Source organism: Aurantiacibacter flavus (assembly GCF_039710615.1).
In the GTDB taxonomy this organism is placed as follows: Bacteria; Pseudomonadota; Alphaproteobacteria; order Sphingomonadales; family Sphingomonadaceae; genus Alteraurantiacibacter; species Alteraurantiacibacter flavus.
This window is the reverse complement of record NZ_JBDLBR010000003.1, coordinates 441,582-495,915: the sequence shown is the minus strand read 5'-3', so window position 1 is coordinate 495,915 and position 54,334 is coordinate 441,582. Positions and strand designations below refer to the sequence as shown.

Sequence of the window (54,334 nt, the reverse complement as noted above, 5' to 3'; positions counted from 1 at the left end):
GCAGGCTGGCACCTTGCGTCGTCGGGTTGGCGGCCCGGCTGTCCGACCGGCGATAGAGCTGGAACCCGGCAATATTGGCCAGCACGTCCTCGATCCGCCCCGAACTGCTGGAGACAACCTGATCGCGTTCGATCGTGAGCGTCGAATAGGCCGGCTCGGCAGGCGTATCGGGCAAGCCTTCACCCAGCACAATGATGACATCGGTGTCAGCGTCGACATCGTCCTGCGCCATGGCGGGGACCGAGATGCAAGCGGCAACGCTGGCGCAAAGCAAGGATTTCATGAGGCAACAACTCGTCAAATTGATTATGTCCGGAAAGCGCCTTAGCGGCTCGGGCTTGTCGCGTCACCCCGGCAATGGCAGGAAGCCCATAGAGGGAGAGTCAATCATGCACAAACCCGCGTTCTGTTTCGTGGCGGCCTTGCTGGCCGGCTGCGCTGACACGGCCCTGACAACCCCGGCGCGGGCGCAGGATGCCGCGCGCCCCGCTTCCGGAGAATCATCGATGACCGCCACCCCTCCCGCCGTTGCACAGGACCACGAAGCCCTGATCGCCAGCGACGACCCGCGGCTCGAAGCCAACAAGCGGCTGGTCTACGACATGTACCGGATCGTGCTGCAAGGCGGCTACGCCGACCGCGCGGGAGAGTTCATCCGCGAGGATTATGTCCAGCACAACCCCAATGCCGCACAGGGGCTGGCGGGGATCGAGGACTATATTCGCTCCACCCGGCCCGAGCGCCCCCTCGAAGACAAGATCGAGCTGCCACTGATCAACCTCGTCGCCGAGGGTGACTATGTGATCACCTCCTTCGTGCGCCGCGAAGTCGATGCCGAGGGCGAGACCTATTACACCACCTGGTTCGACATGTTCCGTATCGAGGATGGCAAGATCGCCGAGCACTGGGACCCGATGACCCGCAACGACGCGAAGATTGACCCCAATTCGCAGCGGCTCGAAGACTGATGCGCCTGGCCGGTCGGGCCGCGCTGGCGGGGGCCGTGATCGCCCTCGCCATGACGCAGGCCGTCGGACAAACCGTGACGGGATACACCCCCGTCACCGATGCCCAGATCCAGCGACCCGACCCGGCCGAATGGCTCAGCTGGCGGCGCACGCTGGATAGCTGGGGCTATTCCCCGCTCGACGAGATCAATCGCGAGAGCGTGAGCGGCTTGCGCATGGTCTGGGCGCGCCCGCTGCCGCCCGGCCATCAGGAGGGCACCGCCCTCATGCACGATGGCACGATCTTCTTCTCCGGCCCCGCGGACACCATCGAAGCCATCGACGCTCGTTCGGGCCAGATGATCTGGCAGTACAAGCGCCAGCTGCCCGAGGACATTGGCGACTATCTGCCCGTCTACGACACCACCCGCAACGTGGCGCTTTATGGCAACCTCGTGATCGGCAATTCGGCAGACGACCATGTCTATGCGCTCGATGCTCGCACCGGCGAACTGGTGTGGGAAACCGAGGTGCTCGACTACCGCACGGGGGCCAAGCAATCGAGCGGCCCGATCATCGCCGAGGGCCTCGCCATCACCGGCAGGAGCTGCGAGCCGGAAGGTGGCCCGGCAGCCTGCGTGATCACCGCGCACGATGCCCTGACCGGCAAGCTCGTCTGGTCTACCCCGATCATCGCGCAAGGCGACGATCCGAACGAGGCCACATGGGGCGGCGTGCCGCTGGAAGACCGGCAGCAGGTCGGCGCGTGGATGCTCGCGAGCTACGATCCCGAGCTTGGCCTCATCTACATGGGCACATCGGTCAGCGCGCCCGCGCCCAAGATTTCGCTGGCGGGCAACGATTACAGCTACCTCTACCACAACTCGACGCTCGCGCTGGATGTGACAACGGGCGAAATCCGCTGGCACTACCAGCACCTCGTCGACCAGTGGGACATGGACCACACCTTCCCCCGGATGCTGGTCGATCAGCAGGCCATGCCCGACCCTGCCGAGGTGGCATGGATGGCGCCCGATCTCGAACCGGGCCGCACCTACAAGACGCTGACCGGCGTTCCGGGCAAGACCGGCGTGGTCTATACGCTCGACCGCGAGACCGGCAAATTCCTCTGGGCGAGACCGACCGTACGCCAGAACTTCGTCGAGAGCATCGACGGCGCTTCGGGCCGGGTCACAGTGAACCCGGCCACGGTGCCGACGGAATATGGTCGCAGCTACGATATCTGCCCTGGCCCCACCGGCGGCGCAAACTATCCGGCAGGCTCCTATTCGCCGCTCACCACGAGCCTGTTCATGCCGATGCAGGCAACCTGCGCGCAAATGATCGCGCTCGATCCGTCGCAGGGTGACGTGGGCACCTACGGCGTGAGCAACCGGATCGCGATCGACCCCGAGGCCGAGGGGCTGCTCGGCGTGCTCTATGCGCTAGACACGGTGACGGGACACACCCGCTGGATCCACCGCCAGCGCGCCGGGATGCAAAGCGTGATCGCCACCGGGGGCGGGCTGGTGTTTGCAGGCGATGCGGGGGGATGGCTCAAAGCCTTCGATCAGGCGACGGGCGAAGTGCTGTGGCAGATGAACCTGGGCTCCAGCATCACTGGCTACCCCAGCACCTTCATGCTTGACGGGCATCAGTATCTGGCGGTGTCGACCGGGCTGTGGCTATCCGATTCCTTTACCCCGGAACTGACGCATGGACGGCAGAACACACTCTTCGTGTTTGCCCTGCCCGAAGCCGGTATCGGCGCTAAGGGACCGGAGCGGGCCTTCGTCGCGGCACGCGGTGCGGCGGGGTTCGAAAGCCCCGATCTTGCCAATGCGAACTTCGCCCGCAACGCGAGCGAAGGGGTGTTTTCCGCCGCACAGGCCGAGGCCGGGCGGCAGGTCTATCAGCAGAGTTGCGCGGCTTGCCATGGCAGCAACTTTGCGGGCTCGGGCGGAGTGCCGCCGGTGGCGGGGGCCGCGTTCAAAGCCAAGTGGCAGGGGCGAAGCGTGGGCGATCTGTTCGCCTATATTCGCGACACCATGCCGGTGGGCGCGGGGCACACGCTGGGCGATGCGAACTATCTGGCGGTGACGGCCTATCTGCTCGAGGCGAACGACTATCCTGCAGGTACCGCTCTCGACACGGATGAGGCGCTGCTCAAAGCAATCGGCATAGACTAGCCGCCACCTGACCAAATTGTGCCAGGTAAGCGCGCACAGAAAAGCCCGGCCCCGGATCAAGTCCGGGGCGACGAGAAGATATTTCGTAAGGTGTTAGGTGACCGGGCCAGTTCGCCTAGTCGATCATCTCCGCAACCAGTCGGCGCAGTTCGCGCGAGGTCAGCTGGGCGGAGCGGGTAAAGGGAATAACAGCCTGCGAAAGTTCGACAGACAGAAAATCAAAGCGCGACCAAGGGGCCACGCGGGTATTCGTAATATGCATTAAAATCCTTGTGCGGGCGGCGCCACCGTGGCGCCTGCCCGATTGCCGCCTACCTGCGGAACTGCCTGCCGCGCGGTCCGCCCGGGCCTTGCCCCGGCGTGCGTTCGCGGAAGGTGATGCGCCCCTTCGACAGGTCATAGGGCGTCATTTCGACGTGAACCCGGTCCCCTGCCACCGTACGGATACGGTAACGGCGCATCTTGCCTGCAGTATAGGCGATGAGGCGATGATCGTTGTCGAGGAGAACGCGGAACCTACCGTCGGGCAAAACCTCTTCGATTTCCCCTTCAAAGGTGAGCAGTTCTTCCTTCGCCAAATCGAGCCTCGCTTTCGATAAAATATGGGCCTGCCCCACGCCAGAGAAGGCGCAAAACAAGCGGTGATGTGCAAAATGGAAATGATGGCGCGATAGTGGTTCGCAAGCCATTTCCGGCCACCCGATCAAAGACAGGCGACGTTTGAACGAGGCCTATATAGATCAAGCGCCCGCATTTTACAATGCGAGCGCTTGAAATTATATAATTCATCCAATCTCCCCTCCCCTTGGGGAGGGGTCGGGGGTGGGGGTTTGACGCCCGATCCCCCATCCCAACCCTTCCCCGAGGGGAAGGGCTTTGGGGGGATCAGATCGTCACGCTGGCGTCGGTGAGGATCGTCTTGGTTTCGAGGTAGCCCCACAGGCCCTCTTCCCCGCCCTCGCGGCCGATGCCCGACGACTTGAACCCGCCGAACGGCGCGGTCCACTCCATGCGCATTCCGTTCTGGCCAACGACACCGGTGCGCACCTGCCGCGCGATGTCATAGGCCGCCTGCGCGTCGTTGGTGAAGACCGAGCCGTTAAGGCCATATTCGCTGTCGTTGGCGATGCGGATCATGTCCTCTTCATCTTCCGCCGGGATCAGGCAAAGCACAGGGCCGAAGATTTCCTCCTGCGCAATACGGCTGGAGTTATCGACATTGGCGAACAGCGTCGGCTCGATGAAATAGCCCTTGTTCATGTGCGAGGGGCGGTTGCCGCCGGTCACGAGGTCGGCGGTCTTCTTGCCTTCCTCGATATACATCTCGATGCGGTCGAGCTGGCGCTTCATCGCCACCGGGCCGAGCTGGGTTTCCGGATCGCTCGGATCGCCGATCTTCACGCCCTTCATCACGCCCGCGATTGCTTCGGCCAGTTCGTCATGCCGTGCCTTGGGGACAATGGCGCGGCTCAGCATCGCGCAGACCTGCCCGCTCATCACGGTGATGGTGTTGCCGAGGATCTGCGCGGCGGCTTCGGTGGGGAAATCGTCGCGGATGATCGCCGCCGACTTGCCGCCCAGCTCGAAGGTGGCGCGGGTCATGTTGGAACCCGCAACGCTGGCGATGTGCTTGCCCGCCGCCGACGAACCGGTGAAGGTGATCTTGTCGAGCTTGGTCGAGTGGATCAGGTGATCGGCCGCCTCGCGGTCCGAGGGCACGAGGTTCACGGTGCCAGCCGGCATTCCGCAAGTATCCGCGCATTCGGCGATGATATAGGCTTCCAGCGGGGTTTCCGGGCTCGGCTTCATCACCACGGTGCAGCCCGCAATCAGCGAGTAGAACACCTTGTTGGCCATGATCGCGAACGGCCCGTTCCATGGCGCGATGGCAGCAACCACACCCACCGGCTCGCGCGCCATCACGACAGTATCGACCGCCTGCCCCTTGCGCTGGCTGGTCCATTCGAAGCTTTCGCCAAGCGCGGCAATCCCGCGCAGGCCCGCAACAGCGCCGCCGTGCATCGGCCCTGCTGCCGTGGCGAGACCGCCGATCTGCGCGGTCCAGGCCGTGGCCAGTTCGGGCACGCGCTTTTCCAGCTCGTCGCAGAACTGCATCAGTTTGGCCATCCGCACCTTGGGCGAGAGGCGCGGCCAGGGGCCGTTGTCGAAGGCTTCGCGCGCGGCGTCGACCGCCTTGTCCATATCGGCGTTGCTGGCATGGGCGACGCGGCCCACGACCTCTTCGCTGAACGGATTGACCAGCTCGATCTGGGCGCCGCTGGTCGCATCGACCCATTCGCCGCCGATGAACAGTTTATCGGGATGTTTGATGGTTACGCCTGCGGGGGTCATAGAGAGTCTCCTAGTAACTCGAAAGAATGGTCAGCGAACGGCTGTCGAGCGGCTTGCCCTCAGCCTGCAGTTGCAGCTCGCGGGCGCGCAGCTTGCCCTGCGTATCGATAAGCCACGCGTGGATGGCCTTCACTTGGGAAGCGTCGAGCCGATCTGCAAACGATGGCATGCCGTTCATCTTGAACAGACCGCCCAGCACCACCTGCTCGAAACCGGCATGGACGTTGGGCGCGATCCGGCGCAGGTCGGGCAGCGGCGCGCGCGGCTGGTTCGAGTGGCAGATCGAACAGTTTGCAGTGAACAGCGCGCTGCCCGTGGCCAGCATCTCGGGCGTGGCATCGGCATATTGCTCGGGCGGCGCAGGCGCGGGTTCGAGCGGGGGCAGGTCCGCCGGTTGCGGGGTTGGTCCGCCGCCGAGCTTGTAGACCAGCAGGCGGTTGGCATTGCCCTTGCGATAGGCGGCGGCATAGCCGGGCAGAAAGCCCCAGCCCCCGCCGCCCCAGCCGGTCTGCACCGCGACATACTGGACGCCATCGACGCGGTAGGTCATCGGCGCGGCCATGATCGAGGAGCCGGTATCGACGCTCCACACCTCTTCGCCCGTCTCGCTGTCGCGCGCGGTCAACTTGCCGGTGACGCTGCCGTGGAACACGAGCCCACTGGCCGTGGCAAGCACGCCCTGCCGGTCCTGCCAGCCTGCGCTGGGTACGGCCCACTTGGTCTTGCCGGTGAGCGGATCCATCGCGCGCAGCTCGCTGGTGAAAGGATTGTCCTTCACCCATTGCCAGGTCGGTTCGGCCTCGATCGCGGCGCGCATCGGTGGAGGCAGCGTGGCAGCGGCGGCCTCGAGGTCAGAGGTGAAGATGATCGCCGCGCCGGCATTGAGAAAGTTCTTCTCGTGCACTGCCTCGGCCGGGTCGCCGGAGAGGAACATCAGATTGCCCATATCGAGCACATGGGCGAAATAGGTGTTGCGCGTGGGATCGAAGGCCGCCGGATACCAGTTGCGCGCCCCCGGAGAGGCCGGGTAAACGATCTTCGGGCCTTGCGAATAGTCCGAGGTCTCGAGCGTGAAATTTGGCTTGCCCGTCTCAAGGTTCCACCCGTCGGCCCAGCTGGTGCGCACGATGGCATTGGCGGCGAGCGGCTTACCGCTCTCGCGGTCGACCACAAAGAAGAAGCCGTTCTTAGGCGTGTGCAGGATCACCGGACGGCTCGCGCCATTCACGTCCATCTGCGCCAGCACCATCGGCTGCGTGGCGGTGAGATCCCAGTTATCCTGCGGCGTTTCCTGAAAGTGCCACTTCATCGCGCCGGTCTTGCGGTCGATCGCGACGAGCGAGTTCAGGTAGAGGTTGTCACCCCCGCCGGGCGAGCGGATCGCCTGTGGATAGGGCCCGCCATTGCCGGTGCCGACGATGACCTGATCGAACTCGGGATCGTATGTGATCGCATCCCAGGCGGTGCCGCCGCCGCCGATGTCCCAGCGGGTGTCCTCGCTCCAGGTCGTGACCGCTGCTTCCAGCTCGGGGCTTTCCTGCGGGCCTTCGGCGGGATCGTGCGGGATGGTCCAGAAGCGCCATGCCTCGCTGCCATCGGAAATCCTGTAGGCGGTGACATAGCCGCGCGTGTCGTATTCGGCGCCGGCATTGCCGATCACCACGATGTCGCCCGCCACTTCGGGCGCGCCGGTGATGGTGTAGCCGCGATCCTTGTCGACAAAGGTATCGACGTTCCAGACGACCGCCCCGGTTTCCATGTCGAGCACGTAGAGCTGCCCGTCGAGTGCGGCGGTGATAACCTTGCCATCGGCCACGGCAAGCCCGCGGTTGGCCCAGTCGCAACAGGCGGAGCGGGCGATCTGCATGTCCATCTCGGGCGTGAAGGTCCACTTCTCCGCCCCGGTGGCCGCATCGAGCGCATAGACGCGGCCAAGGTTGCCCGAGGCATACATGACGCCGTCGATCACCACGGGGGTCGATTCCTGCACGCGTTCGGTGCCGAGATCGTATTCCCAGGCGAGGCCCAGTTCGCCGACGTTCTCCTGCGAGATGTCGCCGAGGCGCGAGAAATGGCTTTCGGCCCAGTCGCCGCCGGGATTGTCCCAGTTGTCGCCCGCGCCATAAACCGAGGTGTCGACTTGCGGCGCACTGTCGGAGCACGCGGCCAGCGCGAGGGCTGCTGCGAATAGTGCAACAACACTCCCCTCCCGTGTGCGGGAGAGGGCGGGGGTGGGCTTCAGACGTTGGATAAGCCGCTTGAGGCCCACCCCGCTGCGACTAGGCGTCGCTGCGCGCCGCCTAGTCTCGCTGCCCCTCCCGTGAACGGGAGGGGCGATCAGCGCCTTGAGCACGCGCCTGATCATTGCGGCCAAGCGCCCTTGTTCGCCTCCAGCACCGATTTGAGGCTCTGCGGCTTCTTGCCGGTGATCTTCTCCACTGTGTCGGAAACGACATCCATGAAGCCCTCGCGGATCGACTGGCCGAAGGTCACCATGCCCTCGCTCGCCCACGGAATCGGGCCATCCGGCTTGATGTCGGAGGCCTTGCGCGCCACCCCGAGCGAATCGAAATACTGATACATGCCCTCGTCATCGACGTCCTCGACCGCGATGGGCTTGCCCGCCATGTCGGCAATCATCGCGACGGCCTGATGGATCGTCATCGCTTCCGGCCCGGTCACGTCATAGGCCTTGTTCTCATGGCCATCCTGGGTGAGCACGCCCACGGCCACGTTCACGCAGTCGTCGCGCGCGACCATCGCCACCTTGCCCGCACCGCCGTTCTCGGGCTTGTGGCCCGAGGCAAGCGCGGGGATCGCCATGGCGGTGGCCACGGCATCGGCATAGAGGCTGTTGCGCAGGTGCGTGTAGGCAAGGCCCGATTCCTCGATCAGGCGTTCGGTCTCATAGTGGTCGGTCTGCTCGACGCCGGGGTGATCCTTGATCCCGCCGCCGACAATCGAGGTATAGACGACATGCTTCACGCCGTTGGCCTTGGCCGCTTCCACCGCATTGCGATGCTGTTCGACCCTTTCTCCCACACGCAAGGTGGAGATCAGCAGCAGCTTCTCGCCGCCCTCCATCGCCTTGGTCAGCCCTTCGAGGTCGTCGAAGTCGGCCGCGCGCACCTCGGCGCCGCGTTCGGCGAGGTCTGCCACTTTGTCGGGTGAACGGGTCAGCGCGATAACCTCGCAGCCCATGTGCAGAAGCTTGCTGGCTGCCGCATGGCCGAACCCACCCGACGCGCCCGAGACGATGATCTTGCCCAATTGTCCTCTCCTTTGTTGGACACGATCATAACGGATGTTAGTGTTGGTTCAACAGGAGAACGCGCTCTCGGGGGAATCGCGTCGGTTAATACAAATGGCGACTTTTCCGGCGCGCCGCTTGCGCTAGGATAGCGCACAAAACGGGAGGGAGTGACGATGCACACCAAGACCATGCTGGCGCTCGCCAGTGCAACCTTTGTCTTTGCAACGCCTGCTCATGCGGCCTGCGGCGATCTTGTCGGGCTCGATCTGGGCGCGGGCGAAGTGACTGCGGCGACGGAGGTGTCCAAGGGCGCCTTCACCCCGCCCGACAACGGCATGGGCCCGCCGCCGGGTGTCGCCGCGAGCCCCTTCGCCGACGTGCCCGCCTTCTGCCGCGTGGAGATGACGCTCACGCCGAGCAGCGATTCGGATATCAAGAGCGAGGTCTGGCTGCCTCTGTCGGGCTGGAACGGCAAATATGTCGGCATTGGCAACGGCATCTGGGCTGGCTCGATCTCCTATGCCGAGATGGGCCGGGCATTGGCGCGCGGATATGCCACCGCCGCCACCGACACCGGCCATGTCGGCAGCGGGATGGACGCGCGCTGGGCCATAGGCCACCCGGAAAAACTGGTCGATTTCGGCTACCGTGCGGTTCACGTGACGACCGAGGCGGCCAAGCGGATCGTCGCCGCGAACTATGGCGATGCCCCGAGCAAGTCCTACTGGAACTCGTGCTCGACCGGCGGGCGACAGGGCTTGATGGCAGCCTATCGCTACCCGGAGGATTTCGACGCGATCAGCGCCATGGCCCCGGCCAACCCGATGACCGACCTGATGACGCAGACCATGTGGCAGGGCTTCCAGCCGGTGCGCTTCGGGGTGAAGCTCACGCCCGATGTGCTCGGGCTGGTCCACTCGGAAGTGCTGCGCGCCTGCGACGCAAACGACGGCGTGACCGACGGGATCGTCTCCTCGCCGCTGCAATGCCGGCCCGACCTTGCGAAGCTGCAATGCCGCGCGGGGCAGGAGGGTTCGTGCCTGTCCACCGGCCAGTATCACGCGGTGAGCAACCTGTTCGGCGGCACCCGCGCCAATGATGGCAGCCTGTTACTGCCGGGCTGGCCCTACGGCTCGGAAATGCAAATGGCGCTGCTGGTGATGGGCGAAGAGCCCTTCCCCGTCGCGATGAGCTATTTCCGTGATCTGGTCTATGCCGGAAAGTCAGATTGGGATTGGAAATCAACCGATTACCGCACCTATGCGGCTGATGGCTACGCCTATGGCAGCGAAATTCTCAACGTGCCGACCGATGGCCTTGGCACCTACTTCGCTCGCGGCGGCAAGCTGCTGCTGAGCCACGGCTGGTCCGACGGGCTGATCCCGGCGACCAACACGCTCGCCTTCCACTATGGCCTGTTCAATGCTCTTCCCGCCGCCCAGCGCGATAGCCAGCTCAGGCTGTTCATGGCACCGGGAATGGATCACTGTTCGGGCGGCGCAGGGCCGAGCGAGATCGACACGCTGGGCATTATCGACGAGTGGGCGACAAGCGGCGCGGCCCCAAACCGCATTCTCGCCAACCGCCCGACAGTAGCGCCGACCTTCCCCGGCCAGCCCCCGGCTGCCCCGCGCGAGCCGATGCAGCGCCCGCTCTGCGCTTGGCCGTGGGTGGCGAAGTACGATGGCACGGGTGACCCGAACGTCGCCGCGAGCTTTTCCTGCGCCCTGCCCTGAAACGGTGATCTGACCCGATGACCACTCCCCGCTTTTCCGACAGCGCCGCGCTGGCGCGCTTCTTCGATAGCGCGCGGGCGCTGCTGGGCGAGGCGCGCGTCTTCGACAGCGCCTCCGACGGGGCCACCTATGCCGACCAGATGGCCTTCGACACCAGCCGCCACCAGCCCTCGGGCGCGGTGGCGGCGACCAGCGCGGAAGAGGTCGGCAGCCTGCTCAGGCTGGCGGCGCAGCACGGGGTGCCGCTGTGGCCGATCAGCCGGGGCAAGAACTTCGGCTATGGCGGCTCGGCCCCCGTGCAGGCGGGCGCGGTGGTGCTCGACCTCAGCCGGATGAACCGCATCCTCGAGATCAACGAGACGCTCGGCTATTGCGTGGTCGAACCCGGCGTCGGCTTCTACGATCTCTACGATGCGCTGGCCGAGCGTGGCCACAAGCTGTGGATGAGCGTGCCGGGCAATGCCTGGGGCTCGGTGGCGGGCAATGCGCTCGAACGCGGGGTCGGCCCGCAGCCCTATGGCGACCATGCCGCGCAGATTTGCGGGCTGGAGGTGGTGCTGCCCACCGGCGAGACGGTCCGCACCGGCGCAGGGGCGATGGCGGACAACCCTGCCTTCCACGTCACCCGCAATTCGTATGGCCCGGGGTGGGATCAGCTGTTCTGCCAGTCGAACTTCGGCGTGGTGACGCGGCTCGGCCTGTGGCTGATGCCCGCCCCGCCAGCCACGATGAGCCTCAGCCTGCAACTGCCCGAGGCCGACGATATCGAGCGCGGCATCGCCGCCTTCCAGCCGCTGCGCCTGCGCGGGCTGATCGACCATGACGCGGCCTGGGTCAGCTATGTCGGCATCGCCAGCTATATCGGCCCGCGCACGATGTTCTGGGACGGCGAGGGCCTGCTGCCCGAAAGCGTTGGGGCCCAAATCCGGCGCGACTTCGGGCTCGGCTGGTGGAATGCCGAGGTCAATCTCTATGGCGAGGAAGCGGTGATCGCGGCCAAGGCCAAGGCGGTGGAGGTGGAACTGCGCGACAAGGGCATCGCGGCGGGGGAATGGACCGTGTGGCGCGAAGGCGATCCGATTACCGCCAGCAAGCGCGGCATTCCAGCCACGCGCGACATGATGATGATCGACTGGCTCGGCGGACGCGGCGGGCACCTCGGCTTCTCGCCAGTCATGCCGTCCGACCCCAAGCTGGCCGCCGCGCAGTTCCGCCGCACCCGCGCGCGCTATGACGAGTTCGGGATCGACTATTATGGCGCGTTCGGCGTCGGTGGGCGGCAGACGGTCGCAGTCAACGAGATCCTCTACAACCGCGACGATCCCGACCAGCAGGCCCGCGTCGGCGCGCTGTTCGAAGCACTGATCGCCGATACCCACGCGGCAGGCTTCGGCGAATATCGCACCCATATCGACTATATGGACGCGGTCGCCGCCACCTTCGACTGGAACGACGGCGCGATGGCACAGCTTAACGCGCGGGTGAAAGACATGCTCGACCCGGCGGGCATCCTCGCCCCGGGCAAACAGGGCATCTGGCCCGCGCGATACCTGGCCTAGCTCAACGCCGCAGCTGTGGCATCAGCACCCACTTCATCGCCTTGCCCTCGCGTTCGAGCGAGACGCGTTCGTAGCCCGCCTCGCGCGCGACCTCTTCGAGCAGCAGTGCATCGGCTTGCAGGCTCACGCCCTGCACGATCGCCGGACGACGCGCGAACAGTTCGCGTCCGAAGCGCACACGGTCGCCCTCGATGGCGATGACCGCGCGGTTCCAGGCCGAGCCGGCATCTGCAAAGGCGCGGCCCTCGGCCAGCGCTGCATCGAACAGCAGCACGGTCTGGTGGCCGTCCTTCCAGCCGATCTCGGCGGCAGACGCGACGGCGGGCAAAACCGCAGCAGCGGCGACGAACGAGCGACGGGTCAGCTTCACTGGTCGCCTCCATGCGGGCCTGCGGCGAGATAGTCGGCGATTTCCTGCAACTGCTCGTCCGACACTTCGCCGCGCGGGACTGCGGGCATGTTGCCGATGCCGTTGCGCGCGGCCAGCACCACGAAAGCAGCGGCCAGATCGCCGCGCTTTTCCAGCTCGGCAGGCGAGCGGCCCTTGCGCGCCAGAAGGCCGGTGCCCATGCCCACGGGACCGTGGCACATGATGCACTTCTCGACATAGAGCGCTTCGCCCTCGGTCGCGTCAGGACGGTCAACCAAGGTGATCGGACCCTGCATATTCGGAGGCGGCGGACCGGGATCGCCCTGCGCCGAAACCACACCGGCCCCGCCCGCGAGGATCGCAACGCTGCCAACGATGGCCAGGGTGCGGCGATTTCGTCCAAACTTGCTCATTGTCCGCGCTCCTGTTCAAAACCCTTGGGCCAGATGCCGCTCTTGCCCGGCGCCACGATCCCGTTCGGATCGAGCGCGTTCTTCACCTTCTCGTTAAGCCGCCACAGCGCACCGCCATTCCAGTCGTAGGTATCGGCAACGAGATCCATGTAATCGAGATGGGTCCGGTATTCACCGTAGCCGTGCTCCTTCGCATCGGCCACCAGCGCGCGGAAGAACGGGTCGATCCGCCCCATCATCTCCGGGTTGTCCTTGTTGAACACCATCGCGTTGACATTGGTCAGGTGCCGCTCGCCAAAAGCGAAGCTGCCCTGATAGTCCATCCCGTATTCCTTGTAGCGGGCATAGGTGCGCGCAAACTGCGCCACGGCAGCATCGCCATCCTGCGGAATCACCGGCGAGAAGCCGATGTGTCCGCCGCGTCCGCCATACCAGTTCACATTCTGCATCGGAAAGGTGGTCGGCGCGCCGTTCCAGGTCGAGGGCGGCAGGGGCTCGCCCTTGGTCCAGCTCGTCTCTGTCATCGACAGCGGCCCGGCATCGCCCATCGCCTTGCGCAAGATGTCCATGCTCGCCCGCGTAATGCCCTCGCGGCCATAGACGCGCAGTTCCACGCCCCACCAGCCGATGTTGAAGCGCTGACGGATCGCGTCGATCACCGCGTCGCTCAAGGCACCGGGTTCGTCGGTCCAGTCGGTACGGCGGGTGAGCACGGCGGCGGCGCGCATCCAGTTGCCGATCGAGGGGCTCTGCTGAAGCACCCGCTCGCGCCGCAGGGGGCCGATCACATCGACCATGGTTTTCAGATCTTCGGGCTTGTCGAACTGGACATCGAGGCCGAGCACGCTTTCCGGCTCGGGCATCAGCCACATGCCCATCTTGGTGACGACGCCGAAGTTCGACTGCACGAACATCTGATCCCAGGCCGGGCCGAAGCCGAACGGATAGGCCTGCCAGGTTGGCGCATCGGAAAAGGCGCCCATGCCGGTGCGCACCACATCGCCATCGGGCATGACCACTTCGAGCCCGCAGATATTGCGCGTGTGTTCGCCATAGGGGGTGTAGCCGACCCCGCGATCGAGCGCATTGCCCATGACCGAGCCCCAGCTGTTGGCCGGGACCGACAGCCAGTACGGAAGATTGTTGCGCTTCACATAGTCGTAAAGGTCGTAAAAACCGACGCCCGGTTCGACCAGCACGGTGCCCAGCTCGGCATCGAACTCGATCTTCTTCATCCGCGACAGGTCGAGCACCACGCTGCCTGCCAGCACCGGCGCCGTGCCGCCGTAGCCAAGGTTCTTGCCGCGCGCGATGGGGAAGACCGGCAGGCGATACTGGTTCGCCACCCGTAGAACGGCCTGCACCTCCTCCACGCTTTCGGGTGCCACGGCACCGGCGGGATGGTGCCCGGCATCGTTGATCGCGAACTTGTCCTTGTAGGAAATCCGATCAAGATCCTCGAAGAAGACCTTCGACGCGCCAAGCAAGGCTTCAAGCTCGGCGCGGGCCTGATCCATCTTCATGGCTGTGAAGCCGGGCGGGAGGGGTATGTCTGCCATGTTCAAGCGTCCTTACTGGCCGGAGGCCCATTGTGTGCGGGCAGGCGGCCGCGCGCCGCCATCGAGCCGCAGCACCTCGCCGTTGACCAGCGGGGTGCGGATAAGAAATTCAACTGCAGCGGCAAAATCTTCGCCGGTTCCCGCACGTTTGGGGAACTCCACGTCACGCAACAATTCATTGACCAGGTCCGGCGGAAGCATCGCCACCATCGGGGTCGCCATGAAGCCCGGTGCGACCGCATTGACGCGAATGCCATGGCGGGCAAGATCGCGCGCCCAGACCAGAGTCAGCTCCTTCAGCGCGGCCTTGGCGGCAGTGTAGGCGCCCATGCCCTCCTGTCCCTCGAAGCTGGCGATCGAGCAGGTATTCACGATCACACCGCGTTCGCCATCGGGGCCGCTCGGCTCGTTGGCGATCATGGCATGGCCGACGTGGGCGGCCACACGCACCGCGCCCATCAGGTTGATGCCGATCACGCGGGCGAAGTCGGCGATATCGCCAGGCCCCTCGGCGGTCGCGATGGGGCCGAGGCCGCCCACGCCCGCATTGTTGCAGCAGATGTCGATCCGGCCATGGCGCGCCACGGTCTCGGCCACAGCAGCCTTGACGCTTGCCTCGTCGGATACGTCGCAAGAGATGAAATCGACGCCCGCAGGGGCTTCGCCCGCCACGTCGCAGCTCACGACCGTTGCTCCGAGCGAAGCGAGTCGCTCTGCCGCACCGGCGCCAAGCCCTGAGTTGCCGCCGGTGACGAGTGCCACCTTGCCTGCCGGATCCATCGCCCTCTCCCTGTCGCTCAGTTCGCGACTTTAACGAGCGTTACTTTTCCTCTAGAGAGGCATCAAGTCAAGAGAGGGAGAGGAACTTGACCAACAGAAGCGATCTCTATTCCGTGCTCGATGCCTATCTCGCCGCGCTCGATGCGCACGATCCGGCGCGGGCGCCTTTCGCGGATGACATTTTCAACACCGAAAACAATGTCGCGCTCGCCCCGGGCGACGGGCTGTGGAACACGATCACCGCCCGCCACGACTATCAGCTGCGCATGGCCGAACCCGCCGCCGGGCAGGTGGCTGTGTTCACCGCAGTGGAGGAAAGCGATGCGGTAAACCCTTGTTGCATAAGGCTTGAGGTTGAGGGCGGACAAGTCACCGGGGTCGAAACAATAGTCGCACGCAACAAGGATGAGGGCTTCCCTTTCGGTCCGCAGTTTTTCGAAGATAAGCCCGAGATGGCCCTGCCTGCCATGCCTGCAGAGCGCGAGGAGCTGGTACGCATCGCCAATGGCTATTTCGAAACGATCGAGCGCAACGACGGCACGATCCACACCCGCTTCCACCCGGACTGTAACCGGGTCGAGAACGGTGTGCAGACCAGCAATAATGCCGATTTCCCGCTCCCCATCGCACGGCTCGGCTGCGAGGAGCAGTTCGCACTCGGCTGGTATCGCTATGACGACGACCTGCGCGCGCGCCGCTATCCGCTGGTCGATATCGAACAAGGGCTGGTGCTCGCCTATGGTTTCATCGACCATTCGGGCCGCATCGGCGACTACACCCTCACCGACGGCACGCCCGCACAAAGCCCGGTACGTCGCCCGCATTCCTACTATCTGGCCGAGGCGTTCAAGATCGTCGACGGAGCGATTCGTCAGGTCGAGGCCGACTTTCTGACGGTGCCCTATCGGATGCCGAGCCCGTGGGATTCGCGGAGGTGAACCACCACCGCTCGCCCTGAGCCCTTCGTCAGGCTCAGGGTATACTTGTCGAGGGGCGGTCTTTCCTTCTAGCACTGCGTCAAAGACATAAGAACGATCCTTCGACAAGCTCACCATGAGCGGAGGGATGTGGGAGAACGGAAGCGCATGACCAGCCGCCGCATCGTCGCCCTCGCCTTGCTGGCAGGTGTGTTCATCATGGAAGGCTTCGACATTGCCGCCATGAGCCTTGCCGTGCCACGCCTCGAAGCCGCGCTCGGGCTCGATCCGTCCGGGTTCGGCTGGGTCTTCACCGCCCTGTTGGTCGGGCTGGGCCTCGGCGGCGCACTGATCGCGCCGTTGGGCGACCGGTTCGGGCGGCGGACGCTGATCGTGCTCGGGTGCCTTGGCACCGGTCTGGCGACTCTCGGCACCGCCACTTCGAGCGATATAGAGCATTTCCTGTTCTGGCGTACGATCACCGGCCTCGCGCTTGGGGCGTGCCTTCCCAATGTCAGCGCGCTCTCGTCAGAACTCGCGCCAGAGAAGCTGCGCGCCACGCTGATGGCGGTGGTCTCGGCAGGCATTCCGGTGGGCCTCGCGCTGGCCGGGCTGATCGCGCCCGAGCTGATTGGTGCGTGGGGCTGGGAGGGTCTGTTCCTCGTACCCGGCGCCTTTGCCGTGGTGCTGGCGCTCGCCCTGTTCCTCACGCTCGAAGGCGGAGCGCCCGCGCGTGAACCGGCAGACCGTGCGGCGCCCAAGGCAAAACTGCCGCAGCTCGTGCTGTTCAGCGCGCCCTGGCTGTTCCCCTTCACGGTGTTCGCCGCGATGCTCGCGTTTAACGCGCTCAACCTCTACCTGCTCAATTCATGGCTGCCGACCGTTCTGCCCGGCGCGGGCCTGAGCCTCGACGATGCGGCGCGCGTGGCCGGTGTTGCCAACCTTGCCGGGCTTGGCATCGGCATTGCCGCCAGCCTGCTGCTCGACCGCTGGCACAAGGGGCTGACGCTGGCGCTGCTGTTTGGCTCAATGGCCGCAAGCTTTGCCGCCATCGCTCTCACCGCGCCTGATCAGACCCGCTGGACGCTGCTGCTGATGGTCGGCGTGGGCGGAGCCAATGCGGGCGGAATGGTGCTGCCGGGCCTGTGCGCCTACCTATTCCCCGCAAGGCTGCTGTCGAGCGCGGTCGGCATGGGCGTGCTGGTGGCACGCCTAGGGGCCTTTGCGGGGCCGCCGCTGGGCGGCGCGATGATCGCGGCCAATGTGCCCGCGCAGACCTTCCTCGGCGTGGCCGCCATCCCGGCGCTGGTCTGTGTGCTGGTGGCCCTGCTGGTGAGCCGCGCGCTGCTGGTGCGGCAGCGGGTGGAGCCGGCGGCGGTTACGGCCTGAAGTCGAGCCCGCCGACCCGCTCGGCAAAGCGCCAGCCCTCGGGCGTCAGCACGCAGCGATCGGTGAAGGTGCCGATGAGCGGGCTCTTGGCATCCTGCACCGGCAGGCCGCCATCGTCGGCCGCATCGCCCATATAAAGCACGATCACGCTTCGCGCGCAGGCCGTGGCGGGGCCTTCGACATCGACCAGCACGTTGGCGATCGCATGGCGCTGTGCACGGGGCTTGCGAGCCAGAAAACTCTCAAGGATCGCCGCGCGGCCAATCACCGGGTCGCCCCCGCTGGGGCGGCGAAACACCGCATCCTCGGTGTAAAGCCTTGCGCAGGCTTCCCAATCCTGGGTGTCGTTGGCCCAGGTATATTCGTGGATCAGCCGAGTGACGTCAGCTTCGACGGCGCGGCGACTGTCTTCGTCCATGCCATAAGGTGTGTGTGTCATAGGTGCGGCTTATCCGCCCGAACCTTCGCGGTCTAGCTTTCCGCTGGCGGTTTCGTCGATTCGAGAAACACCGAGTTGCCGTTCTCGTCGGTCGCATCGAGCCGTTCGATCAGTTTCTCGACGATCCCGCCGAATGCCGCCAGCTCGGACGGGCTGATCGCATCGAACAGATAGTGTGCGACCTTCTCACTCTGCGGCTTCATCAGGTGATAGAGCCGCTCGCCCTCTTCGGTCAGGCTCAGCCACTTGCGTCGCCGGTTCGCCTCGTCGACCGTGACGGAAATCCGGCCATTGCGTTCGAGCGTCGCCACCGCACGCGATATGCTCATCGCGTTGACGCCGGTGAGTTCGGCGACCTCGTGGCTGGCGGTGCGGCCCAGCGCACCGATGCTCATCAACAGTCGGAACTCGTTCAGGCTGATGCGATAACGGTGCGACAGATGCATGCTGAACGGTGCCATCAGCCGGTTTGTGAGCTTCAGCAGCCGGTGCAGCACGACGGCTTCCTCACTATCGGCGAAGTACATCTGATGTCCGCGTTCGGTGTCTTCCACCGCCCCTTGTCTGTAAATCACCAACGCGCTTCCCTCCCGGCTCGCTCTTTTTCCATGGTCCACTCAGTGGAGGGGCCTTTCCCTATACCGTAACAGTCGTTAGCGTCGCCGCCAAGAATCAGCACAGCAATCTTGGGAGTAACCTCGTGGCGAGCTATCCGCAAACTATCCATTTCATGGGCACGAACACCCCGCGGCGGGTGGAAATGTCGCTTCGCAATCTTGAGGTTGAGGGCGAGATCCCGGACGAGATCGAGGGCGCCTTCTTCCGCGCCGTGCCCGACAATGCTCATGCCCCGATGTTCGACGACGACATCGCCTTGAACCACGATGGCATGATCGCGCGCTTCAACTTCGAGGGCGGAGCGGTCGATTTCGACATCCGCTATGTCGAGACCGAACGCTACAAGCTGGAGAAGAAGGCGCGCCGCGCGCTGTTCGGGCGCTATCGCAACCCCTTCACCGACGATCCCAGCGTCGAGGGCGCCGACCGCACCCTCGCCAACACCACCCCGGTCTGGCACGCCGGACGGCTGTTCATGACCAAGGAAGACGGGCGCGGCTACGAGGTCAACCCGCATACGCTGGAGACCGTGGCACGGTGGGACTACGAGGGCAAGCTGCGCAGCCAGACCTTCACCGCGCACCCTCGGATCGACCCGGAGACGGGCGAGATGTTCTTCTTCGGCTATGAAGCGGGCGGGCTGTGCGACCCGAATGTCGCCTATTGCATCGCCGACAAGGACGGCAACCTCACAAAGGAACAGTGGTTCGAGCAGCCCTATCTCTCGACCATTCACGACTTCGTGATCACCGAGAAATATGCGATCTTCCCGATCTTCCCCACGCTGGCCGATCTCGCCCGGCTCAAGGATGGCGGCGCACACTGGGCGCATGACCAGTCCAAGCCCAGCTACATCGGCATCATGCCGCGTTATGGCGACGTATCGGAAATGATCTGGGTGGAAGGCCCGGTCGGCGTGTCGTGCTTCCACGAGGTCAATGCCTATGACGATGGCGATCTGGTCCACATCGACCTGTGCCTGAGCGACACCAATGCGTTCAGCTTCATGCGCGAAGCGGGCGGCATCCAGCGCGAGCAGCAGGACGTGCAGGGCGCGCTCACCCGCTGGACGCTCGACATGAGCAAGGACACACCCGAACTCAGCGAGCGCCCGCTCGGCCCTCCCGGAGACCTGTGCCGCTTGGCCGACAAGGATCAGGGCCGCCCCTATAACCATGCCTGGTATCTGAGCATGAACCCCGAGGCCAAAGGCCCGCCCATGCTCGGCGGCCCGGTCGGCGCGAACTTCAACGCGCTGCTGCGGATCGAAGTCGGCAATGGCCGCGTGTCGATGATGGAAGTGCCTCCGGGCAGCGCGATCAGCGAACCGGCTCACATCCCCTCAAGCGAGGAAGGTCATGGCGGCTGGCTGCTCAGCGTGATCGACATTCCCAACGGCCCCCCGGGCGGCAACCCTGCCGACTATGCGAGCGAGGTCTGGGTGATCGAGGCTGACGCGGTCGAGAAGGGCCCGGTGGCCAAGGTGAAGACCGGGCTCGCGCTGCGTAGCCAGGTCCACGGCACCTGGGTCAGCCGCGGAAAGCTCGACAATTCGAAGGTGAAGTAAGCCGCTCTTGCCCCATGAGGCGCGCAAGGTGCATAACCTTCCGCGTCTCTGGGGAGAGAACGCATGAAAACAGCAATAGCTTTCGCCGCGCTCGCGCTTGCCGCGTCGTTTCCTGCCTTTGCGCAGGAGGATGCCGACAAGCAGGCGCTTATGGATGCCCGTTTCGATCCACCGCCCGCCGGATGGCAGGTGCCGCGCACCGCTTGGGGCGATCCCGACCTCAGGGGTATGTGGCCGCTCGATTACCTCTCGGCCACGCCGCGAACGCGCCCGCCGCAGTTCGGCGATCGGGCCTTCATGACCGATGCCGAATATGCCCGCGCCACCGGCAATGCCGAAGCCGATATGGCGCGTTATGACGAGGAAGAGCGCGCCGGGCTGATGGCCATGGGCCACTGGAACGAACGCCAGCTGCCGCTGCGACAGACCTCGCTGATCATGGAGCCCGCCAATGGCCAGTATCCGCCGCTGACCGACCGGGGCAAGGAGCTGGCCGCCAACGAACGCACCAGCTGGAACACCTACGTGTTCGAAAACATGGATGATTTCGGGATCATGGACCGGTGCCTTACGCGCGGCATGCCCGGCTCCATGTTGCCCGCAGTTTACAACATGGGGATTCGGGTGATGCAGGCGCCCGGCCTCGTCACCATCTCGGTTGAGATGATCCACGAGACCCGCCTCGTCCATCTCGACGGGCGCGCACCGCCGCCGCCCGAGGTGCAGTTTGATCTCGGCTATTCGGTCGGCCACTGGGAGGACGATACGCTGGTGATAGAGACCAGCAATTTCCGCCCCGGCATGTCAGCCGGCCCCGCTCCCAATTCCGATCAGATGCGCATCACCGAGCGGCTCACCCCGATGGGGCCGGACCAGATCCGCTATGAAGCATGGATCAGCGATCCGGTCGTAATGGAAGGCACATACAAGGTGGATTTTCCGTGGCGGCGCGATGACGACTACGAAATGTTCGAATATGCCTGCCATGAAGGCAACGTGCAGGTGCGCGGCTATATTACGGCCACCAGCCCGCGCTTTGCCGAACAACGCGCCGCCACCTGGCGCGAGCGGGGCGAAGAACCCGAAAGCGGAGTGCCAATACGATGAATGCTGCTGCCGATCCCCGGCAAGACGACCTGCCCGACGAACTTCCGGGGCCGACGATGAAATGGGTCTACCACCTCAGCCGCCTCATCTTCGGCGGCTGGTGGGTCTATTCGGGCGTCATGCCCTTCATCGACCCGGCCTGGCAACCGCTCGGGCAGGAACAGGCAGCAATCGACTTCACCATGGCGCTGATCGCCTCGGGGCTGATGGTGTGGATCAAGGTGGCCGAGATCGTGTTCGGCCTGCTGATTCTCGCCAACCGCATGATGCCGCTCGTCGCGGCTGCAATCGTGCCGATCAACTTCGTGATCCTCTACTGGAACTTCGTACTCGAGGTGGGGACGGTCGAATATACTTTCGGCGGTCTGACGCTGCTGTTCAACGCGATCCTGCTATGGCCGTGGCGGCGCTACTACTGGCCGCTGTTCGTCTGGAACGGGCGCCCCGACTTTTCCGGCCGAGCCGGAATTCAGGACTGATCTGCCGGGCAGCGGGACCGCGCCGGCCGCCCCGCCGCCGCACCATCATGCCTTCGTCATCAGGCCGGCAAACTTCTCCGACACGATGCCGAACAGCGCGCCGATAATCACCGCAACCACCGTGGGAATATAGGCCCCCACCGGGTCCATCTCGGCGCTGCCTGCCATCAGGAAGGTGGCGCCTGCGACGGCGGCAAAGCCGTAGACGCTGGCCGGGATGGTCGCCAGCACGGGCACCTTGCTGGCGAGACAGATCGCGAAGGCACCCAGCCCGACCGCGACCGGCCCTGCGAACTGGCCCAGCCCGGCCAAAGGCACCATCAGCGCCCAGATCGCCGCCACGCCCACCGCCGCTCCGAAGGCCATGCCGACGATCGCGGGGATCAGTCCTTTGGTGCCTGCGCCCGAGTGAAAGAAACAGCCCCAGGCGATAAACGAAACCCACACGAGGCCGGGCAGGAAATCGGCCAAGGGCACGCCAAACAACCATGTATCGATCACAGCCAGCAAGCCCACCGACACAGCGAGCGCAAAATATCCAGACATTGTGTACCCCTCTCTCCAAAGTGCGGCCTCGTCGTGCGGGCCGCTGGCGAGGGAGACTAAGTCAATTTCGCAGCTTGTAAATCGAATTGGCGATAGCTGTGCAGATCACGTCAGCGCGTAATACCGCAGACAGTTGCCGTCGCTCTTGCGCTCGCCCACGCCGATGAACACGTGCTTGGTGAGCCAGTCGTGCTTGCCCACCGGGCATTCGAACGTGGGGTTGCCGCGCAGATAGTATTCGGGGTGCGCCACCGGCTCGCCATCGTTGAACGCCCAGTCACGCAGGCGCTGCATCGTGTCGGGCTGGCGGCCCCACAGAAAGCCCTTGTTGTTGAGCAGGATGATCGTGCCATCGTCTTCCTCGAGCAGGTAGCGCGCGTCGAACACGGCGACATCGTCGGGGCGGAAATAGGCATAGTCGCCGCCCGATCCGGGCACTGCACGGCCCTTGATGTTGGGCCCCTCGAAGGTCCCGCCCTTGACCAGCACCGCGCTACGCGTCCCGCCGTTGGGGTGCGGGGCTATGGTGTAGACCTCGGGAAAGGTGAGCCGCACCTCCATCACGAATTCGAGCCGGGGGTTGTCCAGCTCGCTGAAGGGGGCGGTGAAGGGGGTGGTGTCGGAGAAGGTGGTCATGGCTTATCCCAGTTCGATGAGGCCGCCGTCGACCAGGAGGTCGGCGCCGGTGATGAAACTTGCGTCCTCGCAGGCGAGGAACAGCACGGCTTTCGCCACTTCCTCGCTGGTGCCCATGCGGTGCATCGGGATGTTGGCGATCATCATGTCGCGCAGGCGCTCGACATCTTCCGGCCCCATGCCCGGGTTGCGGTGCAGTAGCGGAGTATCGATCGGGCCGGGCGAAACCATGTTGAGGCGGATCTTGCGCGGCAGCAATTCCTTCGCGAAGACCTTCATCGCCATGGCCAGGCCCGCTTTGGCCGCCGCATAGGTGCCGTTACTTTCTACCGCACCATGCGCGCCGATCGAGCCGGTGACGACCACCGCTCCGCCCTCGCCCATGATCCGCACCGCCTTCTGCAAAGCAAACACGCAGCCGCGCAGATTGATCGAGTGGACGAAGTCCCAGTCGTCCTCGGTGATCGCTTCGAGAGGGGCGAAGCCGCCCACGCCCGCGTTGATATAGAGCACGTCGATGCGGCCATCGGCCTGTTCGACCTGCTGCACCACCTTCTCGGTGGCGGCGGGATCGGCGATATCGGCGGCATAGCCGGTGCTGCCGGGGATGGAGGCGACGGCCTCGTCGATGGTCTGCTGGTTGCGGCCGGTGAGGTGAACCTTCGCGCCTTCGTCCGCAAAGGCCTGCGCCGAAGCGAGGCCCATGCCGGAGTTGCCGCCCAGTACGAGCACGACCTTATCTTTGAACCTCATCAATCTCTCCCCGCTTGTTATTCGGTCAGAACGGCCCGTTCGGATTGGGGCCGCCTTCGGTCACGTCCTGCAACACGTCCCAGTGTTCGGTGATCTTGCCATCTTCCACACGGAAAATGTCGATCACCGCCCAGCCCAGATCGCCCGGCCAGCGGCGTACGTGATAGTGCACGGTGACATGGTCGCCATCGACGAAGGCGCGCTTCACGTCGTGGACGGCCTCGGGCGTTTCCTTGCGGATCATGTCGAGGAAGGCCTTCAGCGCATCGCGCCCGGGCGGGGCGAGCTGGCTATGCTGGATGTAGTCGGGCGCGATGAAGTCATCGACGCGGCTAGAATCCATCGGCCCCAGCACCTGCTCGAACATGCCCATCACCAGCGCGAGGTTGGCCTCCTCTTGCGGCGTGCGGCTCATGCCGCCTCAGCCCGCGCGGGCACATCGGCAGGCGCGAGCACGCTGCCCTTGATATGATCGGCGGCCTTTTCGGCCAGCATCATCACCGGGATGTTGGTGTTGCCGCCCGGCACCGTGGGCATGACCGAGCAATCGACCACCCGCAGCCCTTCCACGCCCAGCACGCGGCAATCGGCATCGACCACGCTGCCTTCGCCCATGCCCATCGCGCAGGTGCTGGTCGGGTGCATCGCGACATAGCAGGTGGCGCGGATCAGCGCATTCAGCTCATCATCGGTTTCGGCCCCCGCCGAGGGCGCACGTTCTGCCCCCACCAGCTGCGCCATCGGCTCCGAGTTATAAATCCGGCGCGTGGCGCGGATCGCGCGGCGCATCTGTGCAAGGTCCGCCTCTTCGGTCATGATGTTGAGCGTGACGGCGGCGCTTTCCATCGGGTCGGCGCTTTTCAGCTCCACCCAGCCCCGGCTTTCGGGGTGAAGCTGAACCACCCCTGCCCAGAACACGTGCTCCTGCTCGGGCTTCAGCAGCGGGAACCAGGCTTGCGCATCGAAGCGGATCGGGTTGACCATGATCTGCATGTCGGGCCGTTCGAGGCGGTCGTCGGTGCGCACCACCACGTTGCAGCTATTAAGCTGGCTCGCCATGGTGCCCGTGCCTGTCAGCGCCCACTTCACCGCATTGAGGGCGAGCCGGTCCCAGCGCAGTTGGCGCAGGAAAGTGACCTTCTGCTTGGCCGCCCATTCGAGGCTGGTGGTCGGATGCTCCTGCAGATTGCGGCCCACGCCGGGGCTGTCGTGCAGCACGGTGATGCCATGTTCGCGCAGGTGTTCGGCGGGGCCGATCCCTGAGAGCATCAACAGATGCGGCGAATTGTAGGTGCCGCCGCACAAGATCACCTCGCGCCGCGCGCGCAGCACCTTGGTACCCTCACCCACCTGGACCTCCACGCCCACCGCGCGCTTGCCCTCGAACACGACGCGGCGCACCTGCACGCCGGTGCGCACGTCGAGATTCTGCCGTCCGAGCGCAGGCTTGATATAGGCGCTCGCCCCCGACACGCGCCGTCCGCGCGCATCGACCGACTGCTCGCCGCGCGCAAAGCCTTCGGGCGTGGCACCGCTGAGATCCTCGGTGGTCGAGAAGCCGGCGTTCTCGGCCGTCTCCATCATCACCTCGTGCAGCACGTGCGGCGAATCGATCGGACGGATCGTCACCGGCCCATCGACGCCGTGATAGTCGTCCTCGCCGCGCCAGCTGTTCTCCATCTTGCGGAAGTAGGGCAGGCAATCGGCATAGGACCATCCGCGCGCGCCCATCTGCGCCCACTGGTCATAGTCCGACGGGTGGCCGCGCATCGCGAACATGCCGTTGATCGAGCCCGATCCGCCCATCACCTTGCCGCGCGGCAGGGGCATCTGGCGCCCGTCGAGGCCCGGCTCAGGCTCGGTCATGTAAGTCCAGTTGAGGCTGGGCATGACCATCGCGCGCAGGAAGCCCAGCGGCATCTGGATGAACGGATGGCTATCATCGCCGCCGGCCTCCAGCAGCATGACATTGGTCTTCGGGTCTTCGCTCAACCGCGAGGCGATCACGCAGCCCGCGCTGCCGCCGCCGACGACGATATAGTCGGTATCCGCTTCGTGCATCACTCTCTCCTTGCCTTCACTTGCTAACGCTCGTTACGATTGGACGCAAGAAGGGGAGAGCGAATGACACGCGAAGATTACGAACGATATGTGCAGGCCTTCAACACCCGCGACTATGACGCGGTGTTCGATTTTTACACCGACACCCCGAAGATGGCCTTCTTCGGGATAGAGATCACCACCCGCGAACAGCTGCGCCAGTTTTACAGCTTCCTGCATTCCTATGTGCGCGAAACGGTCGAAATCGAGAAGTTCGCCAGCAGCGACGAGCTGGCCGCAGTGGAAGGCCTGATCCGCATCGAGTGCTTCCGCGACCTCACGCGCGAGGATCTCGACGCCAACGGGATGGAGCAGTTCTTCCCGATCAAGGAAGGCGAGGTGCAGGAGATGCGGCAATACATCCACTATCACCTCGAAGGCGGGAAGATCGCCAGCGTCGGCTGCGCGCTGGTGTAATCCTTCGGCTCAGGGGGCGGACTGGCTATTGCCCTCCAGCCACCCCCAAGCCATGAGACAAAAAGCTGTCTGCGATAACGACCCAGGCGCTCTTTCATACTTGCGGCTTTTTCGCATATATGAAATACGTCGGGCATGATCAAAACCTCTCATGTCGGCAGCCTTCCGCGCGGCCCTGAACTTGTTCCCCTGCTCCTCGCCCGCGACAAGGGCGAACCTTACGATGCCGAGGAATTCGACCGGCTGGTGCTAGCCGCCGTGACCGAGGCTGTGCGCCAGCAGGTTGCCGCCGGGGTTTCGGTGGTGTCGGATGGCGAGATCGGCAAGGTCGGCTATTCGACCTACATTATCGAGCGGCTTTCCGGCTTCGGCGGGCACACGCCGCGCAAGCCCGCGATGGACCTGGCCGAAGTGCCCGAGCTGACCAAGAAGCTCAGCGCGATCATGGGCGCGCAGGAATTCACGCGCGCCAGCGCCATCGCCAAGGTCGAGCTGGTGAACCTTGAGCCCCTGCACGACGATATTCGCCGCTTCCGCGCGGCGCTCGATGCTGCCGGCGAAGGCGTGGAAGCATTCATGAACTCGGCCTCGCCGGGGCTGATCACCGCCTTCCAGCCCAACCAGTTCTATCCCAGCCACGAAGCCTATCTCGCTGACCTCGCCAAGGCGATGCAGCCCGAGTACGAGGCGATTGTCGATGCGGGCTTCCAGCTTCAGCTCGACTGCCCCGACCTCGCGATGAGCCGCCACACCGGCTATCAGGACATGAGCGAGGCGGAGTTCCTCAAGGCGATTACCGCCAATGTCGAGGCGCTTAACTCCGCCACCGCCAACATCGCGCCCGAGAAGATGCGGATGCACGTGTGCTGGGGCAATTACGAAGGCCCGCACACGCACGATATCCCGCTCGAAAAGATCATGGACATCGTGCTTTCGGCCCGTCCCGCCACGATCCTGTTCGAGGCCGCCAACCCGCGCCACGAGCACGAATGGGAAGTCTGGGCCAAGGCCGACCTTCCGCAAGAGAAGGTGCTCGCGCCCGGTCTCGTCGACACCTGTTCGAACTATGTCGAGACGCCCGAGCTTATCGCGCAGCGAATCATGCGGTTTGCCGATATCGTCGGCAAGGACCGGGTGATCGCCAGCACCGACTGCGGCTTCGGCACCTTCGCCGGCTATGGCAAGATCGACCCCAAGGTTGCCTGGGCCAAGCTCGCCGCCCTACGCGCCGGGGCGGATCTGGCCGAGAAGCGGATAGGCTGATCGTGGCCGAGCTGACGCCCCCGGCCCACAACAGCCAGGTCAAGTCGGCCACGCGCACACTCGACATCATCGAATATGTCGTCGCGCACAACCGGCCGCTGGTGGCACAGGAGATCGCAACGGCGCTGGGCATTCCGGTTTCCAGCCTGTCCTACCTGCTCGCGACGCTGGTTGAGCGGAACTATTTGATCCGCGAGGGGCGGCGCTATCTGGCGGGGCCGGGGCTGGCGCGGCTGCAATCGTCGGGCGGCGGCTTTTCGCTGGCCGACCGGGCCGCACCGCTGGTCCGCTCGCTCAGGGTGCAGCTGAACGAGACAACAAGCTTCTTCGTGCGCTACGATTGGGAAATCGAGGCCATCGTCACCGAAAGCTCGGAGCAGGCGCTGCGCTATTCGGTGCCACGGGGCCGCCGTCTGCCGATGCATGCGCTGGCCGCGGGCAAAGTGATGCTCGCGGCGCTCTCGGCGGAGGAACTCGATCGCTATTTCGCCGAGGTCGAGCGCGCGACCTTCACCCCCAGCACCGTGACCGACGAGGCCGAGTTGCGCCGACAGGTGGCCCAGGCACGCGAGACCGGCTTTGCCACCACCGATCAGGAGTATTCCATCGGGATCGAGGGCATTGCGCGGCTGATCACGATTGATGGCGAACCGGTCGGCTCGCTGTCGGTGGCCGTGCCCAAGGTCCGCTACGACAGGGAAATGGCCGCGCGCGTGTTCGACCTGCTCGAACGCACGGCCAGCGTGCTCGAAGCGGGCTAAAGCCCTTCCAGAAAATCCGCCCCGAGGCCGCTATCGGGCCTGGCGGGGGTCGCTTCCGATTCCTCGGCAGGTTCGGGCAATCCATTCAGGGCGGCAGCGCGCGCCGCGATTGCTGCCCTGACCGATGGATCGGCTTGCCACACGCCGGTTTGCGAGTCGGCAGATCCTGTTGCAGGAAGTTCAGGTTCCGCCATTGGCTGCGCGGCTGCCGGAGCGGCTGCCCCGTCAAGCGCGGCGGCACGCGTGGCAATCGCCGCACTGACCGAGGGGTCAGGCCGCCACACCTCGCCTTGCGGCACGCTCGAGGCAGGTTCTGCGGGCATCTGGGGCTGAGCCTCAGGCTGCACTCGGGGCCCAGGCGCTGGCGTTGCGAGAGCTGGCAGTTCCGCAACCGGCTGTGGACGCGGCGCAGGCGTTGCAAGCGCGGGTAGCTCCTGAACCGGCTGCGCTGCTCGCACTGGCCGCTCCGGCTGTGGCGTAGGAGCGGGCGCGGCGCGCGCGGGCACGGCCAGCCGTGCGGGCTCGGTCTGGGCATTGTCGCGATCGTAAAGGCGGCCATCTTCGAACGGGCCAACCTCGGTGCCCTGCCCCACGCGTACCAGCGGGAGCGGTGCAAAGCCGGTATCGACATAGGTCAGTTCCGCCGTACCCTCGCCGGTAACGCGGAAACGGAAGACCTCGGGCAAGGAGCGCGGGCGCGGATCGTTGAAAGTCAGCCGCAAGGCATCACCCTGTATGCTTGCGCTGCGCGACATCACCTCGGCCCGCCCGTCGAGGCTCGAAAAGATCACGCCGTTGTTGCGATAGCTGCGCGGGCGGGCCCAGACGCCTTGCCAGTTGCCATCATCGCCCTGGCGCAGATCGAAGCGGAAAATGGTCGTGTCATCAATGCGCAACGCCCAGGTGCCTTCGAGTGTCTCGGCCATGGCCGCACAGGGCAGCATCAGCAGGGCAGCAAGGGCGAGCGCGAGACGGTTCAGCATGGCCCTCTCCTGCCAAGTGTTACCCCCAGATGGCAAACGAAAAGGGCGCCCCGCTCGCACGGGACGCCCCTTCGATTTGGCTAGAGCCGCCAGCCTTAGCTGTTGGCGCCAACACCCGTGGCGCGCCAGCTGTCGGCATAGGCCGTGCGGGCGACGTTCGAGTAAGGAACCGGCGAGATGACGGCCTTGATCTCGGTCTGGACGTGCGGCTCGACGGTCGGCTTGGTGGTGCCGCCGTTCGGCTCGCCCCACACCAGCTTCACTTCCTTGCCCATCTCGACCTCATCGGGGTCGATCATGGCGAGGGTCAGCATCTTGCCTTCGTTCGACGAGTAGCCGACCCAGGTCGACACACCGATGACCTTGCCGTCGGCGTTCTTCACTTCGTCGAACGGGTGCATGGCATAGACCGCGCTCGGGAATTCGAAGTACTTCGCACGGTCGCCCTCGGCATAGAGCGAGGAGAGCACGCGGAGCATGTCTTCGTCGTCGAGCGCCAGCGTGACCTTCTGCTTGTGCTTCTGGTCAGCCATCTTCTCGAGCGCCGTGCGGCCCACGAAATCGTGGTCGAACTTCACGATGTGGCCATAGCCGATGTCCCACGGCGTGAGGTAGTAGCCCTCGATGCTGTCAGGAACGTAGCTGCCACCGATCGAGCACATGCCGGCATAGCTCTTGCCGTCGGCCCACTGGCGGAAGTCCTTCATCATCTGGCTGTCGCCGGTGAAGAAGGCGGGCAGCGGCGAAGGCAGCCAGCCCGATTCCAGCGTGTTCGACGAATAGGCACGGCCGCCGACCAGCGTCAGGCCGTCGTTCTTGCCAGCTTCGACAAGCGCCGAGTGCACGGCTTCGTAGTCAGCCCAGGGGCCGAACAGTTCGTAGCCCGGCTGGCCGGCCATGCCGTGACGCAGCGCAATCACGTCTTTGCCGTTGATGTCGATGTGGGCCATGTTGAAGAACTTGAGGTCAGGCGCATCCTTGCCCATGGCCTGCGACAGGATCTTCATCGCGTTCGGGCCCTGGAGCTGGAAACGGTAGTTCTTGCGAACGCCGTCGGTGCGCATCGCGGTGCGCTCGTCGCGCTCCACGGTCACGTCCCACTTGCTGCCGTCGGGCTTGGGATACTGGGCATGGAACTCGACCCATTCGATGGCAGGCGCGCGGCCGACCAGCGAGAATTCTTCCTCGTCGAGGTAGAACAGGATCACGTCGCCGATGACATAGCCTTCAGGCGTGACGGGCACGTACTGCTTGGCCTTGTTGACCGCGAAGTTCTTGAACGAGTTGATCGCGGTGTACTCGAGCAGCGCCTTCGCTTCCGGGCCGCGCACGTACAGCTCGACCATGTGGTAGCTCTGGTTGAACAGCACGGCGGTCTTGGCCCATGCGCGCTGCTCGTTGCGCCAGTTCGAATATTCGGCGGGAACGCCCGGATAGGGGTTCGGGCCAAGCTGCTGGTTGCGCAGGAATTCGACGACGTCGCCCTTCGAATCCAGCTTCTGCTGCAGGTTCTCACTCATACTACTGTCCTCTCCTCGAGGGTTGCGGGTTGATCAGGTTGCCGGCGTTGCGAGCCAGCGGGTTATTGCTTCGTTGACCGCGTCGGGTGCTTCGAGCTGGATCATGTGTCCAGCCCCCGGCACGACAACGAGTTGCGAATTGGCGATGGATGCGGCGATCTGCTCGTGCTGCGCGGGCGGGGCCCAGGCGTCGAGTTCTCCGGTCATCACCAGAGTCGGGCAGGTGATGGAAGCAAGCACGCTGTCGACCTCGGGCCGGGTGACGAGCGCGTTGATCTGCGCATCGAACACGTCCTGCCCCATGGCCAACGACATGGCGCGCATCGGATCGTAAAGCTCGGGCTTGGCGCGGTTGGCCTCGGCCACCATCGGTGGCAGCCACTGGTCGACCAGCGCTTCGAAACCGTGATCGTAGCCGACCTGCTTCAGGGCTTCGCGCTTGGCCGGTTCGCCTTCCTTCAGCGGATGAATACCGGTGCTGACCAGAGCGAGACGACGCACGCGTTCGGGCGCCATGCGATAAACCTCAAGTGCGACCCGGCCGCCCATCGAATGGCCGAACAGGTCGAAACGTTCAGCACCGAGTCGGTCGGCATCGGCCAGTGCGATTCGCGCCATCTCTTCGAGGCTGCTGGCCATGCCGTAGGAATCGACCGCGTGCGAATCGGCAAAGGCCGCCGTTTGCGGGGCATAGATAGTCGCATCACAGATCAGGCCTGGCAGAAAAATCAGCATGGTAGGAAGACCGGAATCGCCTCTCTCTTCGCGTTCTTGAAAATTTCATCTATACGAATAACCAGCGCGCCGCTAGGGGCTTTCTATCGAGAGATCATTTGGCCTAAAGGGTCGCGCGAGCGCACGATTCTGTGGCCCGAGAGGAGAGACAAGCGATGTCCTACGCCGCCATTCACCCCAACTGGGAAAACCCCGCCTCGAACATGGTCGACGGCTATTCGCTGGAGATGACCGCGAAGGAGATCGAAGGCCTCAAGGAAGCCGCGCCGCTGATCCGGCCGAACACCCAGGTCGCCGTCACCTTCCTGCCCGGCGAAGAGCTGTCGCAGCGCGTCGAAGCCGCCGTGCTGGTGCGCGCGCTCGGGTTCGAGCCGATCGTCCACCTGTCGGCCCGCCGCATCGAGAGCGAGGAGCAGCTTGACTGGTATCTCTGCGAGATCACGCAGAAGGCAGAGGTGAAGCGCGTCTTCATCATCGCCGGTGATCCGCCCGAGGCCGAAGGCCCCTACGAGAACTCGCTGCAGATCATCGAATCGGGCCTGCTCGAAAAGCACGGCATCACCATCGTCGGCGTGGGCGGTCACCCTGAAGGCCACCCCAACAACTCGGCCGAAGAGCTGTGGGTGTGGATGCAGAAGAAGATCGACGCGGTGCGCGCCCACGGCATGACCCCGCTGGTCGTCACCCAGTTCGCCTTCGATGACGATGCGATTGTCGAATGGCTCGCCGAAATGCGCGACCGCGGCATCGACGTGCCGGTGCGCCTCGGCGTACCCGGCCCGGCTGGCATCAAGCGCCTGCTCGGCTTCGCCAAGCGTTGCGGCGTGGGGGCCTCGGCTTCGGTGATGAAGAAGTACGGCATCTCGATCACCAACCTGATCGGCAGCGCTGGCCCGGATAAGCTGGTCGGCAATCTCGAGAAGAAGCTGACCGAGCGCCACGGCCGCGTGCGCCTGCACTTCTATCCGTTCGGCGCGCTCACCGCGTCGGCCGAGTGGATCAACGGCTACGACGCCAAGCACAGCTAAGCTGCGCACCAGCGAAGGAAGAGAAATGGCCGATATCATCGATGGCCGCGCCGTAGCGCGCGACCTGGACGAAAAGACCAAGGCGCGCGTTGACGCGCTGGTGGCAGCCGGGCACCCGCGCCCGGGCCTGACCGTGATCCTGGTGGGCGAGGACGGCGCGAGCCAGGTCTACGTCCGCCGCAAGATCAAGGCGTGCGAGAAGGTCGGCATCAATTCGAGCGAGCACCGCCTGCCCGCCGACACCAGCCAGGAAGACCTGCTCAAGCTGATCGATCAGCTGAATAACGACCCGGCGGTGCACGGCATCCTGTGCCAGGTGCCGCTGCCCGATCACATCGACACCCGCCTCGTGCTGCGCTCGATCAGCCCGGACAAGGACGTCGACGGGTTCCACCCGGTCAATGTGGGGCGTCTTTCCACCGGCACCGGCGGCATCGTGCCCTGCACTCCGCTGGGCGTGATGATCCTGCTCGGCACCGTGATCGACGATCTCAAGGGCAAGGACGCGGTGGTGATCGGCAAGTCGAACATCGTCGGTAAGCCGGTGGCGAACCTCCTGCTCGATGCCGAATGCACCGTCACCGTCACCCATATCTACACCCACAACCTGCCCGCGATTGCCAAGAAGGCCGACATCATCGTCGCTGCCGCCGGCGCGCCCGAGCTGGTCAAGGGGAGCTGGGTGAAGGATGGCGCGGTCATTATCGACGTCGGCATCACCCGCATCATGGATGAGGCCACCGGCAAGGAGAAGCTGGTGGGCGACGTGGCCTTCGATGAATGTCAGCACGCCAAGGCGATCACTCCGGTGCCCGGCGGCGTCGGCCCGATGACGATTTCGTGCCTGCTCGCCAACACCGTGCAGGTCGCCGAGCGCGTGGCGCAGGGAAACGATAACGGCGAGAGCGACTATGCCGATGCGCCCGATCGCTCTATGCACACTTCCGCGAGCTAGCTGCCTTCCGAAAGGTTCTGAATGACCGAACCCGATTTCGACGTCCTGATTGTCGGAGCCGGGATTTCGGGCATTTCGATGGCCGCGCACCTGGGCATGATCTGCCCCGAAGCGAGCTATGCCGTTTTCGAACGGCGGCAGGCCATCGGCGGCACCTGGGACCTGTTCCGCTATCCGGGCGTGCGCTCGGATAGCGACATGCACACCCTCGGCTTCTCTTTCGCCCCATGGCGCGACGAGAACGCCATCGCCGACGGCCCCGCCATCCTCGCCTATCTCGAACAGGTGGCCGAGGAGCGCGGGATCATCGGCAATATCTATTTCGACCGCGAGGTGCTTTCCGCCGACTGGGACGCGGCCAAGGCGCTGTGGCGCGTCACCGCGCGGCTGAGCGATGGCAGGACACAGATCGTCACCTGTCGCTGGCTCTATTTCGCGAGCGGTTACTACGACTACGACACCCCCCACGATGCCGAGCTTCCGGGCCTCGGCGCATTCGGCGGCGCGGTGGTTCACCCGCAGTTCTGGCCCGACGATCTCGACTATGCGGGCAAACGGGTGGTGGTGATCGGCTCGGGCGCGACGGCCGTGACCATCGTGCCCGCCATGGCCGAAACAGCAGCGCATGTAACGATGCTCCAGCGCACCCCGACATGGATGACCGCCGCCCCTCGGCAGGACCAATTCGGCATGCTGCTCCAACGCATTTTGCCCGAGCGCTGGGCCAGTTGGCTGATCCGACAGAAGAATATCGCACTTAACGCCTATTTCTTCGGCCTGTCGCGGCGCAATCCGGCGAGAGCGGCGAGCATGCTGCGCAAGATGCTCAAGCAGCAGCTCGGGCCGGCCTACGATCCCAAACACTTCGAGCCGCCCTACACCCCCTGGCAGCAGCGACTCTGCCTCGTGCCCGATGGCGACCTGTTCGCGGCGGTGAAGAGCGGGAAGGCGAAGCTCGTCACCGATACCGTGGCCGGGTTCGACGAAGGCGGCGTCAGGCTCACCTCGGGGGCCTATTTGCCCGCCGATATCGTGGTGACGGCCACCGGGCTCCGGCTGGTGCTGGCGGGCAAGGCCGCGGTGTCGATGGGCGGCCAGCCGGTCGACTTCACGCAGCGCTATTTCTATCGCGGCACGATGTTTTCGAACGTGCCCAACCTGTCGGTGGTGTTCGGCTATCTCAACGCCAGCTGGACCCTGCGCGCCGACAACAATGCCCGCTTCGCCGCCGAAGCGGTCGCCCACATGCGCCGCACCGGCACCAGCGTGGCCACGCCAGAACTGCTGCCCGAGGACGAACCCGAGCCGGTCGCGCCGTTCGACTACACCTCGGGCTATCTCCAGCGCGCCCGATCGCAGATGCCCAAAAGCGCAGCCGAATTGCCTTGGCGCCTGAACCACGACTACTATGAGGATGCGCGCGACTTCCGCAGCCGCCCGGTGGCTGACGGCATTTTGCGCTTCACCAGTCCTGCCCCAACCGAGGAGCCCGCCCAGTGAGCAGCCAAGACCGTATCTGGACCGCCGGCCTGCTGGTTATCGGCGACGAAATCCTTTCGGGCCGCACGCACGACAAGAACATCGCCCAGATCGCCAGCTGGCTGCAGGTGCAGGGCATTCGCCTCACCGAAGCGCGCGTGGTTTCGGACAATATGGACGCTATCGTCGCGGCGGTGAACGCGCTGCGCGCCAGCTACGACTATCTGTTCACCACCGGCGGGATCGGCCCCACGCATGACGACATCACGGTCGATGCCGTGGCGCAGGCGCTGGGTGTGCCGGTGGTGGTCCACCCTGAGGCACGCGCGATTCTGGAGGACTACTACGCCGATAAGCCTGGCGGCCTCACCGAGGCTAGGCTGCGCATGGCGCGCGTGCCCGAGGGCGCGAGCCTGATCCCGAACCGGATGTCGGCGGCGCCGGGCATCAAGTGGGGCAATGTCCATATCATGGCCGGCGTACCCACGATCACCGCGCAGATGCTCGATGCACTCACCGGCACACTCGAAGGCGGCAAAGTGCTGCTGAGCGAGACGCTGGGAAGCTGGGTGGCGGAAAGCGAGGTCGCCCAGATCCTGCGCCGCATCGAGAAGGCGCACGAGGCTATCCAGATCGGCAGCTATCCCTTCTTCCGTGAGGGCCGCACGGGGGCGAACTTCGTCATCCGCTCGACCGATGCAGAGGTGCTGCGCACAGCGTCGCAGGAGCTGGCCGAGGCGCTCGAAGCGGCAGGCTACCCTTGCACCATGGGCGGCATCTGAGCGCCCCGCGAGCGGCGCATAACAAAAGGGCCGGCGGTTCGCACCGCCGGCCCTTTGCTGTCAGCCCGCTCAATAGCGAGGCGGTAATAAGCCAGGCTTAGGCGCCTTCGATCTCGGCGAGATCGACCTTCAGGCCCGGGCCCATCGTGCTGGTCAGCGAGACCTTGCGCACATACTTGCCCTTGGCGCCTGACGGCTTGGCCTTGACCACTGCCTGGGTCAGCGCTTCGAAGTTCGCCTTCAGAGCGTCGTCGTCGAAGCTCAGCTTGCCGATGCCGGAGTGGATGATGCCCTGCTTCTCGACGCGGAACTCAACCTGGCCGCCCTTGGCGTCCTTCACGGCCTGCTCCACGTTCGGGGTCACGGTGCCGAGCTTCGGGTTCGGCATCAGGCCCTTGGGGCCCAGCACCTTACCGAGACGACCGACAACGCCCATCATGTCCGGCGTGGCGATCACGCGGTCATAGTCGAGGTTGCCGTTCTGCATGTCTTCCATCAAGTCTTCCGCTCCGACCTTGTCGGCACCGGCGGCCAGCGCCTTCTCGGCATTGTCACCGCGCGCGAACACCGCGACCTTGGCGGTCTTGCCGGTGCCCGAGGGCAGCGAGATCATGCCTCGGACCATCTGGTCGGCGTGGCGCGGATCGACGCCGAGGTTCATGGCAACTTCGACGGTCTCGTCGAACTTGCCCTTGTGTTCACGCAGCACGGAAAGCGCTTCGGAAACGGTGTAGAGCTTTTCGGCGTCGAGCTTGGCGACGGTCTGCTGCTTCTTGGTCTGCTTGGCCATGTGCTTAGCCCTCCACCACGTCGAGGCCCATCGAACGGGCCGAGCCCGCGATGATCTTCATGGCCTGATCGATGTCGTTCGCGTTGAGATCCTTCATCTTGGTCTCCGCGATTTCCTTGATCTGCGAGACGGTGACCTTGCCAGCCACAGCCTTGCCCGGCTCCTTCGAACCCGACTTCAGGTTCGCGGCCTTCTTCAGCAGGAAGCTGGCGGGCGGGGTCTTGGTGATGAAGGTGAAGGAACGGTCGGCATAGACGGTGATCTTCGTCGGGATCGGCATGCCCTTTTCGAGGCTGTCGGTCGCGGCGTTGAACGCCTTGCAGAATTCCATGATGTTGACACCGCGCTGACCCAACGCCGGGCCGATCGGCGGCGAGGGGTTGGCAGCGCCGGCAGGCACCTGAAGGTTGATGTAACCTTCGATTTTCTTGGCCATGGTGGCCTCCTTTTTCTCACTGTCAGGCGTGCCTTGCGGCGCACCTTCATGGTAAGCGGTCAAACGGTGGCTGAGCCACCTCCCGCGCGAAGCACCCTTTCGGGATCGCGTGCGCATAGCGAAATCGGTGGCGATTGCAAGCGCTGTGGTATCCCGCGCGCTTAACTCGCGCCTAACCCGCGCGCCCTTATGATTAGGCGATGACCGGCAAAATGACCACCCCGCCTGCCCGCACCGGGCCTTTCCGGCTGCTGCTCCAGCTTGTGGGCGTAGCACTGGCCTATGTCGCCGCCTCGACCGTGCCGGTGCTGGCGCTCGGACAAACATCGGCCGGACTGGCACTGTCGAGCCCGGCCGGAATGCTCGGCGGGGTCGGCGCAGCCTGGCTAATCCTGCGCCGCTCGGGCGAGTTCGCACATGCACTCGGCCTGGTGCGGGTGGCGAGCTGGCCGCGCACGCTGGCGCTGGCGGCGCTCGCGGCTGGCGGCACCTTTGCGATCTTTTCTGTCGGCGGCGCTGCGGCGCGATTGCTCGGATTTACCGCGCCCGCCGTGGGCGAGACCATCGCGCTCGCCACCCAGAGCCCCGCGCACCTCGCCATGTGGATCGTGCTTGTCGCATGGCTCGGCGCGGGGTTCGGCGAAGAGGTGCTGTGGCGCGGGTTCCTGATGGACCGCCTCACCCGCCTGCCCGGACTTACCCGTTCGCCCGCCGCCGTGCTGGTGGCGCAGGCGGCCGTGTTCGGGCTCGCCCACGCCTATCAGGGCGCAGCGGGCGTGGTGATTACCGGCCTCATCGGGCTGTGGTTCGGCCTGATCCGGCGCATGGCAGGCGGCGCGATCTGGGCAGGCGTGATCGGCCATGCCGCCATCGACACCGTGATGCTCAGCCTCGGCTATGCGCAGGCGGTGGGCCTGATCAGGCCCTAGTCGCTGCCCGGATAGTCGACGCCGAGCTGTTCGAGGTACGAATCGAACCGCGAGGGATCGTAGTAGTAAGGCTCCATCTCGGGGCGCAGCTCGTCCATCAGCTTCTTGTTCATCTCGATGGTTGGCATGTCTTCCGGAGCCAGCAGCGGATCGTACGTGTCCTCGGCGGCCTGCACCTCGTTGAAGTAGGTCCATGCGTCGGTGACCAACTCCGGGGTGGTGGCGATATCGAGCACGGTCATCGCGGCGACCTTGGCGCCTGCCTCCACGCCCTTGTGCGCAATCGGGGTCGCCATGGCCATGGCCGCAGTCTGGTGGTGGCCGATAACATTGGGTATGTTCGCGGGGTAGCCGATGGTGATCGTCGGCACGGTCCACATCACGTCGCCGATATCGTCCGACGCGCCGAAATTGCGCCCGCCGCGCAGTTCGGGCGTGGACAGCGGGCCGACCTCGGTCGAAAGCGGCGCGACGCGCAACTCGTTGGCCTCCTGCACCCGGCGGGCGAAGGTCTGGTCGGCCTCGGTCCATGCGGGCATGCCCACCGCCTCTATATTGGCATAGGCGGCCTCGGCCAGCGGCTTGTTGCCGAAATTGGGCGCCGCATAGCCGCGCACCCGGCGCGCAACCGTGGTGCCCGTGCCCAGCGCGGCAGCGTCGGCGATGGTGTTGCCAGTCTCATAAAGCGTGCGCACATTGGCGAAGGTGTTGTCGCGGAAGAAGTACCAGGCCGAGGCCGTCTCGGGGACGATGTTCGGCTGGTTGCCGCCGTTGGTGACGATCGAGTGCGAGCGCTGCGTGACCGGCAGGTGCTCGCGGCGCATGTTCCACATGACGTCCATCGCCGTCACCGCATCGAGCGCGCTGCGCCCGTCCCACGGCATGCCGGCGGAGTGCGCAGGCTTGCCGTGGAAGGTGTATTCAACCGAAATCATGCCATTAAGGCCGAGGTTGCCATAGCCGGTGGTGAGCGCATTCGAAACGTGCGAGAAGATCGAAGCATCGACCCCGTCGAACATGCCTGCCCGCACATAGTAGGCCTTGGTTGCCAGCAGTTCCTCGGCAACGCCCGGCCACAGCATCAGGGTGCCATCGATATCGTGCGCCTCCATCACCTGCTTGGCAGCGAGCGCGGCGGCGATCATCATCGGCATGCCGCTGTTATGCCCCTCACCATGGCCGGGCGCGCCTTCGACGATCGGACGGATATCCGGCACGCCCGGCATCTGCGACAGGCCGAGCAGGTCGTCGATGTCGCTGCCGAGCGCGATCTTGGGGCCGCCGCTGCCGTGCGTCCAGGTGGCGGTGAATGCGGTAGGAATGCCAGCGACCCCACGTTCCACCGTAAAGCCGTTCTCCTCCAGAATGCCGCTCAGATATTCGCTGGTGCGGACTTCCTGGAAGCCGGGTTCGGCAAAGGCGAAGACCGTGTCGACCATCACCTGGATGTCTTTGCGCTGCGCCTCTACGGCAGCGATCACCTCGGCCTTGAGTTCGGGGCTGGCCTCGGCCTGCGCCGGAAGCGGCACGGCCAGAGCGCCAAGCGCTAAGGCTGCGACAAGGAGAGGATTCGTGTCAGACATGGGCGCGCACCTTTGCTTGCTGATCGGAATGATACCGCCAGCATAGGATAAGCGCTGAACAATTGTCGGAGAAATTTTCACGCGATCAGCCTACCCGGCGCAGCAATGCTGCACCGCAAGGCGGATTGGCGTGCAAATTCGCCGCTGGCTTACTTGACCAGCTCGACCTCGTCGAAGCCCAGTTCCACCGGGGTTGCGCGGCCGAAGATCGAGACCGAAACCTTGACCTTGGCCTTCTCGAAATCGAGCTCTTCCACGATGCCGTTGAAGCTGGCGAAGGGGCCGGCGTTGACCTTGACCTGATCGCCGATCTCGTAGTCGATGTGGACTTCCTGCTTGGGCGCGGCCTTGGCCTCTTCCACCCCGCCGAAGTAGCGCGCGGCTTCCTTCTCGGAGATAGCCTGCGGCTTGTTGTTGTTGCCGAGGAAGCCGGTCACCTTCGGAGTGTTCTTGACGAGGTGATAGACGTCGTCTGTCATGTTGAGCTTGGCCAGCACGTAGCCGGGCATGAACTTGCGCTCGGTCTGGACCTTCTTGCCGCGCTTGATCTCGGTCACGGTCTCGGTCGGCACTTCGACCTCTTCCACGCCTTCGGAAAGGCCCAGCCGTTCGGCCTCGGCGAGGATCGAATCGCGCACCTTGTTCTCGAAACCGGAATAAGCGTGGATGATGTACCAGCGGGCAGCCATGTCAGTCTCTTTCGTCTCGGTGAGGCAGGTCAGATCAGCGTGAGCAGCCAGCGCACCGCGGCACCGAACAACGAATCGACGCCGAGGAAGAACAGCGAGAGGATCGCTGTCAGGATGAAGACGAAGATCGAGGTCCGCACCGTTTCCTCGCGGCTCGGCCAGACCACCTTGTTGGTCTCCGCGCGCACCTGGCGGAAAAACTCGCCGGGAGAGGTCTTCTTCTTCGTCTGTTCAGCCATTGCTCGCCTGCTGTTAGCCTGCAAAAAATATAGTCACTTCCGGGTAGGGATCATCGCCGCCCCGGACAAGTCCGGGAGGGGCAGCGAAAAATTCCGATGTCGGAAAGCGGGTGAGCATGTAAGACGGATGGGCAACAAACGCAAGCTTTGGCCGCACAATCACGCGCCGCACGCAGGATTCCGGCGAAGTCCGGTGCCATGGAAGATTAGGTCTGGCCAGCATGGCGGCCAATTGTTAGCGTCCGGGTTCAAAAATCAACACATGGGGCCAAATATATGATGATTTCGCCACAGGAACCGACGTTCCTTGATCACGTTACCAACGTATCCGATTTCATCTGGGCCGGTTTGTGGAATGGCGAGGAGGTGCTGCCCTTCCCGCCGATGGTCATCGTTCTGTTCGGCGTCGGCCTGTGGATCATGGTTGGCCTGCGGTTCTATCCCGTGGTCAAGCTGGGCAGCGCCTTTGCCGGCCTGTTCAAGAGCCGCAAGGGCCAGGGTGCGGGCGAGATCAGTCCCTTCGCCGCGCTCTCGACCGCGCTTTCCGGACAGGTCGGCACCGGCAACCTGGCAGGCGTGGCAACGGCCATTGCCCTGGGCGGGCCGGGCGCCATTTTCTGGATGTGGATCACCGCCCTGATCGGCATGGCGCTCGCCTTTGCGGAAGGCGCTCTGGCGATTCGCTTTCGCGAGCGCACCAGCGACGGGGTCTATCGTGGCGGACCGATGAGCTACATCATGATCGGCCTTGGCCCAAAGTTCACCTGGCTGGCGGTCATCTTCTGTATCGGCACGCTGTTCTCCGCCATGGTGACGGGCAACGCGGTGCAATCGAACGCGGTGGCCGACGGGCTTAACGAGCTTTTCGGGATCAACGAGGCCATCGGCGGCGCAATCGTGGCCGTGGCGGTTTTCCTCGTCATCATCGGTGGCATCAAGTCGATCGGCAACGTGGCGGAGAAGGTCGTGCCGTTCATGGCCGCAACCTATGTGGTGATGGCCTTCGTGGCGATCATGCTGGACATTCAGGACATCCCCGAAACCTTCGGCCGCATCTTCAACGGCGCCTTCAACCCGCAGGCGGCGACCGGCGGCTTCGCTGGCGCGGCCATCATCATCGCCCTGCGTGCTGGTGTTGCGCGCGGGCTGTTCTCGAACGAGGCCGGGCAAGGCTCCACCCCGATCGCCCACGCCGTGGCGCAGACCGACGATCCCGAAACGCAGGGCCGCATGGCCATGCTCGGCACCTTCATCGATACTGTGGTGATCTGCACCATGACCGCTCTCGTCATCCTTACGGTGGAGGGCAACTTCACCCATGCCGGCCAAGCGGTCGAGCATGCATGGCAATCGGACCTGTCCGGTTTTGCCGTGACCAGCTCCGCTTTCGCTGCGGCCTTCCCCTTCTCCATCGCCAGCATTCCGATCGGCACGCTGATCGCCTCGGTGGCGCTGATCCTGTTTGTGTTCACCACCCTGCTCACCTGGTCGTACTACGGCGAGCGGGCGATCACCTTCCTCTATGACCGGGTGCCCGGCTCGAACCGCAAGGGCGAGAAGGCGCTGCACATCGGCTGGCGGGTAATCTGGTGCATCGGCATCTTCTTCGGTGCCAGCCGCCCCTCGGAAGAGGTCTGGCGCATGGGTGACATCTCCAACGCCGCCATGGCGCTGCCCAACCTGCTGGCTCTGGCGCTGCTGTCGGGCGTGGTGTTCCAGCTCGCCAGGGGCCACCGCAAGGCGGGCAAGGATCACACCGCCGTCACCGCAGAAGAGCCCGACGAATACTGATCGGATTGCGCGCGATGATCCGGCCCCGCGCAGTCTGTGCGGGGCCGGTGTTATCGGTCAGAAACGCAGGTAGCGCAGCAGACGTTCGAGCAGAGTCGGTTCATACATTGAGCGGATCGGGCCATGCGCGGCATAGCGCAAGCTGGCGTCGCGATGAGGACGCGGGCTCGTCCAGGCGTCGGGACGGCTACTGGTGTAGATACGTTTAGCCATAAAATTCCCTCCTTCACATCAACAATGCGGCAACGGGCGTTTCGATCCGTCGCTTGTGAGGAACGGCTTATCGTGCGCTACCTGAATTGTTGCTGGGGCTGCCGGTTGCCCGCCATTCATCAAACTGGCGGCGAAAACAGGCAGTCTATCGCCGGGAGAAAAGACGTTCGAACAGTCCCGGCTGCTCCATCGGCTGGATCGGGCCATGCGAGAAATGCCGATAGATCGGCTGGCTCATCGATGGGCCCTCGAGCGGCTGAATGCGGCGATCGCGGCGCAGGAAACTGAACATGGGATCCCCCTTCACCTGATGGTCCGTCGCGCATGACGACTGTTTGGCAAAACGTGTTTGCCGCCGGACTCGTTCCCGCGATCATGCCGTGCTTCCTCGCAGTTCTGCCTAAGTATCTTTCCTGATGCGCGTCCAGACCATGGCAAGGAGCAGCAGCGAGGCTGCGGGCATAAGGTTAACGCCCATCGGGAAGGCCGCAGCGCGCGTGGCGTAGGGGGCGAGATAGAGTAGCACCAGCACGGATTTTTCCCAGTCGCGAAAGCCGCGAACCAAGCCCTCACGCGTCAGCCACAAGGTCGGCAGAATGAGGAACGGCAAATCGTAGTTGAACAGGTAAGGAGAAGCGAGCGCGCTGGCCGCTAGCACGAGCGATCCACTCGCCAGCGGGTCGGTACCGAAACGACGCCATGAGGCGAGCACCAGCGCGATGAGGCCCAAAACAATCGCCACGCTGATGGCCAGCGCGAGCCCGGCCGGCATGGTGAGCCGCAGCTGGCTGAAGGGCGTGGCCATGCGGAGGAAGAAATCGGGATCGTTGCCCGCCATCAGCGCCGCGCTCGCCTGCCAGCTGGTGGTATAGGCGAGCATGGTCTGGGTGCCGAACACAGCCCAACTCAGCAGCAGCAGACAGGTTGCGCTGGCCCCAGCGGCGATGAAGGCCTTCCAGCGCCCGCCTGCGACCAGCCAGAACGGCAGCAGCAACGCCAGGTGCGGCTTGATGATGAGCGCGCCAATCAGTGCTCCCGAGGCGATCGGTCGCTTGTCGAGCAGCGCCACCGCGCCCACCAGCAGCGCGCCGGTGAGCAGGCCGGTCTGGGCGTGCCCCGCCGCGATCAGCGCGCCGGGATAGGCCAGCACGAGGAGCCAGCAGCGCGGGAAGGCCCTGATCGAGGCGAAGGCCCACAGCGCAAAGGTCACGGCCACCCACAGCCCCCAGGCGAGCGGGAACGGCAGTGCGCCGAACGGGGCGGTGATAAACAGGAACGGCGGCGGATTGACGAAGGCGAACCAGCCTTGCGAGCCGGTGGCGGTCTGCACCCGCTCCTGCGTGGCAAGGTCGTAGGCCAGCGCGGGATCGCCTGCGGCGGTGACATGCCCCGCGCCCCAGAATGCGAGGAAGTCGGTGCCTTCTGGCCCCATCGCATCCACATAGGACGCGATCAGCAGCGCCAGCGAGACCAGCGCCATGATCGCCGCATAGCCGCGCACCCGCTCGCTTTCGAGCCAGTCGGCGCGTTTGAGGAAGGCGGCGATGTCCATTGGGGCGGGCTAGCGCCTTATGGTTAAGGCCCGGTGGAAGGGACACAGGGAATTGCCGGGAAGTGTTCGCCCATCCGGGCCAACCGGAAGGAAAATGGCAGGGGTGACAGGATTCGAACCCGTGGCCCTCGGTTTTGGAGACCGATGCTCTACCAGCTGAGCTACACCCCTGCATGGGCAAGCCGGCCCTCTATAGCGGCTTTTGCACGAAGGCAAGCGACGAGCGCGTTCGGGCTTGCTAAAGCCCCGGCAATGGCTGCTTCCGACGTTCCGATCATCGCGCCCGAAATGCTTTTGCTGGCCTATCGCAGCGGCCTGTTCCCGATGGCCGATTCGCGCGAGGATACCGAGATATTCTGGGTCGAGCCGCGCAAACGGGCGATCCTGCCGCTCGACGGATTTCACTGCTCGCGCTCGCTTGCCAAGGCGCTCAAATCCGGACGTTTCACCGTCACCGTCGACACCGACTTTGCCGCCGTGGTCGAGGCCTGTGCATCGCCCCGGCCCGATCATCCCGAAACCTGGATCAACCAGACCATCGCCGCCAGCTATGCCAATCTCCACGCGCTCGGCCATGCCCACTCGGTCGAATGCCGGATCGACGGCGAGCTGGTCGGCGGGCTCTATGGCGTGGCTATCGAGCGGGTCTTCTGCGGCGAATCGATGTTCAGCACCACGCGCGACGCCTCGAAGGTCGCGCTGGCATGGCTCGTGGCGCTGATGCGCCGCGCAGGATACTGCCTGCTCGACTGCCAGTTCATGACCGACCACCTCGCCTCGCTTGGCGCTGTCGAGATAAAGCGGGCGGACTATCTTGCCCGGCTTGCGCAGGCCTTTGTCGAGCCGCCACGGCTCACCCTTCCGCAAGCCTACTGCGAATTGCTGGAGGAGGAGGACACCGCCTCTTCCTCGCCCGGGAAGCGCATCGCGCAGTCCTTCACCCACACGTCATAGATCGGGTGTTCGACCACGTTCAGGCCGGGCGAGTTCTTGAACAGCCAGCCCGAGAACACCCGCGTCCACACTGCCTCGCTATCGGCATCGGGCCGCTCGTTCACGTTGACCTGCACAAAGGCGCCGGTTTCGGGCGGATCCTCCCACGGCGCGGTTTTCTCGCAGGCCGAGAGGCGAATCACCACATCGTCGATCCGGCGCGCCTCGCCCGGCTTCATCTCGATCTCGCGGGTGAGCGAATTGCGCTTGTTGACGATGCCAAGCGTAGCGACGCGCTCGGCCATCGGCGTGCCTTGCCCTTCGGCTGCCTGCGCTCCTTCGCCCAGAGCGGGTGCGGGTTGCCGCAGTTCTTCGGGGACCTCGGTCTGCTCGGCCTCTGGCGCGGGCGGCTCGCCTCCGCAGGCGGCCAGCGCCAGCGTCAGCGTGGCCACGCCGACCGCGAGGGCTTTCACGCCTCGGGCGTCCAGGCTTCGTAGTCGCCAGTCGCACGCGCGCGCTTGCCGCCGCGCTGAAGCGCGCCTGCGGGCAGGTAGGCAGCGCCGGTGCCGGTCGCGTTGGGGCTGTAATCCGCCTCCCAGATGCGCGGCGGGGTGAGGTGGCTTTCGGGCAGCTCGTCGTAGGAATGGTGCAGCCAGCCATGCCATTCGCTCGGCACGCGGCTGGCATCGTTGGTGCCTTCGTAGATCACCCAGCGCCGTTCGCGCTGGCCCTCTTTGGGCTTGGAGCGATAATACTTGTTCCCCTGCGCGTCGGTGCCGACGTGCTCGCCATTGCGCGAGGACCACAGGAGGGTGCCGATGGTGGCGCCGTCCCACCAGGTGAAGATCTTGCCGAGGAAGCTCATGTTCGCGCGGTTAGCCGATTCTGTTCGCTCCGCCAAGCGTCAAGCAAACGACCCGAAGGGTCGCAAGGGTGACTGCCCGCCCGCAGCGGGGGCAGCTTGCTGCCCGTCTAGCGAGGATCGCGCGCCCGGATGGGCGTGCGACGCACAAATATTACCAATCGACCTTGTCGCCCGCCTTGATTCCCAACTCGGCAGCACGCCCGCCGTTAAGTTCGAGCACCGCGCCTGCGGGACCGGCCGAGGGTATCGGCGCTTCCGAATAGGGCACGGCATTGGCGGCAACGTTGAGGATGCGCCGGTCGGGCCCAATGAAGATGATGTCGAGCGGGATCACGGTGTTGCGCATCCAGAAGCTCGATTCGCGCGGGTTTTCCTCGCGTGGGAAGATCATGCCCTCGTCCGCGCCCATTTCGGTGCGGAACATCAGCCCGCGCGCCTGCTCGGCCCCGGTGGCGGCAACTTCGACGCGGAATTCGTGTCGGGTGCCGTCCGAGGTGGTGACGGTGAGCGGAATGACGGCAAGGCCCGACTCCGGGTGAACCTGCGGCGCGGCGGCACTGGCGGGCGCGCTTTCGGTGGCACCCGAAGGAGAACAGGCCGCCAGCGCCATCGCGCCAAGACCTGCCGCAAGAGCCTTTGCCATGGTTCGTTCACGCATTCGCATCGTCATCATCGTCCAGTTCTTCGGCCCATTCGCGCGCGCTCTCGGGGCTGGTCATATCGACCAGCAGGCGCGCATGGGCGAAGGAATGTCCTGCACGCAGCATGGCTGCAAGCTGTTTCTCGCGCATCGCAGGCAGCTGGGCCTGATCAGGTTCTTCGAAGGAGAAAGGGCCGAACCGCCGCTTTTCCGCCAGCCGCAGAGCCGCCCGCCGCGCCGCCGCTTCGCCCGGGGCAGCAGCGTCGCGCAGGCTTTCGCCAATGCCCGCCTGCCGCAAGGCCTCGCCCACCCGCCGCGCGCCATAACCACGCGCCAACAAGCCTTCGCTGCGGGTGCGGGCATAGGCCTCGTCGTCGACATAGCCGCGACCGGCAAAATCGGCCACGAGGGCAGGAATGTCCGGCTCCGCTTCGTCCTCGTCCCACCCGCGCTCGCGCAATTTGCGCGCCAGGTAGGCCTCCAGTTTTCCGCTCGATGTGGCGAAACGGGCGACGTAGTTCATCGCCAATTCACGCAGTTGCGCCGAACCGAGCGGCTTTCTTCGCCTGCCTTGCCTAACATTTGGTTGTTCACTATCCCGCATTTCGCCATATTAGTGCCACACTTGCCCTGAAATGAAAAAATTTGCTGCGGGGTCGGTTTGGTCGGACGCCGTATTTCTTGGATATGGGAAGCGCCAAAAGAGCGCAGGCAGAGACACAAAAAAGGGTAGCCCTTAGAAAATATGACCGAGCTTGTTCCCACGCCAAACGACTGCGCTCAGCCGCGTCGGCGTTCCGACTTTGCGACCTTCTGCGAAGCCGTCGACTACGCGGCGCAGAGCGAGAAGGGACTGAATTTCCACGATGCGCGCGGCACGCTGGAACGCGTCTATCCCTACCGCGAAATGCGCGAGGATGCGCTGGGCCACGCCCGGCGGCTGATCGCCATGGGCATCGGCAAGGGCGACCGGGTGGCGCTCATCGCTGAGACCGGGCCCGAATTCGCGTCGCTGTTCTGCGGCTGCATCTATGCCGGCGCCTGGCCGGTGCCGCTGCCGCTGCCGACCACCTTCGGCGGCAAGGGCAGCTATATCGATCAGCTCGGGGTGCAGCTCGAAAGCGCCGATCCGTCGATTTTGCTCTATCCGCCCGAAATCGCCGAGATGACCGCTGCGGCCGCCGAAAAGCAGGGCTGCGCCGGCATGGACTGGGATACCTTCACCCGGCGCGATGCGCCCGATGCCGAGCTGCCCGAGGCCGATCCCGAAGATATCTGCTATCTGCAGTATTCCTCCGGCTCGACCCGCTTCCCGCAGGGCGTCGCCGTCACCCACAGAGCGCTGCTGCACAACCTTTATGGCCATGCCACCGCGATGGACATCGGCTTCAACGATCGCGTGGCAAGCTGGCTGCCGTGGTATCACGACATGGGGCTGGTCGGTTGCTTCCTGTCGCTGGTCGCCAATCAGGTTAGTGTCGACTACCTCAAGACCGAGCACTTCGCGCGCCGCCCGCTGGCCTGGCTTGACCTGATCAGCCGCAATCCCGGCACCACGCTCAGCTATTCGCCGACCTTCGGCTACGACATCTGCGCCCGCCGCATTTCCAGCCAAAGCAACGTCGCCGAACGGTTCGACCTGTCACGCTGGCGTCTGGCGGGCAACGGCGCCGACATGATCCGGCCCGACGTGATGCAGAACTTCGTCAACGCTTTTGCCGATGCCGGGTTCAAGGCCAGCGCTTTCACCCCGTCCTATGGCCTCGCCGAAGCGACGCTTGCGGTCACGGTGATGCCGCCGGGCGAAGGCATTCGCGTCGAGCTGGTCGAGGAAGAGCGGCTCTCTGGCACCAAGCGCGATCTCTCGCGCCCGGCCCGCTATCGCGCCATCGTCAACTGCGGCAAGGCCCTGCCCGACATGGACGTGGAAATCCGCGGCGAGAACGGCAAGCCGAAGAAGGATCGCCAGATCGGCAAGGTCTGGTGCCGTGGCCCCAGCGTCATGCATTCCTACTTCCGCAATCAGGAAGCGACCGACGAGTGTCTGGTCGATGGCTGGCTCGATACCGGCGACATGGGCTACATGGCCGATGGCTACCTGTTCATCGTCGGCCGCGCCAAGGACATGATCATCATCAACGGCAAGAACCACTGGCCGCAGGATATCGAATGGGCGGTGGAGCAGCTTCCCGGCTTCAATCACGGCGACATCGCCGCCTTCGCCGTCGAGACCGAGAACGGCGAGGAAGCCCCTGCCGTGCTCGTCCACTGCCGCGTGTCCGACCCGGAAGAGCGGGTTCGCCTGCGCGACGAGATCGCCGACAAGGTGCGCGCGATCACCGGCATGAACTGCGTGGTCGAGCTGGTGCCGCCGCGCACCCTCCCGCGCACTTCGTCCGGCAAGCTCAGCCGTGCCAAGGCGCGCAAGATGTACCTGTCGGGCGAAATCGCGCCGCTCGATCTGGCGGCTTAGCCCTTTCGGCCCTCCCCCTCTCGATGCTAGGCGCTTCGCGATCTTAGTCACGAGAGGGATATGAGGCAGATGGACAGGAGTTACCGTCTTTCGCGGCGCGCATTCGGCGCTGGACTGCTTGGCGCGGGTATCGCGGGAGCAGCTCCGGCGCAGGCGCAGTTCGGCGGACTGGGCAATCTCGTGCGCTCGGTGACGAACGAGATCGGGCTCGACCGCGTGTTCGGCGGCGAGGAACCCATCACCACCAACCTGACCGACGCGGTCTGGGGCAATCCCTCGCTTGACGGGGTGGACCCGCCGCTCGCCCCCGCGCCGATGACCTCGCTCGAACGCACGGACGAAGGCGGTTTCGTGCTGCAACCGGGCTATTGGCAGTTCGTGGCGCAAAGCTATTGCCTCCACGCTGGCACGCATGGCCCGGGCGGCGGTGACGGCTATCTTTACGCACCGCTGGAGGGCTCGCGCGAAGAGGCGATCCGCGACATCCTGCGCAACTCCGTGCAGCACCCGGAGATCGAGCAACGCGATATCCAGACACTTATCTGGGCCATCCTCGCCCGCGCCAAGTTCGAGGACCTGAGCAACGAGCACAAGCTGGTGGCAGCGCAACTGCTCACCCGGCGCCAACTGGCAACACTCAACCGCTCGGCGCTCGATCTGGTGCCTTCGGGCGCGATGAGCAGCCTTGTGGGAGAAGTCCCCGCCCCCTTGCGCGCCGCATTCCGCGCCGAGGCCGCGCTGCGCAACGGGCTCGCCGGCGGAGCCAGCTACTCCGAGCTTGAAAGCATCGCCGTGCTGACCGGCGCGGTGCCAATGGGCGAAGGCAGCATAGCCGTGCCCTCGGGCCGCTGGAGCGACCATCCCGACGGCTACCGCATCCGTTACTACCCCTCAGGCTACAGCCGCACCGAGGTGCATATCTGGTGCGAGGAAGGCAGTGCGGGCGCGGGCAAGCGGTTCGATCCGAGCGTGCAGGTTGCGGTGCCGGGCAACACCGCCCGCCAGCGCCTCGCCCAGTCGGGCCGCGAGAAGGTTTGAGCACCCACATCCGTTCGTCCTGAGGAGCGAACGGACCTTCGCTATATGAGCAGCAGCGTCACGATAATGGCCAGCAAGGCCAGCATCCCCACGCCCCAGACCAGCGTCCGCACCTTGGGCACTCCCGCCCAATAGAGCGGCAGATAGATCACCCGCGCCACCAGCCACACCCATGCTGCCATGCCGATAAGGCTGGAGCCCTGACCGTAAATGTCGCCCACCAGCAGCGCGATGATCGCAATCGGGTAAGTCTCGAGAAAGTTGTCGCGCGCGCGTTCGAGCCGTGCGGCAATGTCGTTAAGCGGCGGCAGATCCTCGTCACGCGCACCCATGTTCCAGTCGGTGCCGTACTGCTTTGTCTTGAAGCGGATCGCCAGCATGATGTGCGCGAGCAGCAGCAGCGTAGACAGCAGGAGGACGGTAATCTCGCTCGACATCGCTATTGCTCCATATCCCACTCCACGCGCACCGTCCCATAACCGCTGCCGCTCGTCTCGGTGCTTGCGGCAACACCATCGTCGGCGAGCGCCTTGCGAACATCCTCGACCGCCTCGGTGGGGCCGGACAGAAGGATCGGCAGGCCCTTGCGCCGCTGCGCCCACTCTACCAGCGCCAATGCCTTGCGCCCCTCGCTGGTCATGGTGTCCGACACGCCGACATCGGTCGTCACCTCCTGAAAGCCGATACTTGGCAGCGCCAGCGGCGGCGGCTCGAAACGGATATCCCAAGCCGGTTCGGTCGCATCGATACGCCGCTCCAGCTCGGCATAGGCGGCAAGGTTCGCGCCATCGAGCGGTCGAGCGCGGACCATGGCGCGGCGGTTGTCGCGGTCGACCGTCACCTGATCGGTCGGGACTCCTGCCAGCAAGGCCAGCCGCTCGGCGATCACGCCTGCCGTTTCAAGGCTTTCGGCCTCGCGCTGGCGACTCTCGCCGAGTTGCGCGAGTTCCGCCTCGCGCGCGTCAGCACTCTGGATTTGCAGGATCGTGACCGAGACCGGCCGCCCCAGTCGCGATTCAAGCTGGCGCGCCGCATTGCCCTCAACCTCGGCGCGGTCGAACAGTTCATTGGTATAGACAGTGGCCGAAACCTGCACCGCGCCAGTGGAAAATTCGACCTTGGGATCGACGTCCTCCGCCTTGCCTTCGAAAACGGTCGAAATCTCGTCGCGGATCACCCGCTGGGCCTGCGTTTCCCAGGCGATGGTCTGCAACGACAGGCCGAGCGGGACGGCCAGCACCACCAGAGCGACAACCATGCCCACGCTCTGCAACTGCGAGCCGCGCTCCGACAGGCTGGACGAAAAGCCATAGGCCCGCGCCATCGCCGTGGCCGTGAGCGCGATGGCGGTGAGGTTGGTGACGAACAGCAGCAGCGCGCCCGAGAACACCGTCCAGTTGAAAGTCGCAAGGCCGAAGCCGACCACCGCGAGCGGCGGCATCAAGGCGGTGGCAATGGCCACGCCGACAATAGTGCCCTCGCGCCCGCGGATCATCGCATAGGCGCCCGCGATGGCGGAGAAGATCGCCACCAGCAAGTCGAACAGGTTGGGTCGGGTGCGCGCGGCGATCTCGCTGGTCACGTTCTGCAAGGGCGACATGAACACCACCACGGCGCAGAACATGATGGCAAAGCCGGTGCCGATGGCGAGGCTCTTGGCCGACTGGCGCAGCCACTTGTAGTCGCCGATGGCGAGCGAAAAGCCCACCCCCATTATCGGGTCCATCAGCGGGGAGAGCAGCATAGCCCCGATCACGACCGCAGGCGAACTGAGCAGCAGGCCCAGAATCGCAATGCCCGCCGACATGCTCACCATCAGCAAGTAGCGAGCGGTGAGCGCGCATTCGGCGCGCCGCTTGGCGATCACCGCCGCCTGATCGACCGTGCCGCTGGCCTCGGTGTGCCACCAGGTCTGGAACGTGTCCCACACGTGCATCAGGCTGGGGCCGTGGCTCGACGCCGGGCCGGAACCGGCGGCACTCGCCTTATCTGCGTCGGGGCTCTTGCTCTCGGGTTGCATTCGCAACCGATAGCGCGGAAAATCGGGCAGGTCCAAGAGTAGCAATTGCGGGAATTCTTGAAAGCCCTGTCTTATACTCCTAATACAGTACTGATCGAACCCAAGGGAAGGTGTGAGAGCCGATGGCCACGAGCGATGAAACGATGACCGCGAGCAAGCTGGAGCTTACTCCGCCTGACCCCGTGCCCAGTGTAACGCCCACCAGCGCCGCCGGGCTGGTGCCGGTGGACGAAGAGAAGAAGACCGCGCTGCAGGAAAAGGTCGAAGGCTTCGTGAGCGAGCTGATCGCGCTCGACGCCAATTCGCCCGATTTCGGCAAGAAGGTCGATCAGATCACCAGCATGGGCCGCAAGGAAATCGCGGCTGCGAGCCAGATGTCGAACCGCTTCCTCGACCGGCCCGTGCGCGCGATGGATCAGGATACGGGCGTCGGCGCCGACCTCACCGAGCTGCGCCGCACGGTGGAGGATCTCGATCCGGGCCGCCGCGGCAAGATGACCGGGCGCAAGTTCCTCGGCATCATTCCCTTCGGCAACAAGCTGAAGAACTATTTCGACAGCTACACCTCGGCCCAGAGCCACATCCAGTCGATCCTTGCCCGCCTTTCCAGCGGCAAGGATGAGCTGCTGATGGACAATGCCGCCATCGACGTCGAACGGCAGAAGCTGTGGGAGGCGATGGGCAACCTCGAACAGATGATCCACATCGCCAAGTCGCTCGACACCCGGCTGGAAGAAGAGGCCGCCAATCAGGACAGCGTCGATCCGGCCAAGGCCAAGGCGATCCGCGAGACAGCGCTGTTCTATGTCCGCCAGCGCACGCAGGACCTGCTCACGCAGATGGCCGTGAGCGTGCAGGGCTATCTCGCGCTCGATCTGGTGAAGAAGAACAATGTCGAGCTGGTGAAGGGCGTCGACCGGGCGAGCACGACTACGGTGGGCGCGCTGCGCACCGCCGTTACCGTCAGCCAGGCAATGACGAACCAGAAGCTGGTGCTCGACCAGATTACCGCATTGAACACCACTACGGCGGGCATCATCGATTCGACCGGGCAGATGCTGCGCGACAACACCGGCCGCATTCACGAACAGGCCGCGTCGAGCACGATCCCGATGGAAACGCTGCAACGCGCGTTCCAGAACATCTATGATACGATGGACGAGGTCGACAGCTTCAAGCTGCGCGCGCTCGATTCAATGAAGCAGACGGTCGATACGCTGTCGAGCGAGGTCGAGAAGTCGAAGGGCTATATCGCCCGTGCAGAGGGGCAGGCCCAAGCCGCCCAGCAGGTGCAGGACAGCGGCATCCTTAGCCTCGAAAGCTGAGCCACCACGCAAGATGACCGACCTCACGCACCAGTCCGACCACATCGTCCGCGCCGCCGGCGACGCGCTTGCGCACCAGCGTGCGGGCGGGCGGCGACGGGGAGATTCGGTGGGGATGGCCTCGGCGCGGCTGAAGAAACAGCATCTGGTGAAGAAGGTCGTGCGCCTGTTTGTCACCATCGTCGCGATACTGGTGGCGGCGGGCATTGCCGGGGCGATCCTCAACGGGATCGGCTTTTACGGGGTGATGCTCACGGTGCTGGCCATGGTGGTGGCGGCCTTCGTGCTGGCGCGCTATCCGCGCCTGAAGACGCCCAGGCGCGCCGATCTCAACACGCCCGATGTGAAGCAACTGGTCGGCCGCACCGAGTTATGGCTCGAACACCAGCGCGACGCTCTGCCCGCGCCAGCCGTCAGCCTCGTCAACGATATCGGCGTCCAGCTTGACGAATTGCAGGTGCAGCTGGTCGAGGTGGATCAGAATCACCCCACCGCCGCGCAGATTCGCAAGCTGGTGGGCGAAGACCTGCCCGAGATGATCGCCGGTTTCCGCCGCATTCCGCAGCGGCTGCGCGACGAACAAAGCAACGGCACCACGCCCGCGCGCCAGCTTGAGGAGGGCCTGAAGGTGATCGGCGGAGAACTCGATTCGATCAATCGCCAGCTCGCGCAGGGCTCGCTTGACGATCTCGCCATCCGGGGCCGCTATCTCGAATATAAGTATGGCACCGCGATGGACACGGACAACGGTGTGCCGCTCGGCGATGAGGGCGCAGGCGTGGCACTGCCCGCCTTCGACAAGCAGGAGAGCAAGGGCTGATGCGGCTGGCTTTGCCCCACAACCTCACGCGCGAGCAAGTGCGCCGCCGCCTGCGCGAGAATTCACACCGGATCGGCGACAACATTCCGCTCGCCATGGTCGAGGTCAACACCAGCTGGCCAAGCGAAGACCGCATGGCGCTCGCCATCGACGCGATGGGTCAGGCGATCAGCGGCCATGTCGATATCGAGGATGCCGAAGTGGTGTTCACGGTCGAGCTGTCCGGCGCGCTCGCCTTTGTTGAGCCGATGGTGGAAATGGCGATCCGCAATCAGGGGCCGAGCCTGCTCGAACCGCCGAAGGGCTGAGCGTTCAGAGATTGCGGTGCAGTTCGAGGTAGCTTTCGGGGATCCGCAGCGCCTCGGT

59 protein-coding genes and 1 tRNA gene (2 of these 60 only partly in view) are annotated in these 54,334 nt (G+C 64.8%); 24 read left to right on the top strand and 36 right to left on the bottom strand.

Going from position 1 to position 54,334, the window contains the following annotated elements:
- Positions 1–283, bottom strand: partial view of a TonB-dependent receptor plug domain-containing protein gene (locus ABDJ38_RS11525; RefSeq protein WP_346785244.1) — the beginning only. Its footprint begins 1,697 nt before the window's first position; only the first 283 of its 1,980 coding nucleotides appear in the window; its start codon is at positions 281–283; its stop codon lies off the left edge, out of view.
- A gap of 106 nt (positions 284–389) precedes the next feature.
- Between ABDJ38_RS11525 and ABDJ38_RS11520 the strand changes: the two genes are divergently transcribed.
- A complete protein-coding gene (locus ABDJ38_RS11520) occupies positions 390–968 on the top strand; it encodes a nuclear transport factor 2 family protein (RefSeq protein ID WP_346785243.1) in 579 nt (192 codons plus the stop codon).
- Positions 968–3,136 (top strand): outer membrane protein assembly factor BamB family protein, encoded by a 2,169-nt coding sequence (locus tag ABDJ38_RS11515; protein ID WP_346785242.1) that lies wholly within the window; start codon positions 968–970, stop codon positions 3,134–3,136. The genes ABDJ38_RS11520 and ABDJ38_RS11515 overlap by 1 nt, the downstream gene beginning before the upstream one ends.
- A gap of 115 nt (positions 3,137–3,251) precedes the next feature.
- Here ABDJ38_RS11515 and ABDJ38_RS11510 read toward each other — a convergent pair whose 3' ends face one another.
- From ABDJ38_RS11510 to ABDJ38_RS11490, 5 genes are all read right to left on the bottom strand, one after another.
- Positions 3,252–3,398: a hypothetical protein gene (locus ABDJ38_RS11510; RefSeq protein ID WP_346785241.1), complete on the bottom strand. Its 147-nt coding sequence runs from the start codon at positions 3,396–3,398 to the stop codon at positions 3,252–3,254.
- Positions 3,399–3,447: 49 nt separating this feature from the next.
- Positions 3,448–3,714 carry a translation initiation factor IF-1 gene (gene infA, locus ABDJ38_RS11505; RefSeq protein WP_119592552.1) on the bottom strand — a complete coding sequence of 89 codons (267 nt, stop codon included), beginning with the start codon at positions 3,712–3,714 and terminating at the stop codon, positions 3,448–3,450.
- Between the two features lie 307 nt (positions 3,715–4,021).
- Complete coding sequence (locus tag ABDJ38_RS11500; protein WP_346785240.1) at positions 4,022–5,488, bottom strand: aldehyde dehydrogenase; 1,467 nt, start codon at positions 5,486–5,488, stop codon at positions 4,022–4,024.
- 10 nt (positions 5,489–5,498) lie between these two features.
- The gene (locus tag ABDJ38_RS11495) at positions 5,499–7,853 is read right to left on the bottom strand and encodes a PQQ-dependent dehydrogenase, methanol/ethanol family (RefSeq protein ID WP_346785239.1); all 2,355 of its coding nucleotides are present in this window, start codon (positions 7,851–7,853) and stop codon (positions 5,499–5,501) included.
- Positions 7,850–8,758 (bottom strand): SDR family oxidoreductase, encoded by a 909-nt coding sequence (locus tag ABDJ38_RS11490; RefSeq protein WP_346785238.1) that lies wholly within the window; start codon positions 8,756–8,758, stop codon positions 7,850–7,852. Before ABDJ38_RS11490 ends, ABDJ38_RS11495 begins: the two co-directional genes overlap by 4 nt.
- Positions 8,759–8,914: 156 nt before the next feature.
- On the opposite strand from ABDJ38_RS11490, the gene ABDJ38_RS11485 reads away from it, so the two are divergent.
- Together ABDJ38_RS11485 and ABDJ38_RS11480 are read left to right on the top strand one after the other, a co-directional pair.
- On the top strand, positions 8,915–10,477 hold the full coding sequence (locus ABDJ38_RS11485) for a tannase/feruloyl esterase family alpha/beta hydrolase (RefSeq protein WP_346785237.1): 1,563 nt from the start codon (positions 8,915–8,917) through the stop codon (positions 10,475–10,477).
- A gap of 17 nt (positions 10,478–10,494) precedes the next feature.
- Positions 10,495–12,036, top strand: coding sequence for an FAD-binding oxidoreductase (locus ABDJ38_RS11480; protein ID WP_346785236.1), 1,542 nt, complete (start codon positions 10,495–10,497; stop codon positions 12,034–12,036).
- A 1-nt stretch (position 12,037) separates the two neighbouring features.
- Here the strand turns inward: ABDJ38_RS11480 and ABDJ38_RS11475 are convergent, their stop codons facing one another.
- From ABDJ38_RS11475 to ABDJ38_RS11460, 4 genes are read right to left on the bottom strand one after another with little or no spacing between them, the layout of a single operon-like run.
- A complete protein-coding gene (locus ABDJ38_RS11475; RefSeq protein WP_346785235.1) occupies positions 12,038–12,406 on the bottom strand; it encodes a hypothetical protein in 369 nt (122 codons plus the stop codon).
- Positions 12,403–12,819 (bottom strand): c-type cytochrome, encoded by a 417-nt coding sequence (locus ABDJ38_RS11470; protein ID WP_346785234.1) that lies wholly within the window; start codon positions 12,817–12,819, stop codon positions 12,403–12,405. The genes ABDJ38_RS11475 and ABDJ38_RS11470 overlap by 4 nt, the downstream gene beginning before the upstream one ends.
- On the bottom strand, positions 12,816–14,378 hold the full coding sequence (locus ABDJ38_RS11465) for an FAD-binding oxidoreductase (protein WP_346785232.1): 1,563 nt from the start codon (positions 14,376–14,378) through the stop codon (positions 12,816–12,818). Before ABDJ38_RS11465 ends, ABDJ38_RS11470 begins: the two co-directional genes overlap by 4 nt.
- 12 nt (positions 14,379–14,390) lie before the next feature.
- Entirely contained in the window at positions 14,391–15,158 is a 768-nt protein-coding gene (locus ABDJ38_RS11460; RefSeq protein WP_346785231.1) for an SDR family NAD(P)-dependent oxidoreductase, read from the bottom strand.
- 86 nt (positions 15,159–15,244) lie between these two features.
- Here ABDJ38_RS11460 and ABDJ38_RS11455 point away from each other — a divergent pair, with 86 nt between their 5' ends.
- Positions 15,245–16,096: a DUF8021 domain-containing protein gene (locus tag ABDJ38_RS11455; protein WP_346785230.1), complete on the top strand. Its 852-nt coding sequence runs from the start codon at positions 15,245–15,247 to the stop codon at positions 16,094–16,096.
- Positions 16,097–16,243: 147 nt separating this feature from the next.
- Positions 16,244–17,464, top strand: coding sequence for an MFS transporter (locus ABDJ38_RS11450; protein WP_346785229.1), 1,221 nt, complete (start codon positions 16,244–16,246; stop codon positions 17,462–17,464).
- On the opposite strand, the gene ABDJ38_RS11445 is transcribed toward ABDJ38_RS11450, so the two are convergent.
- Positions 17,454–17,903, bottom strand: coding sequence for a nuclear transport factor 2 family protein (locus ABDJ38_RS11445; protein ID WP_346785228.1), 450 nt, complete (start codon positions 17,901–17,903; stop codon positions 17,454–17,456). The genes ABDJ38_RS11450 and ABDJ38_RS11445 overlap by 11 nt on opposite strands.
- 32 nt (positions 17,904–17,935) lie before the next feature.
- Positions 17,936–18,478: a MarR family winged helix-turn-helix transcriptional regulator gene (locus ABDJ38_RS11440; RefSeq protein ID WP_346785227.1), complete on the bottom strand. Its 543-nt coding sequence runs from the start codon at positions 18,476–18,478 to the stop codon at positions 17,936–17,938.
- A gap of 125 nt (positions 18,479–18,603) precedes the next feature.
- Here ABDJ38_RS11440 and nov2 point away from each other — a divergent pair, with 125 nt between their 5' ends.
- The 3 genes from nov2 to ABDJ38_RS11425 all read left to right on the top strand — a co-directional run bounded on the left by nov2 (position 18,604) and on the right by ABDJ38_RS11425 (position 21,674).
- The gene (gene nov2 / locus ABDJ38_RS11435; RefSeq protein ID WP_346785226.1) at positions 18,604–20,088 is read left to right on the top strand and encodes a lignostilbene-alpha,beta-dioxygenase NOV2; all 1,485 of its coding nucleotides are present in this window, start codon (positions 18,604–18,606) and stop codon (positions 20,086–20,088) included.
- Positions 20,089–20,151: 63 nt separating this feature from the next.
- Positions 20,152–21,195 (top strand): hypothetical protein, encoded by a 1,044-nt coding sequence (locus ABDJ38_RS11430; RefSeq protein WP_346785225.1) that lies wholly within the window; start codon positions 20,152–20,154, stop codon positions 21,193–21,195.
- Positions 21,192–21,674: a hypothetical protein gene (locus ABDJ38_RS11425; RefSeq protein WP_346785224.1), complete on the top strand. Its 483-nt coding sequence runs from the start codon at positions 21,192–21,194 to the stop codon at positions 21,672–21,674. Before ABDJ38_RS11430 ends, ABDJ38_RS11425 begins: the two co-directional genes overlap by 4 nt.
- Before the next feature lie 45 nt (positions 21,675–21,719).
- Here ABDJ38_RS11425 and ABDJ38_RS11420 read toward each other — a convergent pair whose 3' ends face one another.
- The 5 genes from ABDJ38_RS11420 to ABDJ38_RS11400 form a co-directional block, all read right to left on the bottom strand.
- Positions 21,720–22,220, bottom strand: a complete 501-nt coding sequence (locus tag ABDJ38_RS11420) for a DUF1097 domain-containing protein (protein ID WP_346785223.1) — start codon at positions 22,218–22,220, stop codon at positions 21,720–21,722.
- A gap of 105 nt (positions 22,221–22,325) precedes the next feature.
- Positions 22,326–22,856, bottom strand: coding sequence for a DUF3237 domain-containing protein (locus tag ABDJ38_RS11415; RefSeq protein WP_346785222.1), 531 nt, complete (start codon positions 22,854–22,856; stop codon positions 22,326–22,328).
- Positions 22,857–22,859: 3 nt separating this feature from the next.
- Positions 22,860–23,609 carry an SDR family oxidoreductase gene (locus ABDJ38_RS11410; protein WP_346785220.1) on the bottom strand — a complete coding sequence of 250 codons (750 nt, stop codon included), beginning with the start codon at positions 23,607–23,609 and terminating at the stop codon, positions 22,860–22,862.
- 25 nt (positions 23,610–23,634) lie between these two features.
- Positions 23,635–24,024 carry a nuclear transport factor 2 family protein gene (locus ABDJ38_RS11405; RefSeq protein WP_346785218.1) on the bottom strand — a complete coding sequence of 130 codons (390 nt, stop codon included), beginning with the start codon at positions 24,022–24,024 and terminating at the stop codon, positions 23,635–23,637.
- Positions 24,021–25,670 (bottom strand): GMC family oxidoreductase, encoded by a 1,650-nt coding sequence (locus ABDJ38_RS11400; RefSeq protein WP_346785217.1) that lies wholly within the window; start codon positions 25,668–25,670, stop codon positions 24,021–24,023. Before ABDJ38_RS11400 ends, ABDJ38_RS11405 begins: the two co-directional genes overlap by 4 nt.
- Positions 25,671–25,733: 63 nt before the next feature.
- Between ABDJ38_RS11400 and ABDJ38_RS11395 the strand changes: the two genes are divergently transcribed.
- The 3 genes from ABDJ38_RS11395 (at position 25,734) to ABDJ38_RS11385 (ending at position 28,150) form a co-directional block, all read left to right on the top strand.
- Positions 25,734–26,126, top strand: a complete 393-nt coding sequence (locus ABDJ38_RS11395) for a nuclear transport factor 2 family protein (protein ID WP_346785216.1) — start codon at positions 25,734–25,736, stop codon at positions 26,124–26,126.
- Positions 26,127–26,261: 135 nt separating this feature from the next.
- Positions 26,262–27,389 (top strand): cobalamin-independent methionine synthase II family protein, encoded by a 1,128-nt coding sequence (locus ABDJ38_RS11390; protein ID WP_346785215.1) that lies wholly within the window; start codon positions 26,262–26,264, stop codon positions 27,387–27,389.
- 2 nt (positions 27,390–27,391) lie between these two features.
- Positions 27,392–28,150: an IclR family transcriptional regulator gene (locus ABDJ38_RS11385; protein WP_346785214.1), complete on the top strand. Its 759-nt coding sequence runs from the start codon at positions 27,392–27,394 to the stop codon at positions 28,148–28,150.
- On the opposite strand, the gene ABDJ38_RS11380 is transcribed toward ABDJ38_RS11385, so the two are convergent.
- The 3 genes from ABDJ38_RS11380 to ABDJ38_RS11370 all read right to left on the bottom strand — a co-directional run bounded on the left by ABDJ38_RS11380 (position 28,147) and on the right by ABDJ38_RS11370 (position 31,388).
- Positions 28,147–29,133, bottom strand: coding sequence for a hypothetical protein (locus tag ABDJ38_RS11380; protein WP_346785213.1), 987 nt, complete (start codon positions 29,131–29,133; stop codon positions 28,147–28,149). The genes ABDJ38_RS11385 and ABDJ38_RS11380 overlap by 4 nt on opposite strands.
- Before the next feature lie 95 nt (positions 29,134–29,228).
- Positions 29,229–30,653, bottom strand: coding sequence for a syringate O-demethylase (gene desA / locus ABDJ38_RS11375; RefSeq protein ID WP_346785212.1), 1,425 nt, complete (start codon positions 30,651–30,653; stop codon positions 29,229–29,231).
- 33 nt (positions 30,654–30,686) lie between these two features.
- Positions 30,687–31,388 carry an alpha/beta fold hydrolase gene (locus ABDJ38_RS11370; RefSeq protein WP_346785211.1) on the bottom strand — a complete coding sequence of 234 codons (702 nt, stop codon included), beginning with the start codon at positions 31,386–31,388 and terminating at the stop codon, positions 30,687–30,689.
- Positions 31,389–31,543: 155 nt separating this feature from the next.
- Here ABDJ38_RS11370 and ABDJ38_RS11365 point away from each other — a divergent pair, with 155 nt between their 5' ends.
- From ABDJ38_RS11365 to ABDJ38_RS11350, 4 genes are read left to right on the top strand one after another with little or no spacing between them, the layout of a single operon-like run.
- Entirely contained in the window at positions 31,544–32,416 is an 873-nt protein-coding gene (locus ABDJ38_RS11365; protein ID WP_346785210.1) for a methylenetetrahydrofolate reductase, read from the top strand.
- Between the two features lie 25 nt (positions 32,417–32,441).
- Positions 32,442–33,371 (top strand): bifunctional methylenetetrahydrofolate dehydrogenase/methenyltetrahydrofolate cyclohydrolase FolD, encoded by a 930-nt coding sequence (gene folD, locus ABDJ38_RS11360; protein WP_346785209.1) that lies wholly within the window; start codon positions 32,442–32,444, stop codon positions 33,369–33,371.
- 21 nt (positions 33,372–33,392) lie between these two features.
- Positions 33,393–34,871 (top strand): flavin-containing monooxygenase, encoded by a 1,479-nt coding sequence (locus ABDJ38_RS11355; RefSeq protein WP_346785208.1) that lies wholly within the window; start codon positions 33,393–33,395, stop codon positions 34,869–34,871.
- Positions 34,868–35,632 carry a competence/damage-inducible protein A gene (locus ABDJ38_RS11350; RefSeq protein ID WP_346785207.1) on the top strand — a complete coding sequence of 255 codons (765 nt, stop codon included), beginning with the start codon at positions 34,868–34,870 and terminating at the stop codon, positions 35,630–35,632. Before ABDJ38_RS11355 ends, ABDJ38_RS11350 begins: the two co-directional genes overlap by 4 nt.
- A 97-nt stretch (positions 35,633–35,729) precedes the next feature.
- On the opposite strand, the gene rplA is transcribed toward ABDJ38_RS11350, so the two are convergent.
- Entirely contained in the window at positions 35,730–36,422 is a 693-nt protein-coding gene (gene rplA, locus ABDJ38_RS11345; RefSeq protein WP_346785206.1) for a 50S ribosomal protein L1, read from the bottom strand.
- A gap of 4 nt (positions 36,423–36,426) precedes the next feature.
- Entirely contained in the window at positions 36,427–36,858 is a 432-nt protein-coding gene (gene rplK, locus ABDJ38_RS11340) for a 50S ribosomal protein L11 (RefSeq protein ID WP_346785205.1), read from the bottom strand.
- Positions 36,859–37,058: 200 nt separating this feature from the next.
- On the opposite strand from rplK, the gene ABDJ38_RS11335 reads away from it, so the two are divergent.
- Positions 37,059–37,787, top strand: coding sequence for a CPBP family intramembrane glutamic endopeptidase (locus ABDJ38_RS11335; protein WP_346785204.1), 729 nt, complete (start codon positions 37,059–37,061; stop codon positions 37,785–37,787).
- Here ABDJ38_RS11335 and ABDJ38_RS11330 read toward each other — a convergent pair.
- The 3 genes from ABDJ38_RS11330 to secE form a co-directional block, all read right to left on the bottom strand.
- Complete coding sequence (locus ABDJ38_RS11330; RefSeq protein ID WP_346785203.1) at positions 37,784–39,370, bottom strand: amidohydrolase; 1,587 nt, start codon at positions 39,368–39,370, stop codon at positions 37,784–37,786. The genes ABDJ38_RS11335 and ABDJ38_RS11330 overlap by 4 nt on opposite strands.
- A gap of 149 nt (positions 39,371–39,519) precedes the next feature.
- Positions 39,520–40,059, bottom strand: a complete 540-nt coding sequence (gene nusG, locus ABDJ38_RS11325; RefSeq protein WP_346785202.1) for a transcription termination/antitermination protein NusG — start codon at positions 40,057–40,059, stop codon at positions 39,520–39,522.
- A 29-nt stretch (positions 40,060–40,088) separates the two neighbouring features.
- Positions 40,089–40,298 (bottom strand): preprotein translocase subunit SecE, encoded by a 210-nt coding sequence (secE, locus tag ABDJ38_RS11320; protein ID WP_346785201.1) that lies wholly within the window; start codon positions 40,296–40,298, stop codon positions 40,089–40,091.
- Between the two features lie 276 nt (positions 40,299–40,574).
- Between secE and ABDJ38_RS11315 the strand changes: the two genes are divergently transcribed.
- Entirely contained in the window at positions 40,575–42,089 is a 1,515-nt protein-coding gene (locus tag ABDJ38_RS11315; protein WP_346785200.1) for an alanine/glycine:cation symporter family protein, read from the top strand.
- Positions 42,090–42,146: 57 nt separating this feature from the next.
- Here the strand turns inward: ABDJ38_RS11315 and ABDJ38_RS11310 are convergent, their stop codons facing one another.
- The 4 genes from ABDJ38_RS11310 to ABDJ38_RS11295 form a co-directional block, all read right to left on the bottom strand.
- Positions 42,147–42,302 (bottom strand): hypothetical protein, encoded by a 156-nt coding sequence (locus tag ABDJ38_RS11310; protein WP_346785199.1) that lies wholly within the window; start codon positions 42,300–42,302, stop codon positions 42,147–42,149.
- Positions 42,303–42,447: 145 nt separating this feature from the next.
- Complete coding sequence (locus tag ABDJ38_RS11305; RefSeq protein ID WP_346785198.1) at positions 42,448–42,594, bottom strand: hypothetical protein; 147 nt, start codon at positions 42,592–42,594, stop codon at positions 42,448–42,450.
- 108 nt (positions 42,595–42,702) lie between these two features.
- Positions 42,703–43,854: a glycosyltransferase family 87 protein gene (locus ABDJ38_RS11300; RefSeq protein ID WP_346785197.1), complete on the bottom strand. Its 1,152-nt coding sequence runs from the start codon at positions 43,852–43,854 to the stop codon at positions 42,703–42,705.
- Positions 43,855–43,949: 95 nt separating this feature from the next.
- Positions 43,950–44,025 (bottom strand) — tRNA-Trp (locus tag ABDJ38_RS11295).
- Positions 44,026–44,106: 81 nt separating this feature from the next.
- Here ABDJ38_RS11295 and aat point away from each other — a divergent pair.
- Positions 44,107–44,808 carry a leucyl/phenylalanyl-tRNA--protein transferase gene (gene aat / locus ABDJ38_RS11290; protein WP_346785196.1) on the top strand — a complete coding sequence of 234 codons (702 nt, stop codon included), beginning with the start codon at positions 44,107–44,109 and terminating at the stop codon, positions 44,806–44,808.
- Here the strand turns inward: aat and ABDJ38_RS11285 are convergent.
- The 4 genes from ABDJ38_RS11285 to ABDJ38_RS11270 all read right to left on the bottom strand — a co-directional run bounded on the left by ABDJ38_RS11285 (position 44,724) and on the right by ABDJ38_RS11270 (position 46,815).
- On the bottom strand, positions 44,724–45,260 hold the full coding sequence (locus ABDJ38_RS11285) for a DUF2155 domain-containing protein (protein WP_346785195.1): 537 nt from the start codon (positions 45,258–45,260) through the stop codon (positions 44,724–44,726). The two genes, aat and ABDJ38_RS11285, sit on opposite strands and share 85 nt — an antisense overlap.
- Positions 45,257–45,652, bottom strand: coding sequence for an NADH:ubiquinone oxidoreductase subunit NDUFA12 (locus ABDJ38_RS11280; protein WP_346785194.1), 396 nt, complete (start codon positions 45,650–45,652; stop codon positions 45,257–45,259). The genes ABDJ38_RS11285 and ABDJ38_RS11280 overlap by 4 nt, the downstream gene beginning before the upstream one ends.
- A gap of 151 nt (positions 45,653–45,803) precedes the next feature.
- Positions 45,804–46,295 (bottom strand): DUF192 domain-containing protein, encoded by a 492-nt coding sequence (locus tag ABDJ38_RS11275; RefSeq protein WP_346785193.1) that lies wholly within the window; start codon positions 46,293–46,295, stop codon positions 45,804–45,806.
- 7 nt (positions 46,296–46,302) lie between these two features.
- Positions 46,303–46,815: a regulatory protein RecX gene (locus ABDJ38_RS11270; RefSeq protein WP_346785192.1), complete on the bottom strand. Its 513-nt coding sequence runs from the start codon at positions 46,813–46,815 to the stop codon at positions 46,303–46,305.
- Between the two features lie 222 nt (positions 46,816–47,037).
- Between ABDJ38_RS11270 and ABDJ38_RS11265 the strand changes: the two genes are divergently transcribed.
- On the top strand, positions 47,038–48,765 hold the full coding sequence (locus tag ABDJ38_RS11265; RefSeq protein WP_346785191.1) for a fatty acyl-AMP ligase: 1,728 nt from the start codon (positions 47,038–47,040) through the stop codon (positions 48,763–48,765).
- Between the two features lie 69 nt (positions 48,766–48,834).
- Entirely contained in the window at positions 48,835–49,803 is a 969-nt protein-coding gene (locus tag ABDJ38_RS11260; RefSeq protein WP_346785190.1) for a hypothetical protein, read from the top strand.
- Between the two features lie 41 nt (positions 49,804–49,844).
- Here the strand turns inward: ABDJ38_RS11260 and ABDJ38_RS11255 are convergent, their stop codons facing one another.
- Both ABDJ38_RS11255 and ABDJ38_RS11250 read right to left on the bottom strand, forming a co-directional pair.
- A complete protein-coding gene (locus ABDJ38_RS11255) occupies positions 49,845–50,240 on the bottom strand; it encodes an MAPEG family protein (RefSeq protein WP_346785189.1) in 396 nt (131 codons plus the stop codon).
- A gap of 2 nt (positions 50,241–50,242) precedes the next feature.
- The gene (locus tag ABDJ38_RS11250; RefSeq protein ID WP_346785188.1) at positions 50,243–51,868 is read right to left on the bottom strand and encodes a TIGR00341 family protein; all 1,626 of its coding nucleotides are present in this window, start codon (positions 51,866–51,868) and stop codon (positions 50,243–50,245) included.
- Between the two features lie 77 nt (positions 51,869–51,945).
- On the opposite strand from ABDJ38_RS11250, the gene ABDJ38_RS11245 reads away from it, so the two are divergent.
- Genes ABDJ38_RS11245 through ABDJ38_RS11235 form a run of 3 tightly spaced genes read left to right on the top strand, consistent with a single transcriptional unit; the run spans position 51,946 to position 54,276 of the window.
- The gene (locus ABDJ38_RS11245) at positions 51,946–53,148 is read left to right on the top strand and encodes a toxic anion resistance protein (RefSeq protein ID WP_346785186.1); all 1,203 of its coding nucleotides are present in this window, start codon (positions 51,946–51,948) and stop codon (positions 53,146–53,148) included.
- 13 nt (positions 53,149–53,161) lie between these two features.
- A complete protein-coding gene (locus ABDJ38_RS11240; protein ID WP_346785185.1) occupies positions 53,162–53,968 on the top strand; it encodes a hypothetical protein in 807 nt (268 codons plus the stop codon).
- Positions 53,968–54,276 carry a polyhydroxyalkanoic acid system family protein gene (locus tag ABDJ38_RS11235; protein ID WP_346785184.1) on the top strand — a complete coding sequence of 103 codons (309 nt, stop codon included), beginning with the start codon at positions 53,968–53,970 and terminating at the stop codon, positions 54,274–54,276. Before ABDJ38_RS11240 ends, ABDJ38_RS11235 begins: the two co-directional genes overlap by 1 nt.
- Before the next feature lie 4 nt (positions 54,277–54,280).
- Here the strand turns inward: ABDJ38_RS11235 and ABDJ38_RS11230 are convergent, their stop codons facing one another.
- On the bottom strand, positions 54,281–54,334 hold the 3' portion of the coding sequence (locus tag ABDJ38_RS11230; RefSeq protein WP_346785183.1) for a DUF2721 domain-containing protein. It continues 411 nt past the right edge of the window; the window shows 54 of its 465 coding nt (coding positions 412–465); its start codon lies beyond the right edge, outside the window; the stop codon is at positions 54,281–54,283.

Coding starts and splice junctions, on each gene's coding strand:
- ABDJ38_RS11430 (WP_346785225.1), top strand. CDS start 20,152: ATGAAAACAGCAATAGCTTTCGCCGCGCTCGCGCTTGCCGCGTCGTTT.
- ABDJ38_RS11500 (WP_346785240.1), bottom strand. CDS start 5,488: ATGACCCCCGCAGGCGTAACCATCAAACATCCCGATAAACTGTTCATC.
- nusG (WP_346785202.1), bottom strand. CDS start 40,059: ATGGCTGCCCGCTGGTACATCATCCACGCTTATTCCGGTTTCGAGAAC.
- ABDJ38_RS11495 (WP_346785239.1), bottom strand. CDS start 7,853: ATGATCAGGCGCGTGCTCAAGGCGCTGATCGCCCCTCCCGTTCACGGG.
- rplK (WP_346785205.1), bottom strand. CDS start 36,858: ATGGCCAAGAAAATCGAAGGTTACATCAACCTTCAGGTGCCTGCCGGC.
- desA (WP_346785212.1), bottom strand. CDS start 30,653: ATGAGTGAGAACCTGCAGCAGAAGCTGGATTCGAAGGGCGACGTCGTC.
- ABDJ38_RS11515 (WP_346785242.1), top strand. CDS start 968: ATGCGCCTGGCCGGTCGGGCCGCGCTGGCGGGGGCCGTGATCGCCCTC.
- rplA (WP_346785206.1), bottom strand. CDS start 36,422: ATGGCCAAGCAGACCAAGAAGCAGCAGACCGTCGCCAAGCTCGACGCC.
- ABDJ38_RS11395 (WP_346785216.1), top strand. CDS start 25,734: ATGACACGCGAAGATTACGAACGATATGTGCAGGCCTTCAACACCCGC.
- ABDJ38_RS11255 (WP_346785189.1), bottom strand. CDS start 50,240: ATGTCGAGCGAGATTACCGTCCTCCTGCTGTCTACGCTGCTGCTGCTC.
- ABDJ38_RS11470 (WP_346785234.1), bottom strand. CDS start 12,819: ATGAGCAAGTTTGGACGAAATCGCCGCACCCTGGCCATCGTTGGCAGC.
- ABDJ38_RS11415 (WP_346785222.1), bottom strand. CDS start 22,856: ATGACCACCTTCTCCGACACCACCCCCTTCACCGCCCCCTTCAGCGAG.
- ABDJ38_RS11260 (WP_346785190.1), top strand. CDS start 48,835: ATGGACAGGAGTTACCGTCTTTCGCGGCGCGCATTCGGCGCTGGACTG.
- ABDJ38_RS11305 (WP_346785198.1), bottom strand. CDS start 42,594: ATGTTCAGTTTCCTGCGCCGCGATCGCCGCATTCAGCCGCTCGAGGGC.
- ABDJ38_RS11480 (WP_346785236.1), top strand. CDS start 10,495: ATGACCACTCCCCGCTTTTCCGACAGCGCCGCGCTGGCGCGCTTCTTC.
- ABDJ38_RS11485 (WP_346785237.1), top strand. CDS start 8,915: ATGCACACCAAGACCATGCTGGCGCTCGCCAGTGCAACCTTTGTCTTT.
- ABDJ38_RS11425 (WP_346785224.1), top strand. CDS start 21,192: ATGAATGCTGCTGCCGATCCCCGGCAAGACGACCTGCCCGACGAACTT.
- ABDJ38_RS11310 (WP_346785199.1), bottom strand. CDS start 42,302: ATGGCTAAACGTATCTACACCAGTAGCCGTCCCGACGCCTGGACGAGC.
- ABDJ38_RS11280 (WP_346785194.1), bottom strand. CDS start 45,652: ATGAGCTTCCTCGGCAAGATCTTCACCTGGTGGGACGGCGCCACCATC.
- ABDJ38_RS11510 (WP_346785241.1), bottom strand. CDS start 3,398: ATGCATATTACGAATACCCGCGTGGCCCCTTGGTCGCGCTTTGATTTT.
- ABDJ38_RS11400 (WP_346785217.1), bottom strand. CDS start 25,670: ATGCACGAAGCGGATACCGACTATATCGTCGTCGGCGGCGGCAGCGCG.
- ABDJ38_RS11245 (WP_346785186.1), top strand. CDS start 51,946: ATGGCCACGAGCGATGAAACGATGACCGCGAGCAAGCTGGAGCTTACT.
- ABDJ38_RS11445 (WP_346785228.1), bottom strand. CDS start 17,903: ATGACACACACACCTTATGGCATGGACGAAGACAGTCGCCGCGCCGTC.
- ABDJ38_RS11355 (WP_346785208.1), top strand. CDS start 33,393: ATGACCGAACCCGATTTCGACGTCCTGATTGTCGGAGCCGGGATTTCG.
- ABDJ38_RS11330 (WP_346785203.1), bottom strand. CDS start 39,370: ATGTCTGACACGAATCCTCTCCTTGTCGCAGCCTTAGCGCTTGGCGCT.
- ABDJ38_RS11365 (WP_346785210.1), top strand. CDS start 31,544: ATGTCCTACGCCGCCATTCACCCCAACTGGGAAAACCCCGCCTCGAAC.
- aat (WP_346785196.1), top strand. CDS start 44,107: ATGGCTGCTTCCGACGTTCCGATCATCGCGCCCGAAATGCTTTTGCTG.
- secE (WP_346785201.1), bottom strand. CDS start 40,298: ATGGCTGAACAGACGAAGAAGAAGACCTCTCCCGGCGAGTTTTTCCGC.
- ABDJ38_RS11335 (WP_346785204.1), top strand. CDS start 37,059: ATGACCGGCAAAATGACCACCCCGCCTGCCCGCACCGGGCCTTTCCGG.
- ABDJ38_RS11410 (WP_346785220.1), bottom strand. CDS start 23,609: ATGAGGTTCAAAGATAAGGTCGTGCTCGTACTGGGCGGCAACTCCGGC.
- ABDJ38_RS11380 (WP_346785213.1), bottom strand. CDS start 29,133: ATGCTGAACCGTCTCGCGCTCGCCCTTGCTGCCCTGCTGATGCTGCCC.
- ABDJ38_RS11450 (WP_346785229.1), top strand. CDS start 16,244: ATGACCAGCCGCCGCATCGTCGCCCTCGCCTTGCTGGCAGGTGTGTTC.
- ABDJ38_RS11275 (WP_346785193.1), bottom strand. CDS start 46,295: ATGGCAAAGGCTCTTGCGGCAGGTCTTGGCGCGATGGCGCTGGCGGCC.
- folD (WP_346785209.1), top strand. CDS start 32,442: ATGGCCGATATCATCGATGGCCGCGCCGTAGCGCGCGACCTGGACGAA.
- ABDJ38_RS11265 (WP_346785191.1), top strand. CDS start 47,038: ATGACCGAGCTTGTTCCCACGCCAAACGACTGCGCTCAGCCGCGTCGG.
- ABDJ38_RS11270 (WP_346785192.1), bottom strand. CDS start 46,815: ATGAACTACGTCGCCCGTTTCGCCACATCGAGCGGAAAACTGGAGGCC.
- ABDJ38_RS11465 (WP_346785232.1), bottom strand. CDS start 14,378: ATGGCAGACATACCCCTCCCGCCCGGCTTCACAGCCATGAAGATGGAT.
- ABDJ38_RS11370 (WP_346785211.1), bottom strand. CDS start 31,388: ATGCTGATTTTTCTGCCAGGCCTGATCTGTGATGCGACTATCTATGCC.
- ABDJ38_RS11300 (WP_346785197.1), bottom strand. CDS start 43,854: ATGGACATCGCCGCCTTCCTCAAACGCGCCGACTGGCTCGAAAGCGAG.
- ABDJ38_RS11315 (WP_346785200.1), top strand. CDS start 40,575: ATGATGATTTCGCCACAGGAACCGACGTTCCTTGATCACGTTACCAAC.
- ABDJ38_RS11460 (WP_346785231.1), bottom strand. CDS start 15,158: ATGGATCCGGCAGGCAAGGTGGCACTCGTCACCGGCGGCAACTCAGGG.
- ABDJ38_RS11390 (WP_346785215.1), top strand. CDS start 26,262: ATGATCAAAACCTCTCATGTCGGCAGCCTTCCGCGCGGCCCTGAACTT.
- ABDJ38_RS11520 (WP_346785243.1), top strand. CDS start 390: ATGCACAAACCCGCGTTCTGTTTCGTGGCGGCCTTGCTGGCCGGCTGC.
- ABDJ38_RS11405 (WP_346785218.1), bottom strand. CDS start 24,024: ATGAGCCGCACGCCGCAAGAGGAGGCCAACCTCGCGCTGGTGATGGGC.
- ABDJ38_RS11240 (WP_346785185.1), top strand. CDS start 53,162: ATGACCGACCTCACGCACCAGTCCGACCACATCGTCCGCGCCGCCGGC.
- ABDJ38_RS11420 (WP_346785223.1), bottom strand. CDS start 22,220: ATGTCTGGATATTTTGCGCTCGCTGTGTCGGTGGGCTTGCTGGCTGTG.
- ABDJ38_RS11235 (WP_346785184.1), top strand. CDS start 53,968: ATGCGGCTGGCTTTGCCCCACAACCTCACGCGCGAGCAAGTGCGCCGC.